Below are 56,319 nucleotides of genomic sequence, written 5' to 3'. Positions count from 1 at the left end.
ATGGCGGGCAGGGCGACGTTCACGACGTTGCCGTCGAAGCCGTACATGAAGAAGGCCGCCAGGATGACGGGCAGGAGGGGTACGCGGAGCGGGCGGGACGGGCGGGGCAGGACGGACATCGGGTGCGGCCTCCGGTGAGGGCAGTTATTGGTGAAAGTGCCAAAAATTTGGGCGCGAAAGGGCGCCGAGGGTGCTGCCGAGCGGGAAGTTCAGGGGCGCGGGTTCAGGGGCGCGGGTTCAGGGGCGCAGGTCGTCGACGACGGCGTCGATGGTCGCGTGCAGCGACTCGGGCTCGAAGCCGGCCTTGGCCTGCAGCAGCAGGCCGTGGAAGGTGGCCATCACCTGGCGGGCGAGCAGGCTTGGGGCGCGGTCCGGGCGGATCTCGCCGCGGAGTCGGCCGGCCTCGATCGCCTCGGTCAGCCGGGCCTCCAGGGGAACGAAGGCCTGACGGGCGAGGTCGGCCAACTCCGGCTCGCGGACGGCGAGTTCGGTGACGGTGTTGACCGCGAGGCAGCCGCGGTGGTCGGTCGCGGCCTGGTCCACCCCGGTGCGCAGCAGTTGCCGGATGCGTTCCAGTGGCGGCCGGTCGTCCGGCATGGAGCGGTCGCCGGCCGCGCCGCCCTCCCGGTAGCGGCGCAGCGCCAGCTCGAACAGCTGCCGCTTGCCGCCGAAGGCGTTGTAGAGGCTGCCGCGCAGCATGCCGGTGCTCTCGGCCAGGTCGTCGGTCGAGGTCGCGGTGTACCCCTTGGTCCAGAAGGTGTTCATGGCCGCGTCGATCGCGGCCTCGGTGTCGAACTTCCTCGGGCGTGCCATGGTGAGGATCGTGTCAGTTATTGTCAGCCTTGTCAAAAACACCGTCAGATCCCGGGACCCGCCCCCACCTCCGCCCCGGCCTTGGCCCCGCCCCCGGCCCCGCTGCGTATGCGTATGCGGGCGGCCGGGACGTGCGTAAACGGGGCTCATTGCCCTGCTCGCCTGGGCCTACCCCCTCACCGCCCGGCACGACCACAACAACGATCAACCCCCGCGCCCCACTTCAAGCCCCACTGCCATCCCATAAAACGCCGAGGAGCGGGAAGTCGGCCTCACCGACTTCCCGCTCCTCCCGCCGTGCGCGCGCATACAGGTCATCCGCGCTCGGCTCGTCGGCCCCGCTTCGGCAGGGCGCTTGCTGGGTGCTGGGGCGGGTGTGTGCCCGCCCCGGCGCCGGGGTGGTTACTGGTGCAGGAACGTTTCGGTGAAGCTGGTGCCGCTGGAGCCGAGCGCGCCGGTGCGGGCCTCGTAGGTGCCGTTCGAGCTGGGGTCGAGGGCGACCGGACTGGAGGAGCCGAGGGACTTGCCGTTGACGGTGGCCGAGGTGAAGCTCAGGGTGCCGAAGTCGGGGTAGGACCCGGTCGGCGACTCGATGATGACCTCGGCGCTGGTCCGGCGCGCGGAGAGGGACTTGGTCGTGCTGTAGGTCCAGCCTCGCGAGGAGTCCGTCAGCTTGAGGGTGTACCTGCTGCTTCCGGCGTAGGTCACCGAGGCGGTGATGTGGTCGCCGGCCGACACGGGGTACGAACTGAGGCTCAGGTAGACCGGGTTCGCCGGATACATCTCGTACCAGGCCTGGTTCACGGGGCTGCCGCTGGAGCAGTCGGTCGCCACCCCGGTCTGCTCCACGGTGGAGGAGCCGTACCCGTCGATGCCGACCCAGGGGGCGTAGAGGTCGTTGGTGGAGTTGCAGGTCGCGCTCGGCTCGGTCCAGGACGCCGAGACCGAGCTGAAGCCGCTGCCCGTGGCGGCGTAGCCGCCCCAGTTGTAGCCGTTGGTGTTGTACTGCAGGGGGCGGAACGACAGTCCCTGTGCCGCCGCCGCAGTGGTCGGCGCGGCGGGGACGGCGAGAGTGGCGGCCGCTGCCGCGAGCGTGGCGACGCGTATCAGGAATCTGCGCATGCTGGCTCCTTCGTGAGGGGACGAACAGGAGGCTCACACGCCAACCCGAGCCGTGGGGGCGGCCGTTGACGGGTGGCGGTTCAGAATGGCCGACTGTCATGAGCGGGGCAAGAGGTGTGGGGGAAAGGTTGGCGAAGGTATTGCCGTGTCAGGTGCGCGGCTTGACGATGCGCCGGAAGGCGTCCGGGATGCGACCCGTGACGCACTGCGCCCCGTCGAGCGCCGAGGCGCTCGACGGGGCGCAGTGAAGTGAACTCAGGTCACCCGCACCGGCCGGACCTCGACCAGGTCGCCCGGCGCCGAGGGCATTCGGCGGGCCCAGGCGACCGCCTCCGCCTCGTCCGCCACGTCGATCACCCAGAGCCCGCCCAGATGCTCGTGTCCCGCCCGGTGCGGGCCGTCCGAAACGGGAGTCTCCGGCCCCGCGCCACCAGCCGGGCGCTGCAGCTGTGCCGCAGGCCGCCGCCGTACCGTACGGTGACCCCGGCCTCGTGAGGACGGTCGGCTCCGCCGGGTCGAGCGGGGTGAACTCGCGCGGCCGCAGGGTGTCGCGCATCGCGTCGGCCAGTGCGGTGAGGTCGCGGCCCAGTCCGGCCAGGAACTGGTCGGCGGCGAGCTGCTGTTCGCCCTCGGGCAGGGCCCGGACGGCGGCGCCGGCCGCGGTGCCGCGCTCCCGGCCGCGGGCGGACAGGCCCTCGACCGCCCGGCGGCCTGCGGCCGGTCGACCCGAGGGTCGGCCTGCCGGCCCTGTTGCGGTACTACGAATCGGTCCAGCAGCGCGCCTAGCCGGAGTTCGAGCGGCGCCAGACCTGCGCACCGCCCGCCGCCTCCCCGGCCTTCGGCCGGGAGGTCCCCCCAGGGCACGAGCGCACCTCGCCACGCTGTCGTCAGTCGCCGAAGGGCGATCCGGCGCGGGCCGTGAACATCGTCACCCCGGCGGAGATCCGGAAGGTGGTCAAGCGGGTGTTCGGCTACGCGGACGCCGCCGTCCGAATCAGGCGTTTTCGGGTGGTCTGTCGGGCGGTCGCCCTGTGGTTTCCGGGGTTGTAGGTGTACCTGAGGGCGGTGATCGCCTTCGTTCTCAATATGATCGGAAGCCACGATGGTCGGTCTCAACCGACTTTCGTACGTGCAACCTGGGAGGCGCCTCGTCCGTCTCTTCTGTGTGCGGTGCGCCAGATCGTCCGGGGCGTCGCTTCCGTCGGTGAAAGGTACGCGCATGTCAGGTCGGAGGGGCGAGAGCCCGGCTCGGGGCGAGGACGTGCCCACGACGGAAGGCGCGACGGGCTCCGTGCCCGGGCCGCGCAGCAGCGGTCGGGCGGAGGCCCGCCGCGCCGCGCAGGGCAAGGGCGGCGGCGCGGACGCCACGGCCGGCGGCCGGGCGGCGGCACGCAAGAACGCCAAGCCCAAGAAGAACGTGAAGAAGATCGTCGCCTGGTCGGCGGCGGGCGTCCTGGTGCTGATCGCGGGCGCCGGCGGCGCGATCTACTTCAAGCTGAACGCCAACATCAAGTCCTTCGACGCGGACGCGATAGCCACCGACCGCCCGCCGGAGGCCAAGGCGGACGCGGACGGCAACAAGCCGGTCAACGTGCTGCTGATCGGCTCGGACAGCCGGGGCGGCAACAACTCCGACCTCGGCGGCGGCGAGGACGGCGGCGCCCGCTCGGACACCACGATCCTGCTGCACGTCTACGCCGACCACAAGCACGCCGTGGGCATCTCGATCCCACGCAACGCGATCGTCCCGATACCGTCCTGCAAGCTGCCCAACGGCAAGTGGACCAAGGGCGGCAACGACCTGTTCAACGCCGCCTTCTCGGTCGGCGGCAGCGACAGCGGCAACCCGGCCTGCACCCAGAACACGATCGAGAAGGTCACCGGCATCCGGGTCGACCACACCATGGTGGTCGACTTCAACGGCTTCGCCGCGATGACCAAGGCCGTCAACGGCGTGGACATCTGCCTGCCGAAGCCGATCTACGAGGGCGACATCAACCCCAACCTGCACAAGAAGGGCAACCTCGTCCTGCCGCAGGGCAAGCAGACCGTCGAAGGGCAGCAGGCGCTCGACTACGTGCGCCTGCGGCACGGCATCGGCGACGGCTCCGACATCGGCCGGATGAAGCGCCAGCAGGCCTTCATGAGCTCGCTCGCCACCAAGATGAAGAAGGACGGGCTGAGCCCCACCAACCTGCTGCCGTTGGCCGACGCGGCGACGAAGTCGCTGACCGTCGACCCGGGGCTGGACTCCGCGGACAAGCTGCTCTCCTTCGGCCTGTCGCTGAAGAACATCGACATGCACGACCTCAAGTTCGTCACCGCGCCCTGGCGCTACCGGACCCAGGACGCCAACATCGACCTGGTCCAGCCGGACGCCAACAAGCTCTGGGAGACCCTCAAGGCCGACCAGACCATCGACGGCCAGAACGCCACCGGCCAGCAGCCGGACGCCCCCGGCAGCACGAGCGCCGCGCCGTCGCAGGCCGCGCCCAGCACCCCGCCCGCCCCGGCCGGGGACGCCACCAACTCCTCGATCAAGGTGGCGGTCTACAACGGGACGACCGCCAACGGCCTGGCCGGAAAGGCGACCGAGCAGCTGAAGGCCGCCAAGTTCACCGCCACCACGGCCGGCCAGGCGGCGAGCACCAAGCAGAAGACCACCACCGTCGAGTACGGCTCCAGCCAGAAGGCGAACGCCGAGAAGGTCGCCGCGCTGTTCCCGGGCGCCACCCTGGAGCCCAGCAGCGCGCGCGGCATCTCGGTGATCGTCGGCCAGGACTTCGCGGCGGCCAACGGCATGGGGAGCGGTACACCCACTGCGGGCGCCGCCCCGGGGACCCCGACGGCCCCGCAGCCGCTGCCCACCACCGTCACCAACGACGCCCGCTCGGCGGACGACGACATCTGCGCGAACACCACCTACGGCAGCGGCGGCTGACCGCCACCACCGGACAGCGCGGGGACGACCCCCGGGCCGGCGCCCCCGGGGCGCGTGGGCCCGGGGGTCGTGCCATGGTGGCCGTAGGGCGTGTCCGCACGCCCTGGAGGGGGCCCTCCGGTCACCGAAAGGCGGACCCCATGCCCGAGATCGCCATGCAGCTCGACATCGCCGCCCCCCGGGACGTCGTCCTCGCCGCGCTCAACACCCACGACGGGCTGACCAGCTGGTGGACCACCGCTGTGGACCGCGAGGGCGACGTGCTGCTCTTCGACTTCCCCGGCGTCCCCGAGCCCTTCCGGCTGCGCCGCGAGCGGGCCGACCCGGACCGGGTGGTGTGGGCCAACGCCGGGGCCTTCCCGCCGCACTGGGCCGGCACCTGGATCAGCTGGGACCTCGCCGACCAGCCCGACGCGCCCGAGCGCACCCGGCTGCTGTTCCGGCACGGTGGCTGGCAGCCGGGCAGCGAGGAGGGCGTCCCGATGGTGGCCGGCACCTGGGCCGAACTGCTGGTCCGGCTCAAGGACTACGCGCAGAGCGGCAAGGTGCAGCCGTACTTCGTCACCACCAGGCGGCACGACACCGAGTGAGCGCCCGGTGCCGGGTCGCGGCGGGTCGCCCGCCAGGGCGCCGTCCGGTGGCGAGAACGCGGCGGCGGGCCGAAGGTGGGCGGTGTACCACCGTCGTGGCCGTCCGCGCGGACGGCCGTACCGGTCGGGCCGGGCCGCCGCCCGCCCGACGACCACAGCCGGCCACCACCGCCTCCGGGAGGCCCAGCAATGCCCGTAGTGACCGATCCGTACAAGCCCGGCACCCCGTGCTGGGTCGACCTGATGGCGAGCGACCAGCAGGCCGCGCTCGACTTCTACCGCGACCTGTTCGGCTGGCAGGGCGAGATCGGCCCGGCCGAGTTCGGCGGCTACGCCGTGTGCACGCTCAACGGCCGCCCGGTCGCCGGGATCATGGCGCAGTCCGCGCCCGAGGGGCAGCCGGTGCCGCCCGTCGCCTGGACCACGTACCTCGCCTCGGACGACGCCGACGAGGCCAACCGGGCCATCGCCGCGGCCGGCGGCACGATCCTCTACGAGCCGATGGACGTCGGCACGATCGGCCGGATGCTGGTCGCCGCCGACCCGACCGGTGCCGTGTTCGGCGTCTGGCAGGCGATGGACTTCATCGGCGCGGGTGTGGTCAACGAGCCCGGCGCGCTGGTCTGGAACGAGCTCAACACCGCCGACACCGACGCGGCCGGCCGCTTCTACCAGCCGACGCTCGGGCTGCGCCCGGCCACCATCCAGGGCATGGACGGCTACTTCTCGCTGAACGTCGGTGACCGCACGGTGGGCGGCATGCAGAAGATCCCCGGGTACCTGGCGCAGGGCACGCCCTCGCACTGGATGACCTACTTCTCGGTGGACGACGCCGACTCGGTGGTGGACGCCCTGGTGAAGGCCGGCGGTGCGGTGATCCAGCCGCCGTTCGACATGCAGTCCGGCCGGATGGCCGTGGTCCAGGACCCGCAGGGCGCGGTCTTCGCGGTGATCCAGTCGCCCGAGGCGCAGATGCCCGACTCCCCCTGATCCCGCCGCCCGATCCCGCTGCGGCAACCGGAAGCCGCCCTTCCCGCGACGCGCCGCCGGGAATGGGCGGTTTCCCCCGCGTTCCCGGGTAAGACTGCACCCATGCTGGGGCTACCGGACGACATCCGCGCTTTCCTCTTCGACCTCGACGGGGTGCTCACCCAGACCGCCACGGTCCACGCCGCGGCCTGGAAGGACACCTTCGACGCCTTCCTGCGCGCCGAAGCCGCCCGCACCGGCGGGCAGTTCGTCCCCTTCGACGCCGTCACCGACTACGACACCTACGTGGACGGCCGCCCGCGCCTGGACGGCACCCGGGCCTTCCTGCACAGCCGGGGCATCGATCTGCCCGAGGGCGTGGCGGACGATCCGCCGAACGCCCGTACCGTGCAAGGGATCAGCCGGGCCAAGAACGACACCGTGCTGCGGCTGATCCGCGAACAGGGGGTCAAGCCCTACGACGGCTCGGTCGCCTATGTGCACCGGTTGCGCGCGCTCGGGCTGCCCAGCGCGGTGGTCTCCTCCAGCGCCAACTGCCGGGACGTGCTGCGCTCGGCGGGCATCCTGGAGCTGTTCGACGTGATCGTGGACGGCGTGGTCGCCAAGCGGCAGGGCCTGCCCGGCAAGCCCGCCCCCGACACCTACCTGTACGCCGCCCGCGAGCTCGGCGTCGAGCCCGCGCACGCCGCCGTCTTCGAGGACGCGCTCGCCGGGGTCGCCTCCGGTCGGGCCGGCGGCTTCGGCGCGGTGGTCGGGGTCAACCGCACCGGGCAGGCCGCCGAACTGCGCCGTGACGGCGCCACCGTGGTCGTCGACGACCTTTCCGAACTGCTGGGGGAGCAGTCATGAGCGAGCGAGTCATCAAGAGGTGCGTGTGGGCGAATGCCCCTGCCGGGCGTAGCGAGGTGGGCGCATGAGCGAGCGGAGCGAGCGAGTCATCAAGAGGTGCGTGTGGGCGAATGCCCCTGCCGGGCGTAGCGAGGTGGGCGCATGAGCGAGCGAAGCGAGCGAGTCATCAAGAGGTGCGTGTGGGCGAATGCCCCTGCCGAGCGTAGCGAGGTGGGCGCATGAGTCCTTCGGACAACTTCACGATCGACCCCTGGCAGATCACCGAACGCGGCCTGGACCTGGCCGCGCTGGCCCGGGCGGAATCGGTCTTCGCGCTCTCCAACGGCCACATCGGCCTGCGCGCCAACCTGGACGAGGGCGAGCCGCACGGCCTGCCCGGCACCTACCTCAACGGCGTCTTCGAACTGCGCCCGCTCCCGTACGGCGAGGGCGGCTACGGCTACCCCGAGTCCAGCCAGAGCGTCATCAACGTCACCAACGGCAAGATCATCCGGCTGCTGGTGGACGACGAGCCGTTCGACCTGCGCTACGGCGAACTCCTCAGCCACAAGCGTTGGTTGGACTTCCGTGAAGGCATGCTGCACCGCGAGGCCGAGTGGACCTCCCCGGCCGGGCGGACCATCCGGGTGCGCTCCTCCCGGCTCGTCTCGCTCACCCAGCGCGCCATCGCCGCCGTGGAGTACAGCGTCGAGGCGGTGGACGGGCCGGTGCGGATCGTGCTCCAGTCCGAGCTGGTCGCCAACGAGCAGCTGCCCGGCGGCCCCGAGGGCGACCCACGCGCCGCCGCCGTCCTGGAGGCCCCGCTGCAGGCCGAGGCGCACCACGCCAGCGGCACCAAGGCCGTCCTGGTGCACCGCACCCGCTTCAGCGGCATCCGGGTCGCGGCCGGGATGGACCACATCATCGAGGGCCCGGAGAAGCTCGACACCGTCGCCGAGGCCGAGGCCGACCACTGCCGGATCAGCGTCACCACCGTGCTCGGGGCCGGACAGCGGCTGCGGCTGGTCAAGTTCATGTCCTACGGCTGGTCCGGGACCCGCTCGCTGCCCGCCGTCCGGGACCAGGTCGAGGCCGCGCTGACCGCCGCCCGGTACACCGGCTGGGACGGTCTGATCGCCGAACAGACCGACTTCCTCAGGGAGTTCTGGGAGACCAGCGACGTCGAGATCGAGGGTGACGTCGAACTCCAGCAGGCCGTCCGGTTCGCCGTCTTCCACGTCCTGCAGGCCGGTGCCCGCAGCGAGGAACGGGCCATCCCCGCCAAGGGGCTGACCGGCCCCGGCTACGACGGACACAGCTTCTGGGACACCGAGACCTTCGTCCTGCCGGTACTCACCTACTGCCTGCCCAACGCCGTCAACCAGGCCCTGCGCTGGCGGCACACCACCCTCCCGCTCGCCCGCGAGCGGGCCACCCAACTCGGCCTGGCCGGCGCGGTGTTCCCCTGGCGGACGATCCGTGGCGAGGAGTGCTCCGGCTACTGGCCGGCCGGCACGGCGGCCTTCCACATCGGCGCCGACATCGCCGTCGCCGTCGCCCGCTACGTCCGGGCCACCGGGGACGCGGAGTTCGAGCGCGATTACGGCCTCGAACTCCTGGTGGAGACCGCCCGGATGTGGCGCTCGCTCGGCCACCACGACGTCGCCGGGAAGTTCCGGATCGAGGGGGTCACCGGCCCCGACGAGTACAGCGCCGTCGCCGACAACAACGTCTTCACCAACCTGATGGCGCAGACGAACCTGCGCGCCGCCGCCGAGGCCGCCGTCCGCCACCCGCGCGAGGCCTCGGCCCTCGGCGTCGACACCGAGGAGACCGCCGCCTGGCGCGACGCCGCCGCCGCGATGTACATCCCGTACAACACGGACCTCGGCGTCCACCCGCAGGCCGACGGCTTCACCCACCACCAGGTCTGGGACTTCGAGAACACCCCGCCGGAGAAGTACCCGCTGCTGCTGCACTACCCGTACTTCGACCTGTACCGCAAGCAGGTGGTCAAGCAGGCCGACCTGGTGCTCGCCATGCAGGTCCGCGGCGACGCCTTCACCGACGAGCAGAAGGCCCGCAACTTCGCCTACTACGAGCGGCTGACCGTCCGCGACTCCTCGCTCTCCGCCTGCACCCAGGCCGTCATCGCCGCCGAGGTCGGCCAACTCGACCTCGCGTACGACTACACCGCCGAAGCCGCCCTGATGGACCTGCACGACCTCGGCGGCAACACCCGCGACGGCCTCCACATGGCCTCGCTCGCCGGGGCCTGCGTCGCCCTGGTGGCCGGCTTCGGCGGCCTGCGCGACCACAGCGAGACGCTCTCCTTCCGGCCCCGGCTGCCCTCCGGGCTGATGAAGCTCAGCTTCTCGCTGCTGGTGCGCGGCCACCTGCTCGGGGTGCAGATCACCCACGAGGGGACGACCTACACGCTGCGCCGCGGCGAGGTGATCCACCTGCGGCACGACGGCGAGGCGGTGCAGGTCAAGTCCGGCTTCCCGGTCACCCTGCCGACCACCGCCCCGCCCGCCCAGGAGCGCTTCGCCCAGCCCCCCGGCCGCGAACCCGCCCGCCGCCAGCCCCAGGCGGGCCTGGCCGCCGGAAAGCTGGGGCAGCAGGACCACCTGGCGGCGGAGTAGCTCACCTGTCCGGGCCCGCCCCGGATGCGGAGCGGGCCCGGGCGCCGGAGGGTGCTGGTGTCCTGTGGCAACCGGCGCCCGGTCGCACTCCCGGCGCCCGGCGAAGGGGTACACCGTGGCGAGCGTGGCCGAACAGATGGTGGAGGTGCTCCGGCAGGCCGGGGTGGAGCGGGTCTACGGCGTCGTCGGCGACAGCCTCAACCCCGTCGTCGACGCGATCCGCCGGGCCGAGGGCATCAGCTGGGTGCACGTCCGCAACGAGGAGGCCGGTGCCTTCGCGGCCGCCGCCGAGGCCGAGCTCTCCGGCCGCCTCGCGGTCTGCGCCGGCTCCTGCGGCCCCGGCAACACCCATCTGATCCAGGGCCTCTACGACGCCCAGCGCAGCGGTCTGCCGGTGCTCGCGCTCGCCTCGCACATCCCGTCCGGGCAGATCGGCACCGGCTTCTTCCAGGAGACCCACCCCGAGCGGGTGTTCACCGACTGCAGCAACTGGTGCGAGATGCTCTCCGCCCCCGCCCAGCTGCCCCGGCTGCTCCGGGTCGCGATCCAGCACGCGCTCGGTTCGCACGGCGTCTCGGTGCTCGCCTTCCCCGGGGACGTCGCCGCCCTCCCCGCCGCCGGGCCCACCGGCACCAGCCACTTCCTCACCGAGCAGGCCGTGGCCGCGCCGCCCTGGTCCCAGGTGCAGGAACTGGCCCGGCTGCTCAACGCGGCCCGCCGGGTCGTCCTGTTCTGCGGCGCCGGGGTGCGGGGGGCGCACCCCGAGGTGATGGAGGCCGCCCAGGCGCTGAACGCGCCGGTCGGGCACTCACTGCGCGGCAAGGAGTGGATCCAGTACGACAGCCCGTACGACGTCGGCATGAGCGGCCTGCTCGGCTACGGCGCCTGCCACGAGGCGCTGCACTCCGCCGACCTGGTGCTGCTGCTCGGCACCGACTTCCCGTACGACTCCTTCCTCCCGCAGGCGAACACCGTCCAGGTCGACCACGACGCCACCCGGCTCGGCCGCCGCACCGCGCTGGAACTGGCCGTGCACGGGGACGTCGCGGCCACCCTGCGGGCCGTCCTGCCGCTGCTGGACGTGAAGCGGGACCGGTCCTTCCTGGACGGCATGCTGCGCAAGCACTGCCGGGTGCTGGAGGACGTGATCGGCGCCTACACCCGGGACATCGAGAGGCACCTGCCGATCCACCCCGAGTACGTCGCCTCGGTGCTGGACGAGGTGGCCGCCCCGGACGCGGTGTTCACCGTGGACACCGGCATGAACAACGTCTGGGCCGCCCGCTACCTGCAGCCGAACGGCCGGCGCCGGGTGATCGGCTCCTTCCTGCACGGCTCGATGGCCAACGCCCTCCCGCATGCGATCGGCGCCCAACTCGCCTGCCCCGGGCGGCAGGTGATCGCGATGGCGGGCGACGGCGGGATCGGCATGCTGCTCGGCGAACTGCTCACGGTGGCCAAGCACCGGCTGCCGGTGAAGACGGTGGTGTTCAACAACGGTGCGCTCGGCATGATCAAGCTGGAGATGCTGGTCTCCGGCTACCCGGAGTCCGAGATCGACAACGGGGACGTGGACTACGCGGGCATCGCGCGGGCCATGGGCGTCCCGGCCAAGCGGGTCGCCGAGCCGGGGCGGGTCCGGGAGGTGCTCGTGGAGGCGTTGGAACGGCCCGGTCCGGCACTGGTGGACGTGGTCACCGACCCCAACGCGCTGTCCATCCCGCCGCACATCACCGCCGCCCAGCTGAAGGGCTTCGCGCTGGCGGCCGGGCGGACGGTGCTCTCCGGCGGCGTCGGTCGGATGATCGACCTGGCCCGCAGCAATCTGCGCAACATTCCCCGGCCGTGAGCGGGTCGAAGGGGTGTTCCCGGGGTGATTCCGGGCCGCCCCGCGGCTCTTTGCCTCTGGGGCAAATTTCTTGCCCGTGCGGCACGTGAGGTGTCCACTGGTCACATGACCACCAGCCCCACCGGCACCCCCGCCGCCGGCGAACAGCTCGACGACCAGGAGGTCGCCGGACTCGCCGCCCGCCTCCGCGAGCACCGGCTCAGCAGCCGCCTCACCCTGGAGGTCGCCGCGGCACGGGTCGGGCTCTCCCCAGCCTATCTGTCCCGGCTGGAGACCGGCCGCCGCCAGCCCTCCCTGCCCGTCCTGCTCGGTCTCGCCCGCGCCTACGGCACCTCGGTCTCCGGCCTCCTCGGCGAGACCATGGCCGAGCCGGACCCGGTGGTCCGCGGCGGCGCCATAGAGCCCGGTCGGGCCGGCGGCTGGGGATACCGCCGGGCCGGCGCCCCCGGCCGCGCCATGCAGGCGCTGCGGGTGCACGTCCCGCCGGGCGTCCAGGACACGGTGGTCCGGGTGCACCCCGGCGAGGAGTGGCTGTACGTCCTGCGCGGCTCGCTCCGCCTCACCCTCGGCGACCGCGTCCACCACCTCGACGTCGGCGACTCCGCCCACTTCGACTCGCTCACCCCGCACTGCATCGCCGCCGACTCCGAGGCCGGCGTCGAACTGCTCTTCGTCCACACCTTGCTGCAGAGTCCCGGCGGCGAACTCTGCCTCGGCGGCGGCCCCGCCGCGACCCACTGACCTGCCGTCAGACCCCTGGAGGAGATCCCCGTGGCCGATCCCACCACCACTGCCACCCCGGCCGCTGCCGCTGACACCGCCGCCGGCCCGAAGACCATGGACGCCGGCAAGTGGGCCAACAAGCGGGTCTACCTCCGCCTGGTGATCTACACCGCCGGCATCCACGCCTTCGCCGGCTTCATCATGCTCCTGTTCGAACTGGGCAACCGCAACAAGTAGTCGACCCACCCCGAACCGCGCCCGCCCCCGCCCCCGTCGGAGGCGGGCGCTCGCCCGCTTCGAGGGGTGTCCGGCGCGCGGCAACTCGTCGAGCACGCCGGGCCCGCGCAGCGGGCGGCCCCCCTCACGCCTCGCGCAGCAGCTCGCAGAGCGCGTCCAGGGCCGCCGGGAAGGCGTGTTCCGGCGGGGTGGCGTAGCCGATCACCAGGGCCGGCGGGGCATCGTCGTCCGCCGGGGCGGCGCGGTGCCAGGCGAGGCCGCTGAGGGCGAGGCCGGCGACTTCGGCGCGGGCCAGGAGTTCGGCCTCGGGGGCGGAACCGGGCGGGAGTTGGAGGACGGCGTGGAGGCCGGCGGCGATGCCGGTGACCTCGACGTGCGGGGCGTGTTCGGCGAGGGCGGCGACGAGGCGGTCGCGGCGGCGCCGGTAGTGCAGGCGGCAGCGCCGTACGTGCCGGTCGTACGTCCCGGAGGCGATCAGTTCGGCCAGGGTCAGCTGGTCGAGCACCGGGGACATGGTGTCGGCCAGCACCTTCAGCCGGGCGACCGGTTCGACCAGCGCGTCCGGCAGGGCCAGCCAGGCCAGCCGCAGGCCCGGGGCGAGGCTCTTGGCGGCGGTGCCCGCGTACACCACCCGCTCCGGGTCGAGCGCCTGCATCGCGCCGAGCGGCTGCCGGTCGTAGCGGAACTCGCCGTCGTAGTCGTCCTCGATCACGTACCGGTCCTGCTCGCGCGCCCACCGCACCGCGGCCGCCCGCCGGTCGGCGGACAGCGGTGCGCCGGTGGGGTACTGGTGGGCCGGGGTGAGCAGCACGGCGCCGCTGCGCGCGTCGAGGCGGTCGACGCGGGCACCCTCGCAGTCCAGCGGCAGCGGGACGGTGGTCAGCCCCGCGGCCCGCACCACGGCGTGCTGCGGCGGCAGCCCGTACGCCTCGACCGCCAGGGAGCGGGCCCCGCGCTCCCTCAGGGCCGTGCAGAGCAGGCCCAGGCCCTGCTGGACGCCGTTGCAGATGAGCAGGTGGTCCGGGTCGGTGCGCACGCCGCGGACCCGGGCCAGGTAGTGGGTGAGTGCCTCCCGCAGTTCGATCCGGCCGAGCGGGCTGCCGTAGCCGAGGGCCTCGTGCGGCGCGGTGGCGAGGGCGCGGCGTGCGGCGGCGAGCCAGGCGGTGCGGGGGAAGAGCGACAGGTCGGGCCGTCCGGACATCAGGTCGTGCCGGACGGCCCGCCGCCGCGCCTGCGGCCGGGACGGCCGGACGGGCGGCGAGGGCAAGGACCGCCGGGCGACGGTGGTGCCGGAGCCCTGCCGGGAGCTGAGCCAGCCCTCCGCGGCGAGCTGGCCGTACGCCTCGACGACGGTGTTGCGGGCGATGCCGAGGTCCTCACCGAGGGCCCGGGAGGACGGCAGCCGGGTGCCGGGGGCGAGCCGGCCGTCCTGGACGGCCTCCCGCAGGGCGTCCTCCAGGGCGGCCCGCAGCCCGGTGCCGGCGGCGCGCCGCTCGGTGAGGTCCAGGTGCAGATCGCCGCCGAAGGAGGTCCAGGAGCCGTTCACGGCCCCATTCTCGCCCGCCGACGGGCCCTCAGCTCCAGGTGGCGCCGGCCGGCTCCTCGATGGTGGTGTTGAGGCGGTTGAAGAAGTTGGTCAGGCTGATCATCAGGATGATCGAGGAGAGCTGCTCCTCGCTGAAGTGGTCGGCGGCCGCGTCCCAGACCTCGTCCGGGACGGCCTTGCCGGTGCGGTCGGCGATCCGGGTGGCCGCCTCGGTGAGTTCGAGGGCGGCGCGTTCCTCGTCGGTGAAGAACGGCGCCTCGCGCCAGGCGGCGACGGCGTGCAGCCGCTCGTCGGTCTCGCCGTGGTTCCTGGCGCCCTGGACACCCGCGAACACGCAGGCGCTGCAGCCGTTGATCTGGCTGGCGCGCAGGTGGACGAGCTCCAGGAGCCGCGGGGAGACGCCGCCCTGGTACACGGCCTTGTAGATGTTCTGGATGCCCTTCATCGCGTCCGGCAGGACCATGGCGGGGTTCTTCATGCGGGCGGTGGTGGTGCGGGTGGTGCCGTCGGTGCTGGTGGAAGCGGTGGTCACCGCGATCTCCTCTTGTTCGGTTAGCGTCCGTCACTGATCCGACGGATCCCGACGCGAGGATGTGACACGTGAGCGAGGAAATTTCCCAGGCCGATTCCCTGGCCGAGCGCTTCGAGGCCGAGCGGCCCCAACTGCGGTCCGTGGCCTACCGGATGCTCGGGTCGGTCGCCGAGGCCGAGGACGCCGTCCAGGAGGCGTGGCTGAAGCTGAGCCGCAGTGACGTGGGTGAGGTGCGCAACCTGGGGGCCTGGCTGACCACCGTGGTCGGCCGGGTCTGCCTGGACCAGCTGCGCTCCCGCGCCTCCCGCCGGGAGGACCCGCTGCCCGAGCAGGAGGGGCAGGTGCGGCTGCCGGACCCGGTGGTCAGCGGGCTGGTGGCGCTGGACCCGGTGCACGAGATCCTGGTGGCGGACTCGGTCGGGATCGCCCTGATGGTGATCCTGGAGACGCTCTCCCCGGCGGAGCGGGTGGCCTTCGTCCTGCACGACATGTTCGACGTGCCCTTCGACGCGATCGCCGAGGTGCTCGGCCGTACCTCCGCCTCCACCCGCCAGCTGGCCAGCCGCGCCCGCCGCCGGGTGCAGGGCGCCACCCCGGCCGCCGACTCCGACGACGCCCGCAAGCGCGAGGTGGTCGAGGCCTTCCTGACCGCCTCCCGGGGCGGTGACTTCGACGCCCTGCTGACCCTGCTCGACCCCGAGGTGGTGGCCCGCTCCGACGGCGGCACCCTGGTGCCGAGCGTGCTGCGCCGGGGCGCCGCCGACGTCGCCTCGCAGGCGGTCACCTTCGCCCGCTTCGCCGCCGAGGGCCGCCTGGTGCTGGTCAACGGCTCGCCCGGGGTGGTCTCCTTCGCCGAGGGCCGCCCGCTGTCGGTCATGTCCTTCACCATCCACAACGGCCGGATCACCGCCATGGACATCCTCACCGACCCGACCCGCCTGGCCGTCCTGGGCCTCACCGCCTGACCCGCCTCACCCCCGACCGCCCACAGGCCGTCCGCCCACAGGCCGACCGCCCACAGGCCGTCCGGCACCGCGCCGGACGGCCCGGCGGACGCGATCCGGTGGGTGGGTGTCCGGTCGCGCCCGGCCGGACGGACTCGCGCGGGTCCTGGCCGGTGCGGCTCGGACGGATCAGACGGACAGGTAGACCGCGCTGCCGACGCCGGCCAGGAAGCAGTACACCGCGAACGGCGTCAGGCTGCGGGTCTCGAAGTACTTGGTGAGGAAGCGCACCGAGATGTAGCCGGCCACGAAGGCGGCGACGCTGCCCGCGGCGACCGGGCCGAGCACGGCGGAGTTCTCCGGCTTGAACAGCTCGGGCACCTTCAGCGCCGAGGCGGCCAGGATGACCGGGGTGGCGAGCAGGAAGGAGAACCGGGCGGCGTCCTCGTGGTGCAGTCCGCGCAGGATACCGGCGCTCATGGTGACGCCGGAGCGGCTGATGCCGGGGAAGAGCGCGAGGATCTGGGCGGCGCCGATCCAGGCGCCCTGGCCGAAGCCGAGCTTGGTCAGCCGCGCGTCGGAGGCGATCGCCGGGTCCAGGCCCGGCTCGTCGACCGGGGCGGTGTGCCCTGCCCGCCGGCGTCCGCTGCCGCCGCGCTTGAGCCGCTCGGCGCCGAGCAGTACGAGGCCGTTGAGGGCGAGGAAGACGGCGGCCGGGACGGGCTTGCCGAGCGCGTGCCGCAGCGCCTTCTCCAGGACCAGGCCGGCCACGCCGACCGGGATGGTGGAGATGATGAGCAGCCAGGCGAGCCTCTCGTCCCGGGTCTGCACCCGGCGGTGCCGGGCGGAGCTGATCAGGCCGCTGATCACCCGGACCCAGTCCCGCCAGAAGAAGACCACCAGCGCGAGCGCGGTGGCCAGGTGCAGGGCGACCAGGGCGGCGAGGTAGGAGGAGCCGTCGGCGGTCATGTCGAGGTCCTGCTGGATCTTCCCGCCGATCACGGCCGGGAGCAGGATGCTGTGGCCGAGGCTGGAGACCGGGAAGAGTTCCGTCACACCCTGCAGCAGGCCGACGCCTATCGCTTCCGGGTAGGTCAGGGTGGACATCGCGCACCTTCGCTCGGGGGGTCTGCGGGCCGGTCGATTCCGGGGGCCTCCGCGAAGCTACTACGGGCATGTAGACGCCCGGCAGGCTTGCTGCCGGAAGTTCATCGAGCGTACGTCTGGGCGACACCGGCCCCGAGTACGTGAACCAGCGCCCCGGCCACGGCGCCCGGGACGGCGGTGGCCGGAACCGCCCGGTGGACGGCGCCGCCGAGCAGCATTCCGGCGGTCACCGCGAGCGGGGTGCCCACCAGCGGCAGGGCGACGGTCAGGACGGCGGGCAGCAGGGCGGACGGGCGGCGGGGACGGTCCGTCGTGGGCGGGGTGGGCATCGTGGGCATCGCGGGCCTCCTGCGGGGGCGAGGGGTCGACGGACGCCCACGATGCCGCCTCCCGCAGCGTCAGGTTCAAGTCCTTTTCCGCACCGTCCGTTCAGAGCGCGACTTGCTCCAAGGCGCGACTTGCCTCAGGGTGCGACCGGCCTCAGGGCGCGACCCGCCGCCACCCCGACCCGTCCGCCGGCACCGGAGCGGTCGCGAAGTCGTAGCGCAGCCGCTCCGGCCCGAGCGCCAGCAGGGAGATCGAGGAGGAGCCCCAGATCCGCCCGTCGCCGAAGTCCCGCCGCTGGATCAACGCGGCGTCCTCGTCGAGCGCCAGCCCGTCGCCGGTGATGATCGGCAGCCAGTCGCCCCAGGCCTGTTCGGCCGTCCCCTCGCCGGTCGGCTCCGGCCGGGGCGCGGCGGCGAAGCGGGCCCGGAAGTGGTCGGCGCGCGCGGCCATCAGGCTCCGGATCCGTTCCGAGGCGGTGCGGTTGGCGGCCATCCCCTCCAGCCCGTCGTTGAGCACCACGCTGAGCCCGGTGGGCAGTTCGTCCTCCTCCAGCCTCCCGCCGCCCCAGCTGGTGACCCGGGCGCCGTCCGGGCGGACCTGGACGAGGTGGAAGGGGTCGTACGGGGTGAGGTCGAGGTGCCCGATCCCGCCCTGCCGGACGGCGGTGAGCGGCAGTTCGCCGCGGCTGAGCCGGGTGTCGGCGGGGGCGAGCGGGCCGAAGCCGTTGAGCAGGCAGGCGGCGGTGCGCCGGGCCGGGTCGACGGCCAGCCAGGTGCCGCCGGCCGCGAGGTCCAGCCCGCCGAGCAGCCCGGGGCGGTCCGGCCAGTGGTGGTCGGGCGGCAGCCAGCCGCGTCCGAGGTACTCGTCCCGGACGGACAGCAGCAGCACCGGTACCGTCGCTTCCGGCTCGATGCTGACGAACGCCGTGCACACGGTCCCGTCTCCCCCTACTCTCGGCCTGGAAGTCCTGTTCGAGGTCCTGTTCGAGGTCCTGGGGGAATCCGGCGGACCCCCTCAGCGATCATCGCACTCCTGTTCGCGCGCCGGAAGTGGCCCAGGAAACCGGGCGCCGAATGCACCAGGACCACAGGCCACTGCGCTTCTAGGCTGGTAGTCATGACGACCACGAACGAGACCGTGACGACGGACGGGGCCCCGGTGCCGGCGCCGCAGCAGCGCCTCGCGATGCCGAGGCTCGCCCCCGACTACTACCAGGCCATGATCGCGGTGGACCGGGCGTCGCGGCAGGGCGTCGACCCGGTGATCGCCGAGCTGGTCAAGGTGCACGCCTCGATGATCAACGGCTGCGCCTTCTGCATCGACATGCACGCCACCGACGCCCGCAAGAACGGCGAGCAGGACCACCGGCTGCTCTCCCTCCCGGCCTGGCGCGAGACCCCCTGGTTCACCTCCCGTGAGCGCGCCGCGCTGGCCCTCACCGAGTCGGTCACCCTGCTGACCCAGGGCCATGTGCCGGACGCGGTGTACGACGAGGCCGCCGCGCAGTTCGACGAGGCCGAACTCGCCCAGCTGATCGCACTGATCGCCACCATCAACGCCTGGAACCGGATCGGCGTGTCCACCCGCATGAGCCCGGCAGCGAAGTGAGCGGAGCCGAGATGACCACCCAGCAGGAGAAGGCCCGGCTGCTCAAGGAACTGCACCGTCCGGGTGAGCCGGTGGTGCTGGCCAATGTGTGGGACGCGGCGAGCGCCCGGCTGGTGGCCGCGGCGGGGGCGAAGGCGGTGGCGACGGCCAGCGCCAGCGTGTCCTGGTCGCTCGGCAGCCCGGACGGCGGCGGAGCCGACCGCGAGCAGGTGCTGGCCCGGACCGCCGAGGTGGTCCGCTCGGTCGCTCTGCCGGTCACCGCGGACCTGGAGAGCGGCTACGCGCACACCGCGGCCGGGGTCGGCGAGACCGTCGCCGCGCTGATCGCCACCGGCGCGGTGGGGGTGAACCTGGAGGACGCCGAGTACGCCCCGGAACAGGCCGCCGAGCGGATCGCGGCCGCCCGGGCGGCCGCCGACGCGGCCGGCATCCCGCTCTTCGTCAACGGCCGTACCGACGTCTTCCTGCACGGCCTGGGCGAGTCCGAGGGCCGGTTCGACGAGGCGGTCCGCCGGCTGCGGATGTACGTCGAGGCGGGCGCGGACGGCGTGTTCGCGCCCGGCGTCGCCGACCCGGAGGTCATCGCCGCCCTGGTCGCGGCCGTCCCGGCCCCGCTGAACGTGCTGGCGGCCCCCGGGTTCCCGTCGGTCGCCGAGCTGGCGAAGCTCGGGGTGGCCCGGATCAGCCTGGGCCCCGGCCTGGCCAAGGCGGCGTACGCGGCGGTCCGTCGCGCGGCCGAGGAGGTCTACGCGAGCGGCACCTACACCTCCCTGGACGGTGGACTGACCTACCAGGAGCTCAACGCCCTCTCCGCGGGCTGAGCACCAGGGTGACCGGCTGACCGGACGGGGGTCGGTCGGCCGGTCACCCGAGTCGTTCCGGTGAGTCGTCCCGGGAATCAGCCGATCTGCCCGCTGAGCCCCGGGTGGGACATCTGGTTGGTGCCGACGGCCTCCACCTCGTCGGCGGTGTGCCCGACCACCGGGAGCTTGCCCGCGGCCCGGAGGGCGAGGTCGGCGGGGGAGAGGTTGAGACCGTCGGTGAGGCCGCCGGTGGCGTCCGGCGAGTTGGCGGTCTGGGCGGTGGCGGACGCCGCCGGGGCGGCGAGGGCGAGGCCCGCCATGGTGAGGGCGGCCAGGGTGGCGAGTTTCTTCATGCCCTGCCGAACGACCCGGGCCGCCTTCAGGTAACCGGCCGGCCCGGACCGTCACCCCTCGGACTGCCTCAGACCGTCACCCGCAGGGTCCGCACGCTGTTGCTCACGAACGAACCGATCGGCTCCGGCCGTTCGCCCTCCGCCAGGGCCAGGTCCGGGAACCGCCCGAACAGGTGCCGCAGCGCCGTCTCCGCCTCCAGCCGGGCCAGCCCCGAGCCCAGGCAGAAGTGCGGGCCGTGGCCGAGCGACAGGTGCCGGGTCGGCTGCCGGGTCAGGTCGAAGCGGTCGGCGTCCGGGTAGTGCCCGGCGTCGCGCCCGGCCGCCGCGTACGAGGCGAGCAGCGCCTCCCCGCGACGGATCACCACGTCGCCGACCTCGATGTCCTCGATCGCGTAGCGCAGCGGGAACTGGCCGACCGGCGAGTCGTAGCGCAGCGTCTCCTCCACCACCGCAGACCACGGCTGCGCGCCGTCCAGGACCAGCCGCAGCTGGTCGGGGTGGGCGAGCAGGGCCCGCACCGCGTTGGTGATCAGGTTGAGCGTGGTCTCGTGCCCGGCGACCAGCATCAGCAGCAGGGTGCCGACGAGTTCGGCCTCGCTGAGCCCCTCCCCGGCCTCCCGGGCGGCGATCAGGTCGGTGGTCAGGTCGTCGGCGGGCTCGGCCCGCTTGGCCGCCACCACCGAGGCCAGCAACGCGTTCAGGTCCCGCTGCGCGGCGACGGCCGCCGCCGGGGTGGCCGAGCTGGAGACCAGGGTGTCGGAGAGCGCGTGCAGTTCGTCCTGCTGCTCCACCGCCAGACCGAGCAGCTCGCCGATCACCTGCATCGGCAGCGGGTAGGCGAAGTGCTCGCGCAGGTCGAACTCGCCCTCCGGCTTCGCCACTTCGGTGACCGAGTCGAGCAGGGCGACCGCCCGGGCCTCGATCGCGGGCGCCAGCGCGGCTATTCGGCGCGGGGTGAAGGCCTGGCTGACCAGCCCGCGCAGCCGCCGGTGGTCCTCGCCGTCGGCGGTGACCATGCCGGGCACGGTGACGAAGTTGAGCAGCGGCCATCCCTGCGGCAGTCGCCCCTCCCGGAAGGTCGCCCACAGCCCGGCGTTCTTGCCGACCCGCGGATCGGCCAGCAGCGACTGCAGGGTGTCGTGGTGGGTTACCGCCCAGACCACCACCCCACCAGGGAGTTCCACCAGGACCGCTGGACCGGCTGCCCGGAGCCGGGCGTTCTCGCCGTGCTGGTCGCGTCCGTAGGGGTCGAGCCGGACGGGCTCGGGGCGGGCTCCGGGGGAGTCTGCGGTGGTGTCCATGCGGGCCTCTCGGGGGCGGGCGGGCGGGGCGGGGTGAAGGCGCTGTACAGCACCGGCAGGGCGACCAGCGCCCGCGACCACGGGGACGGCCGCCAGGCCAGCTCGCCCGGCGGGACGGCGAGTTGGAGGTCAGGAAGGCGGTGCAGCAGGGTCTCGACGGCGGTCTCGACGATGATCCGGGCCGGGTGCTGGGCCGGGCAGACGTGCCGGCCCGCGCCCCAGGCGAGGTGCGCCCGGTTGCCGCCGAGCGAGCCCTGCGCGGCGGAGGCGGTGCCCTGGGCGGCCGGGTCGGCGTTGGCCGCGGCCAGGCCGAGCACCAGCATGTCGCCGGCGCTGATGTACTGGCCGCCGAGCACGGTGTCGCCGGTGGCCCAGCGGCCGGGGAAGTTCTGCGTCGGCGGGTCGCGCCAGAGCACCTCCTCCAGCGCGTCGGAGACGGTCAGCCGTCCGCCGGTGAGGGTGGCCCGGAAGCGCCGGTCGGTCAGCAGCAGCCGCAGGGTGTTGCCGATCCAGTTGATACAGGTCTCGTTGCCCGCGACCATCAGCACCACCAGGTGGTGCACCGCCTCCTCGTCGGTCAGCCCGGCCGGATGGGCGAGCAGCCAGGAGGTGAGGTCGGCACCGGGCGCGGAACGGCGGCGGCGCACCAGGTCGGTCAGGATGGCCTGGAACTCCCCGGCGGCGCGCACCGATTCGGGCCCGCTGTCGACGAAGTGGCTGATCAGCTCGACCATCCGCGGCCCGGCCCCGGTGGGCAGGCCGACCAGCTGGGTGGAGACCAGCAGCGGCAGCGCCCGGGCGTACTGGCCGATCAGGTCGGCGGTGCCGTCCGGGCCCCAGCTGTCGATCAGACCGTCGGCGGCGGCCTCGGTGGTCTCGCGCAGCTGCCGGTGGTCGATCTGGGCCAGGGTGTCCGAGACGGCGGAGCGCAGCCGCTGGTGCTCGGCGCCGTCCAGGTTGAGCAGGGTGGGCCGCCAGGCGGTCATCGGCTGCAGCCGCGAGTCGGGGGCGAGTCGACCCTCGGCGGGCACCCGCCAGTGCCGTGAGTCCTTGGAGAACAGGGCCTCGTTGCGGGTGAGTTCGAGCAGCTCCCCGTAGCCGAGGACGAGCCAGGCCTCCACGCCGGGCTCCAGCTCGATCGGCGCGACCGGCCCGTACCGCTCGCGCAGCCGGGCGTACAGGCCGTGCGGGTCGTCGGCGACGGCCTGCCCGTACAGCGGGGTCAGCGGCACGCCGACCGGCAGCCCGCCGCCGTACGGGGCCGCGCCGTAGGAGGCCCCGCCGTGCGCGACCGGGCAGCCGGCGGCCTGCGGGGGCTCGGGAACGGTCATCGCTGCAGCTCCAGGAGCGAGCTGCGGTGCAGGTGGTCCACGAAGTCGATCAGCAGGTCGTACGACTGCCGCCGATCGCGCGCGTCGCAGTACAGGATCGGCACCTCGGGCAGCAGGTCCAGCGCCGAGCGCAGCTCCTCCTCCGGGTAACTCGGGGTATCCGGGAAGGTGTTGACCGCCACCGCGAAGGGGATGCGCTGCTCCTCCAGCCGGCCGAGCACGTCGAAGCTCTCGTCCGGCCGCCGTAGGTCGACCATCGCGATGGCGCCGAGCGCGCCGCGCGACAGGTCGTCCCAGAGCGGCCAGAACCGCTGCTGCCCGGGCGTGCCGAACAGGTACAGCGCGAGCCGGGAGTTGAGCGTGATCCGGCCGAAGTCCAGCGCGACCGTGGTGGTGGTCTTGCCGCTGCGCCCGGTCAGGTCGTCCACTCCGCTGCTGGCGGCGGTCATGGTCTCCTCGGTGCGCAGCGGGGTGATCTCGCTGAGCGAGCCGACCAGGGTGGTCTTGCCGACCCCGAACGGGCCGGTGACCAGGATCTTCACCGCACCCTGCACCGAGGACGGCAGGTACGTCGGCTCGGGGACGTGGGTGTCAGCGGAGTTGGCGGAGGCCAACGAGCACCTCTTCCAGGAGGGTTGTGGGCAGGCGTTCGGCCTGCGGGACGGGCGGGAGCACCTGCACGGCGCCGAGGTCCCAGAGGTCGCCGACCAGCACCTTGACGACGCCGAGCGGCAGCCCCAGGTGGGCCGCCACCTCGGCGACGGAGAGCAGGCTGTGGCAGAGCCCGAGGATGCGCCGGTGCTCCCGGTTGAGCAGGACGTGCTCGGGCAGTTCCGGGGGCTCGGATAACGCGCTGACCAGGCTCTCGATGGCCAGGTCGGCCCGGGTGGGGCGGCTGCGCCCGCTGGTGATGACGTAGGGCCGGACGGGCCCGCTCACCGGTGGCCCCCCGCCGCGTGGTCGACCCGCGGCGGGCTGGTGAGGTGGGTGCCGATCCGCTCGACCAGGACCTGCATCTGGTACGCGACCAGCCCGGCGTCCACCGCCTCGCCGGTCACCACGGCCAGGTGGGCGCCGGCCCCGGCGGCGACGATGAAGAGGTAGCCGCCGCCGTACTCGATGATGATCTGGCGGGTGGCGCTGCCCGGTCCGCCGAAGCCCGCCGCGACGCCGCGGGCCAGCGACTGCAGTCCGGAGCAGGCGGCGGCGAGCCGTTCGGCGTCCTCGCGGGGGATGTCGGTGCTGCGGCCGATCTCCAGGCCGTCGTTGGAGACGACGACGGCGTGCTGGACCTGCGGGACGGCGATGATGTCGGCCAGCAGCCAGCCGAGATCAGGGGTGGTGGTCATGGAACTCTCCGGAGGGCTGGGGAGGGCGGGGGGAAGCGGGGGAGGAAAGGTCGGTGGGGCCGGGTGGGGTCTGGGCGCGGGCGGCCGATCGGCCGCTGGCGGTCCCGGCCTGGAACATCGCCATGAACGCCTGCGCGTCCCGGGCCGAGCGGTACGGCGGGGCGGGCGGCGGTGGGGGAGCGGCGTGCTGGGCGGTCCGGTTCGCGCGGTCGCGCCGGTGGCTCCGGCGGGGCAGCGGGGGCGGGGTGTCGCCGGTCGAGGGTCGACCGGTGGGTGGGGTCTCCACCATCGGGTGTCCGGCCATCGGGTGACCGGTCGTCGGGTGACCGGCGGGGAAGGCCGGCCGGGGGTCGGGGTTGAACGCCCGGTCGTCCGGTCCGAGGCCGGGGACGGTGGGCGGCAGCGGTTCGGTGAGCAGGGCGTTCGGCAGCAGGACGACGACGCGCACGCCGCCGTACGGTGAGGGCGCCGAGCTGAGGGTGACCCGGAAGCCGTACTGCTCGGCGAGCCGGCCGACCGCGGCCAGGCCCAGCTGCGGGACCTCGCCGAGCCGGGAGACCTCCAGGGTGCTGCCCCCGGAGAGCGCGGCGGCGGCCTTGGCGACGGCCTGTTCGGGCATGCCGACGCCGCCGTCGTCGATCTCGATCACCGCGCCGTTGTGCACCGGCATCAGCGTGACGAACACCTGGGTGCTGGGCGGGGAGTAGCGGGTGGCGTTGTCCAGCAGTTCGGCGACGGCGTGGATCAGTGCCTCGGCGGCGGCGCCGACCACCGCGGTCTCGATCCGGCTGCGGACCGCCACCCGCTGGAACGGCAGGATGCGCGACTGGGCGCCGCGCACCACGTCCTCCAGGGGGACCGGTTCCGGCCAGTGCCGGCCGGCCCGCGCGCCGCACAGGACGGCCAGGGTCTGGGCCAGCCGGGCCTGTTGGGCGGCGGCGTGGTCGGCCTTGAGCAGGCCTTCCAGCAGCGCCGGGTCGTCGTGGGTGCGCTCCATCTCGTCGAGCAGGGCCTGCTGGTCGTGGGCCATGACGAGGATCCGGCGGGCGACGCTGAGGAAGGCCCGCTGGGTGGAGGCGGTGAGCTCCTGCTCCTGCTGGACGGCGGCAAGGTCGGCGCCGCGGCGGGAGAGTTCGGCGGTCAGCTGGTCCTGGAGCCGGGTGAGTTCGTCCTGCAGTCGGTCGGCCCGGCCGCGCTGGGTGACGGACACGGCGCGGTACCGCGCGGCGGCCACGAGGGCGAGGACGGCGAGTACGCCGGTTGCCGTTACGGACCACTGAGTCATCGTCACGCGGCGAATTCTAGGGCGATGATCCTACAAAGGTGTGAACGGATCTCGCCATGTGACCGGATCTCGTCAATATCGAGTCAATACGCCGCCAGCCCTGTGTCGTTCGACCCCGATCCCGCGAGTTCGACGAGGTCTCCGGTCGTTCGTCCAGGGCCTTTCGGCCCATGTCGATGTGACGGGTGATGGCTGAATCGCGTTCCGGGTTGTGTGGGACGTGTGTGCACGGTGTTACGGAACGGGCGGGGTGCGGTGCGGGAGCGGCAGCTCCACGTCGTCCGGCCGGGACCGCCGCCCGGTCACGTTCAGGTCGCGGCCGGCTCGGCCGTACCCAGCCGCCGCACCAGCACCAGGGTCCGGTCGTCCGCGACGTCCTGCGCCACCGCGTGCACCAGCCGGCTCGCCGCGCCCCCTTGCTGCCGCTGCTGTGTCCGGTGGGTGCGCACCTCCGGCTCGGCGGCGGCCAGCAGCCGACCCACCCCCTCGTCCAGGTCCCGGCCCGGCACCTCCACCAGGCCGTCGCTGAACAGCAGCAGCGAGTCGCCGTACCCCAGCCGCCCGGACACCGACGGGTACGGCGCGCCCGGCACCAGGCCCAGCGCCGGACCGCCGTGCTCGGACGGCTGCCAGCCGTTCCTCCGGCAGTACCGCACCGGCGGCGGATGGCCCGCGTTGAACAGCCGGTAGCGGCCGGTCGCCGGGTGCAGCGCGAGATGGACGGCGGTGGCGAAGTCGTCCTCCCAGCCCATCCGGACCAGGTGGTCGTTGGCGGCCGACAGGAACGCCTCCGGCGGCACCCGGCCCAGCAGCATCGCGAAGGCGCCCGACAGGTGGGTCGACCGGGCGGCCGCCCGGCTGCCCTTGCCCGACACGTCCACCAGCACCAGCTCCAGCAGGTCCTCCTCCGGACGGTGGGCGCAGAGCAGGAAGTCCCCGGAGAACGAGGCGCCCCCGGCCGGGGCCAGCGCGCTGTCGAAGTGCCAGTCCAGCAGCCGCTCCGGGAGCCGGGCCAGCGTCCGGTTGTGCTCGGCCAGCTCCAGCAGCATCGAGTCGCCCTGGGTGCCGCGCAGTCCCAGCCGGTGCCGGAACCGGTTGGCCGACAGCACCGTCGCCCCCGTCGCGGCCAGTACCACCGTCACCCCCAGCCTCACCCCGCGCGGGTCCTGCAGCACCGCCCCCAGCAGGCTGCCCGCCAGCCCCGCACACACCAGCACCAGCAACTGCCAGCGCCGCAACACCAGCCCGCCACCCACCACCGGCAGCACCAGCGCCGACGGCGGCCACCCGTACGGCATCAGGATCGGCAGCACGCTCAGCACCACGGTCACCCCGAGCAGCATCCCCAGCGCCACCCGCCCGGCCCGTATGTCCCCGTCCAGCAGCCGTCCGTACCACCGCCGCACCCTCGCTGTCAGTGCGGGCACCCGGGACCTCCGCCAAGCGTGGGCGGTCCCCTGTCATGACCACCAGTCAGACCGGCCACACTAACCCGTCCATCCCCACCATCCCCGGACCCCCACACCCGTCCACGCCCCGCCGACACCGGAAGCCGGGCCGGCCCGACTTCTCGTGCACGCGATGCCGGCCCGTCCGGTTCTCGCCGTGCCTACTCCGGCCGCTGGGCGGCGCCGGAAGCCGGCCGGTCCGACTTCCCGTGCGGGTGGGGCTGGCGGCGCGGTGGATTCAGAGCCCTTCCACGTAGGAGGTCGATGGGCCCGACCTCCTACTCCTCCCCCTTCGGCCAGGTGTGGAGGCCGGTGGTGAGGGTGGTGATGAGGCGGTCGTGGGTGGTGGTGAGGTCTTCGGCGAGTTGGAAGGCGCCGGCGATGGAGAGCGAGGCGAAGCCGTGGGCGAGGGAGCGGACGGTGCGGGCGGCGTGGATGGCTTCGGGGCCGTCGAGGCCGTAGGAGCGGAGAACGGCGATGATGACGCCGACGAGGCGGGTGGCCGCGCGGGTGAGGTCGTCGTCGGGCCGGGGCGCCTGGGGGAGGGCGGTGTAGCGGTGCGGGTGTTCGGTGGCGTAGGCCTGGTAGGCGCGCAGGACGGCGCTGACGGCGTCGTCGCCGCTGCGGCCGACCGCGGCCCCGGCGAGCCGGTCGGCCAGTTCCTCGGTGACCCGGACGGCGATCAGCCGGCGCAGTTCGGTGAGGCCGCCGCTGACGTGCTTGTACAGGGAGGGGGTGGCCACCCCCGCGCGGGCGGCGACGGAGGCCAGGGTGAGGGCCTCGGCGCCCTGCTCGTCGATGAGGGCGAGGGCGTGGTCGACGACCTGGTCGGGGGTCAGTCCTACACGGGGCATGGGGTGGGGTTCTCCGTACGGGTGCGGGTGCGGGTGCGGGTGCGGGGGCGGATGCGAGTGCGGCGGGTTCAGGCGAGTTCGGCGAGGAAGGGCAGCAGGGCGTCCGCGACGGCCTGCGGGTTGTCGGCCATCGGGTAGTGGCCGGACCCTTCGATCATCACCTTCCGGGCGCCGAGCGCCTCGGCCTGCCGGTCGGCGACGGCCTCCGGGTCCGGGAAGTCGGGGTCCTTGCTGCCCATCAGGACGAGCGAGGGGCAGTGGACGGCCGCGCACCAGCCGATCGGCGCGGAGTCCCCGGTGACGTGTCCGCGGGTGGCGGTCTTGCGCCCGGGGGTGCGCAGGTCGGCGACCAGTCCGGCCACGTAGTCGTCGAGGTCGGCGGGGCGGGGGCCGGGGAAGGCCATCTTGCGCAGGTAGAAGCCCCAGACGGCCGGCCAGTGGACCATCGCGCCGCCCATCACGGACGCGACGCCCTGCATCAGGGCGCCGGCCCGGTACTCGACGAAGGCGTCGATCAGCGCGATCCCGGCGACCCGCTGGGGCGCGTCCCCGGCGAGCTTGACGACCGTCGCGCCGGTGTAGGACTGCCCGACCAGGACGGCCCGCTCGATGCCGAGGTGGTCGAGCAGGGCGAGGACGTCGGTGGCGACGGCGGCCGGGCTGTAGTCGTCCCAGGCGATCGAGGACTCGCCGAAGCCGCGCACGTCCATGGTGACGACCCGGCGCCCGGCCGCGGTGAGCAGCGGGTGCAGGTGCCGGTAGGCCCGGCGGCTGTCGAGCATTCCGGGGAGCAGGACGACGGGGGTGCCGTCGCCCTGCCGGGTGTCGTCGAAGGCGATCCGGCCGCCGGGGACGTCGAGGTACTGGGTGCTCGGGGTGATGGTGCCGTTCACGGTGGGCCTCCACGGGGTCGCTGCTGCCGATAGCCATAAAGCTATGGCTAATAGCCTTAGCTGTCAACCCTTCCGATCCCTCGATTCCCGGGGACTCAGGCCCCCTCGACCCTGAACGGATCGTGCTCGCTGAGCAGCTTCTCCAGTCGGGCCTGGTCGACCCGGGCGACGGTGTCCGACGATTCCTGCCGGTCCCGGACCACCTTGGCCAGCGTGAACGCGGAGGTGACGGTGTAGAGGAAGCCGATCCCGAGGAAGGCCCGGGTCCACCCGCCGACGGGCAGGTAGGCGATCCCGACGGCGAGGGCCGAACCGGAGATGGCGAAGGAGAGGACGGCCTGCATGTGGTACGCGGCCGTGGTGCGTGTCTGCATCGGTGCGCTCATGGCGCCAGGATGCGGCTGCGCGCCGTGGCCGCACATGAGTAGGAGTACTCAGATGGGCTGGGCGAATGGCGGGTGGTTCGCCGGCGTCCGACCACCTGCCCCCAGCCGTCCCGGGCGGATGGCTTGGAATCGGGGCGGCCTGGGATTAACGTTTGATAACGCAGCGCGGTCGTCAACGCCGTACCCAGACGGCACCGTGCGCCGTCGCCTAATCCCGCCGGCCGGCCTCCGGGCAGGTCAGGGAGCCGGGGAACCACGTTCCTTGGGGTGAATCGGCGGGGCTCCGGCCCGGCCGTAGGAGACCTTCCTGCTCCGAACCCGTCAGCTAACCCGGTAGGCGCGAAGGAAGGAAAGGAGCGCGCCTCCGTGGCGTCGACGCACACCCCGGCACACCCGGCCGGCCCCGCAGCCGGTACCCAGCTGCTCGACCACCCCGGCCCGGACGGCGCCGAGTCCGCCGATTCCTTCGCCCCGGAGGCCGAGGCCAACCGCCACCGGATGCCGCGTCAGACCCGTGGGGCCTCCCCGTTGCTCGGCGTCACCGCCGTTGCCGCCACCCTGGGCGCCACCGGCTTCGCCTCCGCGACCCCGGCCGCCGCGCCCGCCATCGAGGCCCCGGACGAGGCTCCGGTCGCCCTGACCGCCGACCCCGGCCTCGCGCTCGCCGCCCGCATCCAGCAGCAGGCCGACGGCCAGCGCACCGCCGCCGAGGAGGGCGCCCGCCTGCAGGCCGCGCAGGAGGCCGAGGCGAAGGCCGCCGTCAAGGAGGCCGAGGCCAAGCGCGCCGCCGACGAGGCCGAGCGCGCCAAGGCCGCCGCTCTCACCCTGCCGGTGAAGGACTACAACCTCTCCGCCCACTACGGCCAGAGCGCCCGCTACTGGGCCCACCTGCACACCGGCCTGGACTTCGCGGCCGACACCGGCACCCCGGTCTACGCGGTCGGCCAGGGCACCGTCACCTCGGCGGGCTGGTCCGGGGCGTACGGCTACCGGATCGTCGAGACCCTGCCCGACGGCACCGAGATCTGGTACTGCCACCTCTCCTCGATCATCAAGGGCGCCGGCCAGGTCGGCGCCGGCCAGCAGATCGGCAAGGTCGGCGCGACCGGCAACGTCACCGGTCCGCACCTGCACCTGGAGGTGCGCCCCGGCGGCGGCGCCCCGGTCGACCCGGAGACCTGGCTCCAGCAGCGCGGCCTCAACCCCTGACGGGAACCCCCGAGAAGAACCCCTGACGCAACGCCCGAGGGCCCCGGACATCCGGGGCCCTCGGGCGTTCACCGCGCCGGCTTCACTCCGCGGGCAACTGCGCCAGGTACGCGTCGATCTCCTCCTGCCCCGGCTCCGGCGCCAGCTCCGGGAACTCCTCCACCAGCAGCCGCGCCAGCCCGGGCACCGTCCACTCGCCGAACAGGTCGAGCGTGACCTCGGCCGCCGCCGCCTCGAACTCCCCGAAGTCCCCGGCCAGTTCGTCCGGCATCGGCCGCCCCAGCGCGTTCAGCTCGGCCAGGTTGCGGTAGCTGCGCCGCATCAGGCCCTGCTCCAGCAGCAGCCGAGCGCCGTCGGTGGCCATGCCGACCGACAGCAACCGGCCCGGCCCCCAGCCCTGTTCGTCCGGTTCGTCCAGCCAGCCGGCCGGTACCAGCGCCTCGTACGCGGCCAGCCGCTCCTCCTCGCCGAGTTCGGCGAAGCCGGCCAGCCAGTCCCGGACCGCCGCCCGGTCCGCAGTGTCCACCCCGTGCGCGTGCAGCAGTACGGCGTACAGCCGGGGCCAGGTGAGCAGGTCGGCGCGACGCAGCAGTCCGGCCGCGACCTCGCCCTGCCATTCGGCCTCGGCGTGCAGCCGCTCCTGGCGCTTGGCGTTGAGCCGCTTCGTCGCCCGCTGGTGGTCGATCAGCAGCCGTACGGCGTCGCCGTACGCGAGCGGGTCCTCGTCCGGCGCGGGTTGGACGTAGAGGTGGAGCCGCTCGTACAGCAGGTGCTCCACCGCGTTGGAGGTCAGTTCGGGCCAACCGTCGTGCATCCTGCTGTCGCCCAGTTCCAGCAGCGCCAGCACCGTGTGCAGCGGCGCCTCGGCCACCGGCGCGCGGTCCTGCTCGGCCGCCCAGGCGAGCAGGTCGGCGGCCCGGGTGCGCGGGGCGAGCCGCAGGTCTTCGTCGTTCATATTCCGAACGGTAGCCCGCCGGGCGCGGGTAGGGTCGGCAGCCATGGTCCCCGTACGACTCACCGGCCCCCGGCTCGCCATCCGCGAGTACCACCACACCCCGGAGGACGTGGACGCGCTGTACGCGCTGTTCGGCGACCCGGAGGTGACCCGCCACCTGCCCTTCGAGCCGCGGGACCGCGAGACCTGCGCCGACCAGATCGAGCTCTACCTGGAGGAGGCGATGGCCGAGGAGCGGGACACCTACCGGCTCGCCGTCTGCCGGCGGGAGGACGCCGAGGATCCGGCGGACGCGGTGCCGATCGCCCACGCCGGCCTCACCCTCGGCACCTACCGCTCCGCCCACCTCGGCTACGTGCTGGGCCGCGAGGTGTGGGGCCGCGGCTACGCGGGCGAGATCGCCGGGCTGCTGTGCGAGCTCGCCTTCGGCCCGCTCGGGCTGCACCGGCTGGCCGCCCGGGTCGACGTGGACAACCCGGCCTCGGCCAAGGTGCTCACCAAGCTCGGCTTCCAGTTGGAGGGGCGGGTGCGGCACGACCTGTACAAGGGCGGCGTCTGGTCGGACTCGTACCTGTACTCGCTGCTGGTCGACGAGTGGCCCGGCCCTTCGGCGCCGTCCTGACCCCGGAAGCGGACCGGAGCGGGGGTTAACCCCACCCCCGATCCGCCGGTCCCCCGGATGCCGCCCGAGCTGCGGTTCGACCAGACTGAAGGACGTCAGCGAGCACGAACGACCGCGAGATAGAGGGGCCGGGGGCCGGGAGATGAGCAGCAGCCGAAGCATGCTGGACCAGGAGTGGGACGTTCTGGGCGGTTACGGCGACGACGGCCCGAGCCCCGCCCGGGCCCGCCGGACGGAGCAGCCGCCGTCCTTCTGGCGGGCGCCGTTCTCCGCGTACTACTACCGGGAGATCGGCTACGCGCTCACCGGGCTGCCGGTGGCGATCGCCGGCTTCACCGTCGGGATCACCATGTTCTGCCTCGGTCTCGGCACCTTCATCACGGTCCTCGGCCTGCCGGTGCTGGCGGGTCTGACCAGCGTCGCCCGCGGCTTCGGCCGGCTGGAGCGGGCGCGGGTGCGCGGCCTGCTCGGCGTGGACGTGCCCGGCCCGGCGTCGGTGCGCCGGGTCCGGTCGGGCAGCTGGGGCGCGATCACCGCGCGGCTGGCGGACGTGGCGGGCTGGAAGGCCGTGCTCTACCAGCTGGTGATGTTCCCCTGGGCGGTGTTCAGCTTCGCCATGACGCTGGTGTTCCTGCTGCTCGGCTGGACGATGGCGCTCTACCCGCTCTACCACTGGGTCTTCCCGACCTTCACCGACTGGCGCGGCTACCGGCTGTTCGACTTCACCGACAGCGACCACGTCCGGCACGTCTACTACGTCGAGAACGCCTGGCAGATCGCCGCGTTCTCCGCGGTCGGAATGCTGCTGGTCTTCCTCACCGCGCAGCTGGTCCGCGGCGTGACCAACGTCAACCGGGCCGCCGCCCTGGGCCTGCTCGGCCGCTGAAACCGCTCACCGTCCAGGCCCCGTCCAGGCACTGCCCCGGCCCCGCCCGCGCTCCGGATGCGGACGGGGCCGGCCCGTGTTCGGATGGCCGGGTGGCCGCCGCACGCACCCCCGCGCCCTACCCCGACGTCCTGGTCACCTCCCGTCCGCTGGACGAGTACTGCGCGCTCTTCGGCCTCACCCGGGCTCAGCTCGCCGCCCTGCCCGGGCCGCTGCTGGACTGCCCCGGCGGTGCGGCGGGCCTGGCCGCCGAGGCGCGCGAGCTGGGCTGCCGGGTGATCGCCGCCGACCCGGCGTACGCGCTGCCGCTGCCCGAGGTCGCGGCCCACGCCCTGGCCGCCCGGGACTCGATGGTCGTCGCGATGGCCGCCCGCCCGCGGCTGTACCCCGCGCTCGGCCGTTGCCGGTCGGAGAGCTACCTGCGCAGCTGGGACCGCGCCCGCCGGCTGTTCACCGCCGATTCGGCCGCCCACCCGCAACGGTACGTGGCCGCCGCGCTGCCCCGACTGCCCTTCGCGGACGGCACCTTCGTCCTCACCCTGAGCGGCTACCTGCTCTTCGCCTACCCCGAACTCTTCGACCTTGAGCACCAGTTGGCCGCACTGGCCGAGCTGGTCCGGGTCACCGCGGCGGACGGCGAGGTGCGGGTCCAGCCGCTGCACGACGGGTTCGGGCGTCGTTGCGGCCACCTCGACCGGCTGCGGTACGCGCTCGGCGAGCGCCGGATATCCAGCGAGGTCCGCCGCGTGCCCCAGGAGGGCCGCCGCACCTGCCGGGTCCTGGTGCTGCGGGCCGCCGGCCACCGCCGCCGAGGAATCGGTAAGTAATGGTCACTAGTCGGGCATGGTCCTATACTCGCCCGCATGAGCGAGACCACGATCCGGCCCGCCCACCCGGCCGACGCCGACCGGCTCACCGCACTGATCCAGGCCTCCAGTGCCTACCGCGGCGCGTACTCCGCGATGACCGACGGCTATGCCGTGGCGCCCGACTACGTCGAGCGCCACGAGGTCCGGATGGCCGTGGACGCCGGCGACCGGTTGCTGGGCTTCTACGCGCTGATCCGCGAACCGGCCGAGCTGGACCTGATGTTCGTCGCCGACGAGGCCCAAGGGCTGGGCATCGGACGGCAGTTGATCGCCGACATGCTGGGTCGCGCCCGCGAGGCCGGGATCGGGGCGGTCAAGGTCGTCTCCCACCCGCCCGCCGAGGGCTTCTACCTGCAGATGGGCGCCGAACGCACTGGCACCCGCCCACCGCAGGTCAAGACCCCCTGGGAGCAGCCCGAACTGCGTTTCACCGTCTAGGGGTTGCCGCCGGCCGGCGGAGCGGACGGTGCTGACGGAGCGGGCTGAGCCGACTGCTCCACCAGCTGGGCCGGCTGGACCGGCTGCGCCGGGACGAAGGCCGCCACCTGCAGCCGGGACAGTATCTTCTCCGCCAGCCAACTGCGGTCTGACCCGTACGGAATCCCCCGCGGGTCCACCAGCTGCGCCGCCACCGCGTCCCGTAGCCGCTGCGCCTCGGCGCCGGGCAGCCGGGAGAGCAGGCCCCGGGCGGCCAGCAGGGCGTGGTACTGCTCGAAGCCCGAGCGCGGATGCTCGATCGCGTCCAGCACGCTCGGCAGGTCCGCCAGCGACGGGTCGCCCTGCATCAGCGCGAGCGCCTGGATCCGGCGGCCCTCGGAGCCGTCCGTGAACAGCTCCCGTACCTGGTCGGCGGTCAGCGCCGAGCGCTTCGCGGTGGAGCGCACCTCGGCGACCACACTCTCCGGTCCGGCGGGGGAGTTCGAGGAGGGCGGCAGCTGCGCGGCCAGCGCGGCGGGCCGCTCCGCGCTGCCGCCGAGCAGCCCGAGGTGCTGCATCGCGCGCACCCGCAGGTCATCCGCGCCCACCTTGTCGCCGTGCCGGTCGCGGTCCTGCCCCGCCAGGAAGAGGTCCAGCGCCTGGTCCGCGTCGGTCAGCACCTGCGGCAGCGCGAGTCGGGTCACCAGCCAGCCGGCCAGGAAACCGAGGACCAGGAAGTAGAGCACCAGCGCGGCCGCGAACGGCACCGCCGAGTCCGCTCCGCCGAGCGCGGGCGCCAGCGCCGTACCGAGCTGGTGCAGCCGCTCGCCGAGCGAGCCGAGCTGGGTCAGCCCGACGCCCAGCAGCACCTTGGTCAGCCAGTCCGAGACCTGCTCCAGATTGGTGTTCGGCGCGTACGAGCCCTGCGGCTCGCCGGAGCCGCTCTTCACCCGGGGCACCCCGAACAGGAAACCCAGCGCACCGCCGAGCACCGTCGAGGCCCCGGCCACCACCAGCCCGCCGCCGAGCGCCTGCCAGGCCTGCTCCCGGCCGAGCGCGAACAGCAGCAGCCCGAGCAGTCCCGTCCCCGCCAGCACCCCGGCGGCCGCCCACTGCGCCGTCCGCAGCGTCGACGTGCCGACCCGCCGCACCCTCGCCATCGCCCACCCCCAGTGTCCGCGCCGCTCCGCTCCGGAGTCCGCGCCGACTCTAGCGCCGCGGCCCCACCACGGGAACGGCCCGGGGGCGCTGCGGCTACGACGACCGGGCCGAAAAAGCGACCGGGCCGAAAAGCGCTCGGGCCCGAAAACGCAGACGGCCCGCGGGCTGCTCCTCGGCGCCGGCCCGTGCACTGGCCTGGCGCCCGAGGCACCGGGGATGTTCCGGTGAGCCCGCGGGCCGGGTGACTGCTGTGGATTTCGCCTGCCGGAGGCCTGGGGCCTCACCCTGCGCAGGCAGGGGCGGCTCTAGCGAGCAGCCACCTCACGCATCCTGACGGTACTCAATTCAGGATCACCTCCTTTCAGTGTGGGCCCACCATAGGCAGGCCGCTGTCGGGAGGGCAACGGATTTGTTCGGCGGCCGGCGCTCAGGCGGCCTTGACCTGGTCCTTGAACTTCGAGAAGTCGATCGTGTTGTCGGCCGGCGGGGTCTGGACGGTCAGCGGCTTGTCGAAGTCGGTGAGGTTGATCGTGGTCTTGCCGTCCTTGGCCGAGTCCGTCTCGATCCGGACCGGGTAGGGCTTGCCCTCGGTGGCGATGTGGAGCGTCGACTGCTCGCCCGAGTCGTCGGTGACCTTGAGGCTGAAGGTCTTCAGGCCGTTGATGTTGCCCGGAGCGCCCTTCTCGGCCTTTTTGGTCTTGCCGTCGGTGATCTGCTTGCTGAAGTCGGTGAGGCTGCAGAAGCTGGTCATCATCTTCATCTGCGGGTCGCTGTCGAACCCGGTCAGGTAACGACCCTTGAGGAACTCGGCGACCTTGCCGCCGTCCTTGCCACCGTTCTTGCTGCTGATGGCCGTCCAGAAGGCGCTGTCCCCCTTGAGGTAGGAGGCCTTGCCGTCGTTGATGATCTCGACCTTGCCCATGCCCGGCAGGGACATGGTGCCCTTGCACTGGCCCTTGTTGTCCATGGCCAGGTCCATGTCCATGTTGCCGCCTTCGTCGGCAATGGTGCCGGACATCTTGAAGGCGGTGGCGGCGGCCAGCGCGTCCTTGGTCTTCTTCTCGATCTCCTGCGCGCTCAGCTTGTCGGTGTCCAGCGCGGCCGCGGTCGGCGTCGGCGTGGCGGTCGGGGTCGCGGCGGCGGTGGTCGCGGCAGGTGCCGGCGCGGCGGCCTTGTCCGCGTCCTTGTTGTCGCCGCAGGCGGCCGTGCCGGCTCCGAGGAGGAGGCAGACGGCGGCAGTGCTGACCAGGCGCTTCGACAGCATGAGGTGGTTCCTTATCCAGGGCACGGCCCCGCCGTCCCCCAACTGGATGAATTTTTCCTCAGCAGTATGAGGGAGTCCTCGGACAGCAGATCTTGGAATCCGCCCCCGTTACAGGTTCGTGGCAGGAACGTGCTCTGCACGTGCCCGGGGAACGCGAAGGGCCCGGAGGAAGAATCCTCCGGGCCCTTCGGCTACTGAGTAGCGGGGACAGGATTTGAACCTGCGACCTCTGGGTTATGAGCCCAGCGAGCTACCGAGCTGCTCCACCCCGCGTCGGTGAACACAACAATACGTGGAAGTCGCCGAGATGGGAAATCGGTTCTTCGGGCGCCCTCGCCGGGGCTCTCAGGAGACCCCGGCGGAACGCCGCGCCGGCCGCCGTCCGTGCCGGGCGGCCTGCCGGGCCGCCCGGCACCTCGCCCAGGCCGCGAAGCAGACCAGCGCCACGAAGCAGGGCACCATCAGCGCCCCGTAGACCACCAGGAACCCGTCCGTCCCCAGGTCGGCCGCGGCGTTCCAGGTGCCGTGCAGCACCATCGCCAGCACCAGCCCGGCCGGTGCGGCCAGCCGGGCCAGCCAGCGCCGCCCGGTGGTGAGGGCGACGGCCAGGCCGATCCCGGTGAGCGCGGTGAACAGCGGGTGGGCGAAGGGGGAGAGCAGGGCGCGCAGCACGAAGGTCTGCACGGTGCTGTCGAAGTCGCGCAGGCTGGGCCGATCGCCCAGGCCGATGCTGTCCAGCCGGTTCCGCTGGTCGGCGGTGAAGGCCCGGCCCAGGTAGAGGGCGTTCTCGACGAAGGCGAAGCCGCAGGCCGTCATTCCGCCGAGCACCACCCCCGCGGCCAGGGTGCGCGGCCGGGAGCGGCGGTGCGGGGTGCCGCCGGAGGGCGGGGCGGGGCACAGGTACGGCAGCGGCCGCAGGTACGGCCGCAGCCGCAGCCGGCCCCGGGCGTGCGGTCCGGCCGGGCGGCGCTGGTACGGGCGGGGGCGCCGGGGCGCGGGCGACCGGTGCAGCAGCGGCGCGCAGGGGCGCCCGGTGCGGCGGCCGCGGCAGCGCAGCCGCTGGCCGAGCGGCAGGAGCAGCACCATCAGGGCGGTGGCCTTGGCGCTCTCCTCGATCAGCGGGGTGGCGATCCCGGCGCCGAGCAGCTCACCGAGCGCGCCCGGGTGCGCGGTCAGGTAGTCGGCGGTCCAGTTGTTGGCGAGGATCGCGACCGTGGTGGCCGCGCAGGCGCCCCAGCCGAGGCAGAACACGGTGTGCCGCAGCGGCACCCGGGCGGTGAGGTTGAGCCAGGCCAGGGCGCCGAGCACGAAGGGCAGCGGCACCATCGCCAGGCCCAGACCGACCAGCAGCCCGACCGTGCCGGTCTGCCGCTGGACCAGGTGCAGGATCAGCACCCCGCAGCCGATCAGGATCAGGACGGCGGTCGCGGTGACCGAGGAGAGCGCCATCGAGCGGCCGCGGCCCGGGGGTGGTTCGGACGTGCCCGTCACCGCGGGAGCGGTGGGTGGTGGGGCGCCGCCCGGTCGGGGCAGCAGCCGGTGGGCCCGGCGCGTCCGGGGCCCCGGGATGGTCCGGGTGTCGCCGGGGCGCGGGACCGTCCCCGGTTCGTCGGCGGTGGCACGGACGGGCGTCCGGAACCCGCCGCCGGACGGGCTGCCCATGCGGCACAGGGTAGGCCACGGCAGCCGCCCGTCGGGAGGACTCGGGACGAGTCGTTCGTCGGGTGTACGACCGTCCGCTCAGTGGGCCGCCGCCTGTTCGAACGGCGGCCGACGGCTCAGCGGCGGCGGAACAGCAGGTCGTGGACCACGTGGCCCTTGGCGATCCCGGCCCGCTCGAACTTGGTGACGGGCCGCCAGTCCGGTCGCGGTGCGTAGCCGGGGATGCTGCCGTCCGGGTGGTCCGCGGGCTCCAGCCAGCCGGTGCCGTCACCCTCGGGGTGCAGGTTCTCCAGCTCCGGCGAGGCGGACAGTACGGCCAGCATCTGCTCCGCGTACGGCTCCCAGTCGGTCGCGCAGTGCACCAGCGCGCCGGAGGCGAGCCGGGGCAGCACGAGGTCGAGGAAGGACGGCTGGACCAGCCGGCGCTTGTGGTGCTTGGGCTTGGGCCACGGGTCGGCGAAGTAGACCCGCAGTCCGGCCAGCGAGGCGTCCGGCAGCATGTCGCGCAGCAGGATGACGGCGTCACCGGCGGCCAGCCGGACGTTCTGCGAACCGTCGCGCTCCAGCAGGCCGAGCAGGTTGCCGTGGCCCGGGGTGTGCACGTCGGCGGCGAGGATGCCCGTCGACGGGTCGGCGGCGGCCATCGCGGCGGTGGTCTCGCCCATGCCGAAGCCGATCTCCAGGGTGACCGGCAGGCCGTCGAACAGCTCCCGCAGGTCCAGCGGGCTGCCGTCGATCGGGATGCCGTACGTCTCCCAGCTGCGGTCCAGGGCGCCCGCCTGGGCGTTGGTCATCCGGCCCCGGCGCGGCTGGAAGCTGCGGATGCGACGCTCGCGGTGCTGGGCCTCGGTGGCCTTGTGCGGGTACATCGGCGCGGGGTAGGCGGCCGGCGCGGCGGACATCCGGGCGGACGGCGTTTGCTGGGGGATCGGGGCGGTGGCAGTCACAATCCCCCGAGTCTACGGGGCAGCCCGCGGCGCCCGTCGGGGTGTGTGACGCGGCTCATCCCGGTCCCGGTCGCGCGGCTCGGCCGCCCGCCGCCGGCGCCGCTCAGCCGCCCGCCTCCAGCGCGGCCAGCGCCCGGCGGGCCACCTCGCGGCCGATCGGCAGCGAGGCCGTGGCGGCGGGGGAGGGGGCGTTCAGCACGTGCACGGTACGGCGCGGGGAGCGCGGGTCCCCGGGGTCGAAGCCGGCGAAGGCGAAGTCGTCCAGCAGGGAGCCGTCCCGGGCCACCGCCTGGGCCCGTACCCCGGCGGTGGTGGGCACCAGGTCGGCGGCGGTCACGGCGGGCAGCAGGCGCTGGACGGCGGTGGTGAACGCCCGCTTGGACAGCGAGCGGTGCAGCTCGCCGACCTCGTAGCGCCAGTGCCGCCGCAGGATCCGCCAGGTGCCGGGGAAGGCGAGGGTGTCGACCAGGTCGCGGGGGTGCACGGTGCGCCAGTCGTAGCCCTCGCGGGCCAGCGCGGGCACCGCGTTCGGGCCGACGTGGATGTCGCCGTGGATGCCCCGGGTGAGGTGCACGCCGAGGAAGGGGAAGGCCGGGTCGGGCACCGGGTAGACCAGGCCGCGTACCAAGTCCCGCCGTTTCTCGGCCAGTTCGTAGTACTCGCCGCGGAACGGAACGATCCGCACCCCGGGGTCGTCCCCGGCCAGCCGGGCGATCCGGTCGCTGTGCAGCCCGGCGCAGTTCACCAGCACCCGGGCCCGCAGCTCCCCGTCGGCGGTGCCGACCGTCACGCCGTCCCTCCGCCTGGCCACCGTCCGCACCTCGGTGCCGGGCCGCAGCTCGGCACCGGCCTCCCGGGCCAGCCGGGCGTACGTCGTCGCGACGGCCGGGAAGTCGCAGATGCCGGTGGTGCCGATGTGCAGCCCGGCCCGCCCGGTGACCTCCGGCTCGTACTGGGCGATCCCGGCCCGGTCCAGCTCGGTGACCGGGATGCCGTTCGCCCGCCCCCGCTCGGCCAGCGCCGTCAGCCGGGGCAGCTCGGCGGCGTCGGTGGCCACGATCAGCTTGCCGGTCACCTCGTACGGGATGCCGTGTTCGCGGCAGAACGCCACCAGCTCGGCGGCCCCCGCGACGGCGAACCGGGCCTTGTACGAACCGGGGCGGTAGTAGACGCCGCTGTGGATCACCCCGCTGTTGCGGCCGGTCTGGTGGGCCGCGAAGCCGGGTTCCTTCTCCAGTACGGCGATGCGTAGGCCGGGTTCCGCCCGGGTCAGCGCATGGGCCGTGGCCAGGCCGACGATCCCGCCGCCCACGACCACGACATCGAACTCGCCCGCCACGTCGCGCTCCTCGTCTGCCGCCCGGCCCCCGTCTGCCGCCGATGCTGCCACGGGGGCGGGTGGGCGTCGAGGGTGCGTGGAGTGATCGGCGGTGCCGCCTCCCGGCGCGCCGGTCGGCCCGTGAAGGCTCCGCCGCGCGGGTGCGTGGTCCCCGCCGGTTCGCGTCGTGGCACGCCGAGGTGGGCGGCGGTGTGTCGCCGCCCACCCCGGGTGTCGGCGGAGCCTCCCCCGGGTGGCTCCGCCTCGGGTAGCCGCGGCCGGTCTCCCCGCCCGGCCGCAGTGCGGCGCGCCGGCTCCCCCGACCCCGCGTGCCGCCGCTGCCCCTGCCGTGGCGTGACGCGTTCGGCCCCCCGGCCTCACGCGCCACCCCCCCGCTACACCTCCCAGGGCCACCCGGCGTTCGTCCCCGCCTCCAGTAGCGGGATCAGCCGGAAGGCCGCGTCGCTCAGGCCACCGAAGGTGTGCCGGTTGGCGCTCCCGCTGGGGCCGTGGCCGTGCTCGTAGCCGGCCAGGTTCCAGGTGTAGACCGGGATGTCGGCCGGGATGACGGAGAGCGGGTCGCTGCCCCGGTAGCCGAAGCCGGTCTGCTCGTCGGTGACGATCACCACCCGGTCGTGGCCCCGGTAGTGGCTGCGGACGGCCTCGGCGGTGTTGGTGCCGCCGAGGCTGCTGAAACGATCCAGCACCCGCAGTACCGCTTCGCCCCGGCCGACCTCGATCACCCGGCTGGTGGTGCCGAACTCGACCAGGTCGGCCTCGGCCGCCCGGACCTTCAGCGCGGTGCCGAAGATCGCCGCCGAGTCCGCCCGGTTGAGCTGGGTCTGCGCGCTGGGCCGGTCGAACATCGAGCCGGAGCGGTCGACCAGGACCAGCGTCCGGCCGGGCAGCTCGGGCACGTTGGCGAGCGAGTGGCCGAGCGCGGTCTCCAGCGCGTGCCCCCACCGCAGCGAGGGCGCGTGCCGGTACGCGGCCAGGTAGCGGAACGGGAACTGGCGCGAGCGCCGCACCTCGCCCGGGTCGGAGATCCGCCGGGCCACCTCGGCCGCGACCGGGTCCGACACCCCCGCCTTGTCGAAGTTGCGCAGGTTCCGCACCAGCGCCATCGGGCCCATGGAGGGGATGATCGCCTCCCAGGCCGCGGCGTCCAGCGGCCCCTGCAGCCAGCCGGCCAGCGCCTCCCAGGTCAGCCCGGCGGCGGTCAGCCGCTCGGCGCCGTCCCCGGCGGTCACCGTCGCCCGGCGCTGCTCGACCGGCAGCGCGAGGAGCTCGCGGTTGGCGGTCAGCAGCGGGACGGCCGCGGGCGGGACGGCCTCCTCCGGCCGGTGCCGGCGGTCCAGGGCATGGGCGAACAGCGCGCCCTGCCAAGGCTTGTCCGGGTCCGGCGTCGGGTGGGTCAGATCCAGGACGTCGCCGAAGCGGTAGCCCTTGGACGCGGTGTCGTACTTGAGCAGCGAGCGCGCGTCGTACAGCCGCCGCACCGCGTCCGCGATGCCGCGCTTGAGCGGCTTGGGCAGCGCCCGGCCGTAGCGCGAGGTCCAGTACGCGAGCAGCTCGCCGGGTTCGTCGGCGCGCCGCAGCACCGCGTCGACGGCCTGCCGGGAGTGGCCGTGGGCGCCCGCGTCCAGCCGGGCCCGGGTGAACTCGGCGGCGCCGACCAGCGCGGCGGTGCGCATCTGCGCCCCGTACCGCAGCCAGCGCAGCAGCCCGAGGGTCCACTCCGGCTCGGCGACGGCGAGTTCGCGCACCAGCGCGGTGTAGCGGTCGTCGCGGTCGCCGCCGCGCTCGTAGAAGGTGTCCTTGCCGACCATGTTGGCCACTGACAAGAGAAAAAGCTCGGACTTGCGGTCCCGGACGTAGCCGACGCCGCCCTCGTGGGTGAGGCCGCGCTGCCCGGTCGTGGCCACCGGCGAGTTCGGGCTCGCCTTGGCCTTGCGGACGTTGAACCTGGACATGCAACAGCCCCCCTCGGTCTGCTGGTGGTTTCGACAGGAGGGAGGCATGACGCGGTGAGGGGTGCCCGAGATCATGACGACCGTTGGACGGCCGACGTCGGCGGAGGTGTATATGCCTTGTGCTCTACCGGATTGAGCTAGCGGCCGCACTCGCGCACGGCACGCCCGGGACTTGAACCCGGAACCGCAAGATCCGAAGTAACCCCCGCCTGCGCACCGGGCACTCCGAAGCGCACTGCCTCCCGAGATCAGGTTGGCGGCGGTGTTTCGCGGGCTCGAACCGCTACGCCGGAATACCGGCGTCTACCAGAAGTAACCGCTGCCGTCGCACCGGGAGGTGCGGAATTCTATTCACGTTTAGGTGTCCAGAGTTCGATGTCGGCTGAGGTGACGTAGCTGCTCTACCGACTGAGCTACACCGGCCCGAAGCCGGTGACGGGACTCGAACCCGCGACCCGCCCATGAGGAGTGGAAGTAACCTCTGCCTGCGCACCTGGACGAGAGAGACCTTAGCGAGGTCCCTCCCGCAGGTGCATCCCATTTATCGTCAGGTCCCGCGCATCACGCGGGAAGCTCCGAGCATCACGCGGGAAGTCCCGCGATTCACGCCGGGGCGACGATCACCGCCCGCGCCCGCTCGGTCAGTTCCCGGACCCGGCGCTCGCCCTGGAACGGCTCCAGCCGCCGCAGCATCTCCACCACGTACTCCCGGCTGCGCTGCGAGGAGATCCGGCCGGCCACCTCGACGGCGCGCTCGCCGGCGGCGACCGCGGCGTCCAGGTCGCCCGCCTCCGCCTCGGCCATCGCCGAGACCACCAGCCGCAGGCCGTGCGAGCGGACGAAGCCCTCGGTGGGCTTGGCCAGCGCCTCGCGGGTGAACTGCCGGACCTTGGAGGGCACCCCGAGGTCGCGGAAGCACTCGGCGGCGTCGGCGGCGAGCCGGTCGTAGGCGTAGAAGTCGATCCACGCCGGATCGGGATCCCCGGCGCGCGCTCGTTCGAGTGCGCTCTCCGCCGCGCCGAGCGCCGTCGCGCACGCTGCCGCATTGCGGGCCTTGGCCTGGGCGCGTGCTTCCACCAGGTGGAAGAAGCTCATGGTCCGGGCGGTGGCCAGACCCCGGTTGCGCTCCAGGGCGGCCTGGGCGAGGTCGACGGCCTCCTCGGCGAAGCCCCGGTAGCCGGCCTGCAGACTCATCGAGGCGAGCACGTACCCGCCGAGCGGCACGTCGGCGGCGGCCCGGGCGAGCCGCAGGGCCTGGATGTAGTAGCGCTGCGCGGCCTCGTGCTGCCCGGTGTCGAAGGCCATCCACCCGGCCAGCCTGGTGAGTTCGGCGGTCGCGCCGAACAGCGCCCGGCCGACCGCGTCGCTGTACGAGGCGAGCAGCAGCGGCGCCGCCTCCACCCGCAGGCACTCCGGCACCATCGAGGAACGCCAGTCGCCGCCGCCGTACTTGGAGTCCCAGCGGCGGGCCTCCTGGGCGGCCTCGCGGAGCTTGGCGGCGTCCGACTGGCCGACCCGGTAGGAGGAGCTCTCGCTCGGGGACCGCGGCACCTCGCGCGCCACCGAGCCGTCCGCCGGGTTGATCAGCCAGCGGGAGACGGGCGTCGCGTACGCGGCGACCGAGAAGGTGCCGGCCAGGCTGTCGCTCCAGCGGCCCCCGCCGGGGCCCCGGCGCAGGTCCAGGTCGACCCGGAACAGGTCGGTGGCGGAGCGGACGGCGTCGGCGACGTCGCGCGGGAAGGCCAGGCCGAGTTCGGGCGCCGGGTCGGTGTCGCCCAGGCCGATCTCCTCCAGCGGGACGGGCCGACCGAGCTTTCCGCCGATGGCGGTGGCGATCAGGTGCGGGACGGGCCCCTGCGGGACCATGCCCTTGCCGACCCAGCGGGCCACCGAGGTCTTGTCGTACCGCAGCGTCAACCCGCGTTGGGCGCCTAGGTCGTTGACCCTGCGGGCGAGTCCGGCGTTGCTGATCTGGGCGAGGGTCAGGAGCGTGCCGAGCCGTTCGTTCGGTCCACGTGGGCTGACGGTCATGGTGGCGGCGGCACCTCCTGCGGCCTTGTGCGCGGGGCCCGGGCGGCACCGGGCCGTAGCTGCTGTACCTAGAGTAGTCGGACGCGTTCCGACGGTTAAGAGGCCGCATTCCGGATGGCGGGATCGCGCACCCGGCGGTGCCGTGCCGGGCCCTCGTGGGGGTTGGTCCGGACCACCCGGAGCGGATCGACCGCGCCGCGCGCCGGAGCGTCGTGCTCCGGTCCCGTGTTCACGTGCGCCCGGCCGTGCCCCCTGGTCCGACCGGCTGCTCGGCGATTCGCTGGTGGTCGTGGGTCGGCCCGCCGTCGAGGACCCGGCGGGCCGGGGGATACCGCCGCCTCAATCCCCGCGGGCGGCGGCTGAGTCCGGGAGGGCATGCGGATGCCCTCCCGGGCCGGGCGACGCCTTTCGGCCATCTCGCGATGCCCATGCCAAAAGGTGCCCCCGGGCGGTCCGGGCCGGGGAGGGGGAGGCCCGGCCCGCTCGAAACCACTCCGCCGGAACGTTCCTTCGGGCCTTCTCCGCAGCCTTGCCGGACGCCCGCGCTGAAGCCGCCGCTGAAGCCGCCGCTGAAGCCGCCGCTGAAGCCGCCGCTGAAGCCGCCGCCGAAGCCGTCGCCGAAACAGAAGCGGAACCGACAACACCGGCCCCGGCAGTGCCCGGTGGTGGCACGATGTCTCCAGACGGCGCGCCGGAGCCGAGGGCACGCCCGGACACGCGTGCCGGCCGTTACGGCACCCCACCCGGCCGCCCGCCCGGCGCCGGACGCGCCGCGCGAGTGCAGGTCCTCGTACGGTGGAGGCGCGATGCGGTGGCTGACGGGCTGGAGCACGGGCGCGCCCCGAGCGGGCACGCCGACGCACGAGGTCCTCGCCACGGTCGCGCCGATCGCCGCGCGTGCCCTGTGGACCGGACCCGACCCGCTCTGGGCCGTGGGCGACTGGCGGCCCGAGGAGATCCGCCTGGTCGCCCTCCGCCCCGGCTCCCGCGCCGTGGTCAGCACCGGCCCCACCGCCCCCGATCCCGGCGAGGACACCCCCGCGACCAGCCGGCTCGCCGTCCTCGGCCACTGCGGTGCCACCGACGCCGAACTCGCCGCCGGCCTGGCCGCCGCCCGCGGCGGCGCCGTCCGCCACCTGACCGCCTGGCCCGGCAGCTACACCGTCGTGCTGCGCGCCGGCACCCGCTCCACCCTGCTGCTCACCGACCTGGCCGGCGCGCAGCCCGTCTTCCACACTCCCTGGGCCGGCGGCACCGCGTACGCCACCGCGGCCCTCCCGCTCGCCGACCTGGTCGGCGCCCCGCTGGACACCGGCCACCTCGCCGCCCGGCTCGCCTGCCCGGAATCGCCCGAGGCGCTCGGCGCCGGCACGCCGTACCTGGGCGTCCAGCGGGTGCCGCCCGGCCATGTGCTCGCCATCCGCGGCGGCCGCCCGTACCTCGACGCCTACGACGAGCCGCCCGGCGCCGAACAGCCGCGCGACGAGGCGCCCGCGATCCGCGAGCTCACCCGCGCGCTGCTGGAATCCGTCCGCTCGCGGGTCCGTACCACCGCGCCGGTCACGGGACCCGCCGGACGCGCCCGGCTCGGCGTCGACCTCTCGTACGGCACCGCCTCCGCCACCGTCGCCCTGCTCGCCGCCGCGGTACCGCTGCCGCCGGCGCCGTCCACGGCCGCCGTCCCGGCCGTCGCCCCCGGGGCCAGGACCGGTGCGGTCAAGGGTTCCTGGGCCCGCGCCGCCGCCCAGGAACCCTCCGCCCCCGAGCAGTTGGCCGCCGTCACCCTCGGCGAGACCGAGCCGCCGGCCACCCTCGCGCTCGCCCCCGACACCCCGCGGTTGCGGCACACCGTGCTCGACCCCGGTCCCGACACCCTCCCGTACGCCGGGCTGCGCGCCGACCTGCAGTCCGGCCGGCTCACCGACGAACCCGGCCCCGAGCTCGTCGCCGCCGCCCGCGCCGAGGCCCGCTTCGACGCCGGCGGCACCGACCACCTCACCGGCTACGGCGCCCGCCAGGTGCTCGACGGCCACCCGGCCCGGCTCGCCGACCTCATCCGGGCCGGCCGGCCCCGCGAACTCCTGCCCCCGGTCGCCGCGCTGGCCGGGGCCGACCGGGCCGCCGCGGGTGTCCTGGCCGGCGCGCTGCGCACCCCGCTCACCGTGGTCCGGGCCGCCCACCGGCTCTCCCGGGTCCGCTACGCCGAGGCGCTGGACGACGCGGCCGCCAAGCTGACCGCCCGCCACGTCCCGGACGGCGGCGGCACGGCGGGCGACCGTTCGGCCGTCGACCTCGCCTGGTGCGTCCCCGGCGCGGCCGCCCGCTGGCTCTCCGACGAGGCACTCACCTCGGTGGCCCTGCGGCTCCGCCTGGCGGCGCGCAAACCGGCGCCCGAGGAACACCCCGGCGCGCACCGCGCCCGGCACGCCCTCTACCGGCAGGCGCGCTCCTACCGCACGCTCGTGCACGCCGCCGAACAGCCCGGCCAACGGCTGCACGCGCCCTTCCTCGACAACCAGGTGGTCCGCGCCGCCCGGCTGCTCCCCGACGACGTCCGCCTCCAACCGGGCGCCCGGCACGCCCTCCTGCACGCCGTCCTCACCGGCGCCGGCCGCACCGACCTGCCCCCTGACTGGGGCCGCGGCCCCCGACCCGACCGCACCGCCCCCGCCCGGGCCGGCCTGCGCCTCGCCGCCGACGGTCTCGCCGAACTCTTCGACACCCCCCTCCTCGCCGAAGCCGGCCTCATCGACCTCCCCGCCGTCCGTGCCGGCCTTGCCCGCTCCGCCGACCCCGCCACCGCGCTGTCCCCAGCCGCCCTCGCCGGCCTCGCCGACCTCGTCTCCACCGAACTCTGGCTCCGCCGTATCCGCGCCCGCCGCCACGGCGCCTGCTGGACCGGCCTTCCCCACCCCCACCTCCGGGCACTCACCTCCTGACCCCTCCCCGGCCGAGGCGCCCCCTGTCCGGCCCCGCCCTCGGGTGCCGCCGCACCCGAGGGTGAGGCCTCCGGAAGCCTGTTCGCCGGGGCCGGGGCCGGGGCCGGGTCGGCTTCCCACGCCTCCTGTTCTGCTCGGTCGCTCGGGAGCCCCACCGCCCGGGCTGTCGGCGCCCGCCGGGTCGGTTCCGACACCCGCCCCCGCCGTCGCGTCCGGCCGCCGCCCGGCGCGGCCCGCCTCCCGCCCGCCGCCGGGGCCCGTCCGTGCGTGCCGCGCCCCACGATCTGCCGCATGCCGCATGCCGCATGCCGCACCGGCGCCCGCCGGGCCCGCCGGGCCCGCCGCCCTCACCCCCGCCCCCATTCGGCGCGGCTGTCCCCGCAGGCCCCGCGGACCGGGTGATGATGGCGGGGCTGTGAGTCCACGGTGAGGGGAGTGTGCGGTGGTCGGTGCGAGCCCGGGGCAGGACGTTCCTGTGGTGCTGTCGGTGCTCGGGCGGCCGCCGACGGGGCGGCCGCCCGGGGTGTTGGCGGCGTGTGACGGGTCGGACGGGTCGCTGTGGGCCTTGGACCGGGCGATGACGGAGGCGGAGCTGTTCGGGCTGCCGCTGTACGTGCTGGCCGTGGTGAACCCGGCGCCGGCCGGGTATCCGCCGGGGATGGCGGAGCTGGTGCAGGAGAGCGTGGAGACGCTGGTCGAGAGCATGGCGGACGGGCTGCGCCGGGCGGTGGCCGCCGTGTCGCGGCAGCGGGCGCGGCCGTTCGCGGGGGAGATGTCGCTGCACGTGGTGCTGGGCAACGTCATCGAGGTGCTGCTGGAGGCGTCGACCCGGCAGCACACGCTGGTGCTCGGCACCCGGGGCAACGGGGGTTTCGCCCGGCTGCTGCTGGGCTCGGTGAGTGCGGCGGCGGTGCACCACGCGTCCTGCCCGGTGCTGGTGGTTCCGGCCCCCGCGGAGGCCTGACCAGCGAAGAGCTCCGGGGCCGCCGGGAATGTACCGAGATGGTTCATCGTTCACCTACCTCGTACATCCGCCTCAAGACGCCTCCTGGAGCCCCCCGAAATGAAGGTCGAGATCTGGTCCGACATCGCCTGCCCCTGGTGCTACATCGGTAAGCGCCGCTTCGAGCAGGCCCTGGCGGACTTCCCGGGCAAGGAGGGCGTCGAGGTCGTCTACCGCCCGTACCGGCTGGTCCCGGATGCGCCCGCGACGGCGAGCCCGCACCGCGCCTGGCTGGCCGAGCGCTACGGCCCGCAGTCGGTGGCGATGGACGCGCGGGTGGCCGAGCTGGGCCTCGCCGAGGGCATCACGTACGACTTCGACGCCGCCCTGCACGCCAACACCTTCCTGGGCCACCGCCTGCTGCACCTCGCCGAGACGGAGTACGGCGCCGAGGCGCAGGGCCGTGTCAAGGAGGCCCTGCTGAAGGCGCACTTCACCGACGGCGTGGACGTCGGCGACCGCGCGGCGCTGACCGACGTCGCCGTGGCGGCGGGCCTGGACCGCGAGCGGGTGGCCGCCTACCTGGCGGGCGACGAGGGCTCCGCGGAGGTGCGGGCCCAGCTGGCCGAGGCCCGTGAGCTGGGCATCACCGCCGTGCCGACCTTCGTGTTCGAGGGCAAGTGGGCGGTCCAGGGCGGCCAGGAGGCCGGGACCTTCCGCAAGGTGCTGGAGCAGGTCGCCGCCGAGATCGGCGAGCGCCGGCCGGCCCCGGTGCAGGTCGCCCCGGCCGGGGAGGCCTGCGCGGACGGCTCCTGCGCGATCTGAGCGGCAGCCGCCCCCCCGAGGCCCGTCCCAGGAGCTGTCAGGAGCACCTGAAGCGGGCCTCGGCCCAGTCCGCGATGTTCAGCGCCGACCAGATGCCGTGCACCGGCGTGACCACCAGCTTGATCGACTTCTGCCCGGCCAGTGACACGTGCACCGGCACCGCGTCGTCCCCGGCGGCGAGCGCGCGGGAGGTCCACAGGGTGCGGCCGTCGCCGCCCTGGACGGAGAACACCACTCCACCCGGGGTGAGCGCGGCGTCGTCCACCCCCGTGACCGCGTCGAACGACGTACAGCCGCGGTTGAGGTCGATCAGCGTGGTCGCCGGCGCGTGCACGGTGACGGCGTGCGGCAGGTACTCGCCGCCGATCCACGCGCCGTCACGCTGCCAGAACTTGTCGCTGCCCTTCTGCCGGACGCTCGGCCCCTCCGGCGGCACCCGGTTGTGGCCGGGCTTGACCACGGGTAGCGAGTCGGCCCAGAAGTCGCTGGGCGCGGGCGGCGAGGGCGGGGTGACGGTCGGGGTCGGCACCGGCGGCAGGGTCGGCGTCGGGACGACCGGTACCTTCGGCGTCGGCACCGGCGGCAGGGTCGGCGTAGGGATCACCGGTGCCGGGGTGGTCGGCTCGGGGGCGGGCGCGGGCGGCCCGTTCTTCGGCTCGCTCTTCGGCGCCGGGGTGACCACCGGGACCTGACGCTGCTCGGGCGTCGGCGTCGGCGTCGGCGTCGGCGTCGGCTCGGGGCTGGCGCTGGGGCTCGGCGCCGGCTGCTCCGGGGCCGGGTCGGCGCTGCTGGGCGCCGGAACCGGAGCCGGGGCCGAGGCGGGCGCCGCGGGCGCGGATTGCTCCGGGGCGGGGGTGGCCGGCGCGGCGGTGGCCGGGGGAGCGGCCGCCGGGGGAGCGGCCGCCGGGGGCTTCGGTTCGGGCGAGGCGGTCAGCGCGTACGCGGCGACGGCGGCCGCGGCCACCGCCACGGCGGCGGCGATCCCGGCCTTGGCGGCGGCGCCCAGACCCTCGCCGGCCGCGACACCCGCCGCGCTCCCGCTGCCGCCGGAAGCAGCACCCGCCGCACCCGAGGCGGCACCGGCGGCACCACCCGACGACCCCGCGGAAGCCGCCGTCGTCCCGGCCGCCGCCGCACCGCCGACCGCGGCGGCGCCGCCCACGGCGGCCGCGACGGCGCCGAACCCGCCGACACCGACCCAGACCAGCACGCCGCCGGGCAGCAGCGCGCGCAGGCCGGTGTTGATCTCGGCCAGTTCCAGGCAGGCCGCCGTGCAGCGGTCGCACTCCCTGAGGTGCCGTCCGACCTCCGCGGAGGCCCGCTTGCGCAGCGAGCCGCGCGCGTACGCCCCGAGCCGGTTGGCGTACGCCTCGCACGCGCTGTCCTGGCTGCCGGAGACGTGTGCCTGCAGGAAGCCGGCGGCCAGCCGGTCGCGGGCCCGGTGGGCCTGGACGGCGGTGGCGTTGGCGGTCTTGCCGAGCATCACGGCGACGGTCTTCGGCGACTCCCGTTCGACCTCGGTGTGCCAGAGCACCACCCGGTCGTCCTCGGGCAGTTCGGCGTAGGCCTGCATGACCATGCGCTGGTCGGCCATCGCCATCGCCCAGGCGTCGGCGCCCGGGTCGGCCAGGTCGAGGCCGACGACGGTGGCCGAGCTCTGGGCGAACACGCTGAAGTCGTCGATGAGTTGCTCGCGCCGCTCGCTGCGGGTCCAGGCGGCGGCGACGTTGCGTACGGCGGTGAGCAGGTAGGCGCGGACGGCGAACTCCGGGCCCTTGCCCGCCTTGAGCGCCTGCAGGGTGCGGGCGAACACCTCGCCCGCGAGGTCCTCGGCGGTGAAGCTGTCCCGGCAGCAGGTGCGCGCGTAGCGGCGCACCGAGTCGACGTGCCGGCGGTAGATCTCCTCGTACGCGGTGTCGTCGCCGGCCCGCACCCGGGCGGTCAACTCGGCGTCGGAGGGCGGGCGCTCGCCGTCCACCGGGTCGGCGGGGGCGGGCACGGTCGGCCGGGCCGGGCGGCCGTCGCCGACGAACGCCTCGGGGGCGACGCGGCCGCGGCCCGCCGCGGCCTGGCCCGGCACCCGGCCGGGCGGCAGTGCGGCGGCCGAGGCGGACAGCGACTCGCGGCTGGGCATCCCGGCCTGGTCGGGGACGTGTCCGGCGCCCGAACCCGGTGCGGTGCCCGGCACTTGGGCGGCACCGGTCCCGCCGGGGCCCGCGGCGGACCCTTCGGCGGCACTACCGAAAAAGCCTCCGAAGTCGAGGCCGTACCCGTAGTCGTTCTGTTCCTCGGCGCTCACAATGGACCCCAGACTCCACGACAGCCCCCGTAGTGTGGCAGGGCGCGCGAGAGTGCGTAGGCGCACGGTTTCCCGGCGTACGGCGCCGACGGCGCGTGAAGGGCGCGCATCGGGACATTGGCTCCAACCACGGGCAAAGGATGGCATAGCGCAGGGAAGGGCGGTAGCCGGACCGGCCGGGACCCACTCTTCCGAGGGGCCGTCACGGATGTGTTCGCCCGGCGTGCGGCGTCGGGTCGCGCGACGCCCTCACCCGGCGCGCGTGCCCTGCTCGCGCGCCGGTGTCCTGTCCAACTCCCGTACCCGTCCGGCGCGTCGACCGTGCCTGCCCGACGCGTCGACCGCGGCCGCCGCTCACCGAGGACGGACCGCGCAGGGGGTCAGCGCGCTCGCAGCCCGTCGAGCAGGATCTGCAACAGCCGGTCCGACGGCCCGGAGGCCGGTTGACCGTCCGTCTGTGGAACAACCGCCGTGAAGCCGGCCGCCGTCGGCGCCGCGACCGAGGGACGTGCCGCGTGCACCGGCACCGAGGCCGTCAGCACCAGCACCACGTCCGACACCGTGACGCCCGGCCGCAGTTCGCCCGCGGCACCGGCCCGCGCCACCAGGGCGGCCAGCAGCTGCAGCAGCAGCCGGGGATCGGCGTCCGCCGCCGAGGGCTCGACCGCCGACCCGGACCGTGCCTCCTGGCCGGGCAGGTCGAAGCGGACGGCCGCCGGCGGCTCCGGCACCCGCTGTTCGGGCACCCGGCCCAGTTCCTCCGCGTACCGGAACGCCTCCGGCGGCAGCAGCCGCCCGGCCCCGGTGCCCACCGCCCGGGCCAGGTACCCGGCCAGTGACTCCCAAGCGCCGTCGCCGCCGTACAGCGACTCCCGCGCCTGTGTGGTCAGCCAGGCCACCTCCTCGGCGGCGATCCGCTGGACCAGCACCTCCTTGCTCGGGAACCGCCGGTAGACCGTGCCGACCCCGACCCCGGCCCGGCGCGCGACCTCCTCCATCGGAGCGCCGTAGCCGAACTCGCCGAACACCTCCCGGGCCGCCCGCAGCACGCTCTCCAGGTTCCGCCGGGCGTCCACCCGCAACCGGGCCCCCGGCACCGGCGCGGCGGCCGGTGGCGGATCCGCCCGGTACGGGACGGCCGAGTACGACACCCCGCCATGAGGCGGCAGGTCCACCGGGACGCGCTGCTCCGGCACCATGCCCTGGCCGGCGTGCATCGCGCCCGCCCGGCCCAACACCTGCTCGTGTTCCATCATCCCAACTCTCCCCCGCAGGCGTCCGAATCCGGACCCTGTCGTCGCCCGCCCCTGCACCCCCCGGTGCAGCTCAGCCCGTCAGAAATGACCCGATGATCCATCGTTCGTGCCGCCCGTCCCGTTTCGGTGACCACGGTCGTGCCGCCGGGCCGCCTTCACGTCCGGCTCGGCGCGTCGGCACCGCCCGGGGCCCTGTCCGGGAACTACCCTTCCCCGGATGACTGTCCCCCAGTCGGGTTCTCGCGCCAACGCTGGAACTGGCCGTAGTGGCCGCTCCACGGTGCGTCGCCGCCGATTGTCATGGCGGTGGCCGCTCCAGCACACAATCCGACCATAGTTCACGGCTCTTCGCGGCCGAAAGTGCGTCAGAAAGTCGCCCAGCGAGCACAACTGGCCACGACCGTCACTTCCGTGGCAACCAGCCCCGTACGGACTGTGGACAAGACCACCCCGGCCAGTCCTTCATAGGGGGCGTGATGGGGGACACCCCCGGCCGCGCGGCCGGGACGAAACGTCACATCGGCAGGAGGTGCACCATCAGGATCCTGATCGCCGGCGGCGGCTGCGCCGGAACGGCCACCGCCCTCCACCTCCAGCGCGGCCTGCGGGAACGGCTGCGACGCGGCGAGGTCGAGATCACCGTCGTCGAGCCCCAGGCCTACTTCACCTACCACCCGCTGCTGGCCGAGGTCGCGGCCGGCTCGATCGACCCGCGGCACGTCGTCGTCCCGCTGCGCCGGGCCCTGCCGGACTGCCGGGTGCTGACCGCCCGGATCACCCGGATCGAACACGCCGCCCGCCGCGCCCTGGCCGACGCCGCAGGCCCCGGCGAGACCCCCGCGCCGATCGAACTCCCCTACGACATCCTGGTGGTGTCCCCCGGCTCGGTCTCCCGGACCGCCCCCGTGCCGGGCCTCGCCGAGCACGGACTCGGCTTCTCCACCGTCGCCGAGGCGGTCGGCCTGCGCAACCACGTGCTGGAGCAGCTCGACCTCGCCTCCGCCACCCGCGACCCGGCACTGCGCCAGTCCGCGCTCACCTTCGTGTTCGTCGGCGCCGGTTACGCGGGCGTCGGCGCGCTCGCCGAACTGGAGGACATGGCCCGCACCGCCGTACGGGACTACCACAACGTCCGCGCCGAGGACCTGCGCTGGGTGCTGGTCGAGGCGACCGACCGGGTCCTCGCCGAGGAGTCGCCCGAACTCGCCGAGCACACCCTCGGCCAACTGCGCGAACGCGGCGTCGACATCCGGCTGCGCACCACCCTGGAGTCCGCCGTCGGCCAGGTTGCCGTGCTCTCCGACGGCAGCCGCTTCGGCGCCCGCACCCTGGTCTGGACGGCAGGCGTGCGTCCCTCCCCGCTGCTGCGCGACACCGACCTGCCGCTGGACACCCTCGGCCGGGTCCGCTGCCTGGCCACCCTGCAGGCCGTCGGCCCGGACGGACGGGCCCTGCCCGGGGTCTGGGCGGCCGGCGACTGCGCCGCCGTGCCCGACCCCAACGCGGACGGCACCCCCTGCGCGCCCAACGCCCAGCATGCCTTCGCCCAGGCCGAGCTGCTGGCCCGCAACATCGCGGTCGCCCTGGACGGCGGACCGCACGCGCCGGGCCTCGTCGAGTACCGCCCGGGCCCCGCCGCCTGCTCGACCTCGCTGGGCCCGGGCCGGGCCGTCGCCCACACCCGGCGCGGCGGCCGGCTCACCGGTCGGCGGGCCTGGTGGCTGCACCGGGCCCGGCACCTACGGCGGCTGCCGAGCACCGAGCGCCGGGTGCGGGTGCTGATGGACTGGGTGCTGGGCGGGGTGTTCTCCCGCGAGGTGGTCTCCCTGGGTGCGATGGAGCACCCGCGCTCGGCCTTCGAGGAAGGGTTTGACGCCGGGCCCGGCCGGCCGCCCGGCGGCGGACCGGAAGCGTCCCGATGAACGCTCCCTCCGGCCCGATGGGCGAGCGGAGCAAGCCCGTCATCGAAAGGTGCGCGTGGGCGAATGCCCCTGCCGAGCGCAGTGGGGTGGGCGCGTGAGCGAGCGCAGCGACCGAATCATTCACAGGTGCGCGTGGGCGAATGCCCCTGCCGAGCGCAGCGAGGCGGGCGCATGAGTCGGGCCGCGGCCCCGGTGCGACGACCGATCCGACGGCCACGCCGGGCGCGCGACTTCCGGAACCGGCCCTCCGCCTGACAGGATCAGCCCGAACTGGTCATTACCCCTTGTGTTGTTGTGCACACAAAAAGTGATGATATGCCTGGAAAACGAGGAAGCGGCCGTCGTTTGAACCTCATGCGCTGGAGCGCCCGGCTCACCGGAGTCCCCTGGCGTGTCGCCCCACCCAACGGGGCCGGCACCGACGAGGGCACGCCCTCCACCGACGGCGTCGTCGTCCCCAGCCCCCGCGACCCGACCAGCCCCACCGGCACCGCCGAACTCCTCGACCCGCACAAACCCCAGAACCTGCGCGAGGTCCTCAACCGGATCCCCGCCCCGGTCGCCGTCACCTACGGCCCGCTCCACCAGCTCGGCTACGCCAACCGTGCCTACCGCGAACTCTTCGGCGACCGCCCCACCGGCCTGCCCGCCGGCGAGGCCCTCCCCGAACTCGGCACCATGGGCGTCCTGCCCCTGATGGACCAGGTCATCCGCGGCGGCCGCCCCCGCAGCGTCAAGGCCCGCTGCATCCTCGGCCTCACCGGCAACCGCTACTACAACGTCTCCTGCGTCCCGCTCGGCCCCGGCGACACCCACACCGAGGGCCTGCCCGCCGGAGTCCTGATCTTCGCCGCCGAGGTCACCGACCAGGTTCTCGCGGCCGCCCGCCTGCGCGAAGCCGAACGCCGCCAGCGCGAGGCTGCCGTCACCCTCCAGCGCAGCCTGCTCCCGCAGAAGCTCGACCAGCCCGCCGACCTGCGGGTCGCCGCCACCTACCAACCGGGCGGCGCCGAGGCCGCCGTCGGCGGCGACTGGTACGACGTCATCGCCATCGACGGAGGCCGCACCGCCCTCGTCATCGGCGACGTCATGGGCCGCGGCCTGCGGGCGGCCGCAGTGATGGGCCAGCTGCGTACCGCCGTCCGCGCCTACGCCCGCCTCGACCTGCCCCCGCACGAGGTGATGCGCCTGCTCGACGGCCTCGCCATGGAGATCGACGCCAACCAGATCGCCACCTGCACCTACGCCGTCTGGGACCCGCAGCGCCGCACCCTCTCCTACGCCTCGGCCGGCCACCTCCCGATGCTGCTGCGCTGCCCGGACGGAACCATCCTGCGCAGCGAGGAACAGAACGGCCCCCCGCTGGGCACCGGCGGCGGCCTGCACGTCTCCCACACCCTGCGCCTGCTCCCCGGCACGACGGGTGTCCTCTATACGGACGGCCTGGTCGAGCGCCGCGACGAGGACATCGACCAGGGCCTCGACCTGTTGGCCCGCACCCTCACCGGCGCGATCGGCACCCCCGAGGTGATCTGTGCCCGCCTCCTCCGGGCGATGGGCGTGACCTCGGAGCACGACGACGACGTCGCCGTCCTGGCCTTCCACCTGCCGGTGGAGCCGGTGGAGGAGGACGCCGATAATCCGGTTGCGGAGCTTGACTCGGCCGTTCCAGAGGTCTAATGTTCTTCGAGTTGCCTGGCAGGGAGCACCGGACACGCATTTGCGCGGACGGCCCCGGGGTAGCCAATCCTCTGAAACACCACTTCCGGTTCGTGCCGGTCGTTTCGCGTTGTCGCGTTGCGGCCTGGTGCTTATTCGGTGTGCGCGTTTTATCGGATTGCGGCTGGATTCGCTTTTCGGAGCGGGGATCGGCTAGAGTTTGAAACGTCGGACGGGGCGTCAAGCCCTAGAAGGCGCCGGTGAGTTGGATGAACGAAGCCCCGGAAACGGAGCGGAAAACATCTGATAAGCTGGAAACACGAAAGAACGAAGCGCCCGGAGGGCCCGCTGGAAGGC

At 73.9% G+C, this 56,319-nt stretch carries 50 protein-coding genes, 1 tRNA gene, 1 pseudogene and 1 riboswitch (1 of these 53 only partly in view); of the genes and pseudogenes, 21 read left to right on the top strand and 31 right to left on the bottom strand.

Annotated features, from left to right (window positions below):
* The 4 genes from ABZW30_RS26125 to ABZW30_RS26110 all read right to left on the bottom strand — a co-directional run.
* Positions 1 to 119, bottom strand: partial view of an MFS transporter gene (locus ABZW30_RS26125; protein WP_355673627.1) — the start only. 1,348 nt of this gene lie to the left of the window's left edge; only the first 119 of its 1,467 coding nucleotides appear in the window; it begins with the start codon at positions 117 to 119; its stop codon lies off the left edge, out of view.
* Between the two features lie 118 nt (positions 120 to 237).
* A complete protein-coding gene (locus ABZW30_RS26120; RefSeq protein WP_355673626.1) occupies positions 238 to 813 on the bottom strand; it encodes a TetR/AcrR family transcriptional regulator in 576 nt (191 codons plus the stop codon).
* A gap of 402 nt (positions 814 to 1,215) precedes the next feature.
* The gene (locus ABZW30_RS26115; RefSeq protein WP_355673625.1) at positions 1,216 to 1,935 is read right to left on the bottom strand and encodes a G1 family glutamic endopeptidase; all 720 of its coding nucleotides are present in this window, start codon (positions 1,933 to 1,935) and stop codon (positions 1,216 to 1,218) included.
* 255 nt (positions 1,936 to 2,190) lie between these two features.
* The gene (locus tag ABZW30_RS26110) at positions 2,191 to 3,156 is read right to left on the bottom strand and encodes a YciI family protein (RefSeq protein ID WP_355673624.1); all 966 of its coding nucleotides are present in this window, start codon (positions 3,154 to 3,156) and stop codon (positions 2,191 to 2,193) included.
* A 40-nt stretch (positions 3,157 to 3,196) separates the two neighbouring features.
* Here ABZW30_RS26110 and ABZW30_RS26105 point away from each other — a divergent pair, with 40 nt between their 5' ends.
* From ABZW30_RS26105 to ABZW30_RS26070, 8 genes are all read left to right on the top strand, one after another.
* A complete protein-coding gene (locus ABZW30_RS26105; RefSeq protein WP_355673623.1) occupies positions 3,197 to 4,876 on the top strand; it encodes an LCP family protein in 1,680 nt (559 codons plus the stop codon).
* 140 nt (positions 4,877 to 5,016) lie between these two features.
* The gene (locus ABZW30_RS26100; protein WP_355673622.1) at positions 5,017 to 5,466 is read left to right on the top strand and encodes an SRPBCC domain-containing protein; all 450 of its coding nucleotides are present in this window, start codon (positions 5,017 to 5,019) and stop codon (positions 5,464 to 5,466) included.
* A 189-nt stretch (positions 5,467 to 5,655) separates the two neighbouring features.
* Positions 5,656 to 6,456, top strand: coding sequence for a VOC family protein (locus tag ABZW30_RS26095; protein WP_355673621.1), 801 nt, complete (start codon positions 5,656 to 5,658; stop codon positions 6,454 to 6,456).
* Positions 6,457 to 6,558: 102 nt separating this feature from the next.
* Positions 6,559 to 7,305, top strand: a complete 747-nt coding sequence (locus ABZW30_RS26090) for a beta-phosphoglucomutase family hydrolase (protein ID WP_355673620.1) — start codon at positions 6,559 to 6,561, stop codon at positions 7,303 to 7,305.
* A 218-nt stretch (positions 7,306 to 7,523) separates the two neighbouring features.
* Positions 7,524 to 9,929: a glycosyl hydrolase family 65 protein gene (locus ABZW30_RS26085; protein WP_355673619.1), complete on the top strand. Its 2,406-nt coding sequence runs from the start codon at positions 7,524 to 7,526 to the stop codon at positions 9,927 to 9,929.
* A gap of 115 nt (positions 9,930 to 10,044) precedes the next feature.
* Positions 10,045 to 11,778 (top strand): pyruvate dehydrogenase, encoded by a 1,734-nt coding sequence (locus ABZW30_RS26080; RefSeq protein WP_355673618.1) that lies wholly within the window; start codon positions 10,045 to 10,047, stop codon positions 11,776 to 11,778.
* Between the two features lie 105 nt (positions 11,779 to 11,883).
* Positions 11,884 to 12,519, top strand: coding sequence for an XRE family transcriptional regulator (locus tag ABZW30_RS26075; RefSeq protein WP_355673617.1), 636 nt, complete (start codon positions 11,884 to 11,886; stop codon positions 12,517 to 12,519).
* 30 nt (positions 12,520 to 12,549) lie between these two features.
* A complete protein-coding gene (locus ABZW30_RS26070; protein ID WP_355673616.1) occupies positions 12,550 to 12,738 on the top strand; it encodes a DUF6126 family protein in 189 nt (62 codons plus the stop codon).
* Between the two features lie 124 nt (positions 12,739 to 12,862).
* On the opposite strand, the gene ABZW30_RS26065 is transcribed toward ABZW30_RS26070, so the two are convergent.
* Positions 12,863 to 14,284, bottom strand: coding sequence for a PLP-dependent aminotransferase family protein (locus ABZW30_RS26065; protein WP_355673615.1), 1,422 nt, complete (start codon positions 14,282 to 14,284; stop codon positions 12,863 to 12,865).
* 28 nt (positions 14,285 to 14,312) lie between these two features.
* A complete protein-coding gene (locus ABZW30_RS26060) occupies positions 14,313 to 14,762 on the bottom strand; it encodes a carboxymuconolactone decarboxylase family protein (protein ID WP_355673670.1) in 450 nt (149 codons plus the stop codon).
* Positions 14,763 to 14,896: 134 nt separating this feature from the next.
* Between ABZW30_RS26060 and sigJ the strand changes: the two genes are divergently transcribed.
* Positions 14,897 to 15,781: an RNA polymerase sigma factor SigJ gene (gene sigJ, locus ABZW30_RS26055; protein WP_355673669.1), complete on the top strand. Its 885-nt coding sequence runs from the start codon at positions 14,897 to 14,899 to the stop codon at positions 15,779 to 15,781.
* A 168-nt stretch (positions 15,782 to 15,949) separates the two neighbouring features.
* Here the strand turns inward: sigJ and ABZW30_RS26050 are convergent, their stop codons facing one another.
* From ABZW30_RS26050 to ABZW30_RS26040, 3 genes are all read right to left on the bottom strand, one after another.
* Positions 15,950 to 16,867, bottom strand: a complete 918-nt coding sequence (locus ABZW30_RS26050; protein ID WP_355673614.1) for an undecaprenyl-diphosphate phosphatase — start codon at positions 16,865 to 16,867, stop codon at positions 15,950 to 15,952.
* Positions 16,868 to 16,968: 101 nt separating this feature from the next.
* Positions 16,969 to 17,205 carry a hypothetical protein gene (locus tag ABZW30_RS26045; RefSeq protein ID WP_355673613.1) on the bottom strand — a complete coding sequence of 79 codons (237 nt, stop codon included), beginning with the start codon at positions 17,203 to 17,205 and terminating at the stop codon, positions 16,969 to 16,971.
* A 142-nt stretch (positions 17,206 to 17,347) separates the two neighbouring features.
* Positions 17,348 to 18,127, bottom strand: a complete 780-nt coding sequence (locus tag ABZW30_RS26040) for an NRDE family protein (protein ID WP_355673612.1) — start codon at positions 18,125 to 18,127, stop codon at positions 17,348 to 17,350.
* A gap of 183 nt (positions 18,128 to 18,310) precedes the next feature.
* Between ABZW30_RS26040 and ABZW30_RS26035 the strand changes: the two genes are divergently transcribed.
* Positions 18,311 to 18,802: a carboxymuconolactone decarboxylase family protein gene (locus ABZW30_RS26035; protein WP_355673611.1), complete on the top strand. Its 492-nt coding sequence runs from the start codon at positions 18,311 to 18,313 to the stop codon at positions 18,800 to 18,802.
* A gap of 11 nt (positions 18,803 to 18,813) precedes the next feature.
* A complete protein-coding gene (locus ABZW30_RS26030; protein WP_355673610.1) occupies positions 18,814 to 19,623 on the top strand; it encodes an isocitrate lyase/phosphoenolpyruvate mutase family protein in 810 nt (269 codons plus the stop codon).
* 77 nt (positions 19,624 to 19,700) lie between these two features.
* On the opposite strand, the gene ABZW30_RS26025 is transcribed toward ABZW30_RS26030, so the two are convergent.
* The 11 genes from ABZW30_RS26025 to ABZW30_RS25975 all read right to left on the bottom strand — a co-directional run bounded on the left by ABZW30_RS26025 (position 19,701) and on the right by ABZW30_RS25975 (position 28,805).
* Complete coding sequence (locus tag ABZW30_RS26025) at positions 19,701 to 19,958, bottom strand: hypothetical protein (protein WP_355673609.1); 258 nt, start codon at positions 19,956 to 19,958, stop codon at positions 19,701 to 19,703.
* A 68-nt stretch (positions 19,959 to 20,026) separates the two neighbouring features.
* Entirely contained in the window at positions 20,027 to 21,121 is a 1,095-nt protein-coding gene (locus ABZW30_RS26020) for a cytochrome P450 (protein ID WP_355673608.1), read from the bottom strand.
* Entirely contained in the window at positions 21,106 to 22,590 is a 1,485-nt protein-coding gene (locus tag ABZW30_RS26015) for a cytochrome P450 (protein WP_355673607.1), read from the bottom strand. The genes ABZW30_RS26020 and ABZW30_RS26015 overlap by 16 nt, the downstream gene beginning before the upstream one ends.
* On the bottom strand, positions 22,587 to 23,204 hold the full coding sequence (locus tag ABZW30_RS26010) for an ATP/GTP-binding protein (RefSeq protein ID WP_355673606.1): 618 nt from the start codon (positions 23,202 to 23,204) through the stop codon (positions 22,587 to 22,589). Before ABZW30_RS26010 ends, ABZW30_RS26015 begins: the two co-directional genes overlap by 4 nt.
* Positions 23,182 to 23,529 carry a DUF742 domain-containing protein gene (locus ABZW30_RS26005; RefSeq protein ID WP_355673605.1) on the bottom strand — a complete coding sequence of 116 codons (348 nt, stop codon included), beginning with the start codon at positions 23,527 to 23,529 and terminating at the stop codon, positions 23,182 to 23,184. Before ABZW30_RS26005 ends, ABZW30_RS26010 begins: the two co-directional genes overlap by 23 nt.
* Positions 23,526 to 23,939: a roadblock/LC7 domain-containing protein gene (locus ABZW30_RS26000; protein WP_355673604.1), complete on the bottom strand. Its 414-nt coding sequence runs from the start codon at positions 23,937 to 23,939 to the stop codon at positions 23,526 to 23,528. The genes ABZW30_RS26005 and ABZW30_RS26000 overlap by 4 nt, the downstream gene beginning before the upstream one ends.
* Positions 23,923 to 25,224 carry an ATP-binding protein gene (locus tag ABZW30_RS25995; protein ID WP_355673668.1) on the bottom strand — a complete coding sequence of 434 codons (1,302 nt, stop codon included), beginning with the start codon at positions 25,222 to 25,224 and terminating at the stop codon, positions 23,923 to 23,925. The genes ABZW30_RS26000 and ABZW30_RS25995 overlap by 17 nt, the downstream gene beginning before the upstream one ends.
* 308 nt (positions 25,225 to 25,532) lie before the next feature.
* Entirely contained in the window at positions 25,533 to 26,651 is a 1,119-nt protein-coding gene (locus tag ABZW30_RS25990; protein ID WP_355673603.1) for a PP2C family protein-serine/threonine phosphatase, read from the bottom strand.
* Between the two features lie 299 nt (positions 26,652 to 26,950).
* Entirely contained in the window at positions 26,951 to 27,526 is a 576-nt protein-coding gene (locus ABZW30_RS25985; protein ID WP_355673602.1) for a WHG domain-containing protein, read from the bottom strand.
* A 68-nt stretch (positions 27,527 to 27,594) separates the two neighbouring features.
* Positions 27,595 to 28,419: an alpha/beta hydrolase gene (locus ABZW30_RS25980; protein ID WP_355673601.1), complete on the bottom strand. Its 825-nt coding sequence runs from the start codon at positions 28,417 to 28,419 to the stop codon at positions 27,595 to 27,597.
* Positions 28,420 to 28,514: 95 nt separating this feature from the next.
* Positions 28,515 to 28,805 (bottom strand): YiaA/YiaB family inner membrane protein, encoded by a 291-nt coding sequence (locus ABZW30_RS25975; RefSeq protein WP_355673600.1) that lies wholly within the window; start codon positions 28,803 to 28,805, stop codon positions 28,515 to 28,517.
* A gap of 195 nt (positions 28,806 to 29,000) precedes the next feature.
* Positions 29,001 to 29,159: riboswitch (cyclic di-AMP (ydaO/yuaA leader) on the top strand.
* A 12-nt stretch (positions 29,160 to 29,171) separates the two neighbouring features.
* Between ABZW30_RS25975 and ABZW30_RS25970 the strand changes: the two genes are divergently transcribed.
* Complete coding sequence (locus ABZW30_RS25970; protein WP_355673599.1) at positions 29,172 to 30,014, top strand: M23 family metallopeptidase; 843 nt, start codon at positions 29,172 to 29,174, stop codon at positions 30,012 to 30,014.
* Positions 30,015 to 30,096: 82 nt separating this feature from the next.
* Here ABZW30_RS25970 and ABZW30_RS25965 read toward each other — a convergent pair whose 3' ends face one another.
* Positions 30,097 to 30,969: a hypothetical protein gene (locus tag ABZW30_RS25965; protein ID WP_355673598.1), complete on the bottom strand. Its 873-nt coding sequence runs from the start codon at positions 30,967 to 30,969 to the stop codon at positions 30,097 to 30,099.
* Positions 30,970 to 31,012: 43 nt separating this feature from the next.
* Here ABZW30_RS25965 and ABZW30_RS25960 point away from each other — a divergent pair, with 43 nt between their 5' ends.
* From ABZW30_RS25960 to ABZW30_RS25945, 4 genes are all read left to right on the top strand, one after another.
* Positions 31,013 to 31,591 (top strand): GNAT family protein, encoded by a 579-nt coding sequence (locus ABZW30_RS25960; RefSeq protein ID WP_355673597.1) that lies wholly within the window; start codon positions 31,013 to 31,015, stop codon positions 31,589 to 31,591.
* A 142-nt stretch (positions 31,592 to 31,733) separates the two neighbouring features.
* The gene (locus ABZW30_RS25955; protein WP_355673596.1) at positions 31,734 to 32,477 is read left to right on the top strand and encodes a sensor domain-containing protein; all 744 of its coding nucleotides are present in this window, start codon (positions 31,734 to 31,736) and stop codon (positions 32,475 to 32,477) included.
* A 92-nt stretch (positions 32,478 to 32,569) separates the two neighbouring features.
* Positions 32,570 to 33,304 (top strand): hypothetical protein, encoded by a 735-nt coding sequence (locus tag ABZW30_RS25950; protein WP_355673595.1) that lies wholly within the window; start codon positions 32,570 to 32,572, stop codon positions 33,302 to 33,304.
* Positions 33,305 to 33,340: 36 nt separating this feature from the next.
* Positions 33,341 to 33,784, top strand: a complete 444-nt coding sequence (locus tag ABZW30_RS25945; protein WP_355673594.1) for a GNAT family N-acetyltransferase — start codon at positions 33,341 to 33,343, stop codon at positions 33,782 to 33,784.
* Here the strand turns inward: ABZW30_RS25945 and ABZW30_RS25940 are convergent.
* From ABZW30_RS25940 to ABZW30_RS25905, 8 genes are all read right to left on the bottom strand, one after another.
* The gene (locus ABZW30_RS25940; protein WP_355673593.1) at positions 33,781 to 34,923 is read right to left on the bottom strand and encodes a hypothetical protein; all 1,143 of its coding nucleotides are present in this window, start codon (positions 34,921 to 34,923) and stop codon (positions 33,781 to 33,783) included. The genes ABZW30_RS25945 and ABZW30_RS25940 overlap by 4 nt on opposite strands.
* 428 nt (positions 34,924 to 35,351) lie before the next feature.
* Positions 35,352 to 36,188, bottom strand: a complete 837-nt coding sequence (locus ABZW30_RS25935; protein WP_355673592.1) for a hypothetical protein — start codon at positions 36,186 to 36,188, stop codon at positions 35,352 to 35,354.
* Between the two features lie 199 nt (positions 36,189 to 36,387).
* Positions 36,388 to 36,461 (bottom strand) — tRNA-Met (locus ABZW30_RS25930).
* A gap of 72 nt (positions 36,462 to 36,533) precedes the next feature.
* Complete coding sequence (locus tag ABZW30_RS25925; RefSeq protein ID WP_355673591.1) at positions 36,534 to 37,850, bottom strand: PrsW family intramembrane metalloprotease; 1,317 nt, start codon at positions 37,848 to 37,850, stop codon at positions 36,534 to 36,536.
* Between the two features lie 116 nt (positions 37,851 to 37,966).
* Complete coding sequence (gene trmB, locus ABZW30_RS25920) at positions 37,967 to 38,797, bottom strand: tRNA (guanosine(46)-N7)-methyltransferase TrmB (protein ID WP_355673590.1); 831 nt, start codon at positions 38,795 to 38,797, stop codon at positions 37,967 to 37,969.
* Positions 38,798 to 38,900: 103 nt separating this feature from the next.
* A complete protein-coding gene (gene lhgO / locus ABZW30_RS25915; RefSeq protein ID WP_355673589.1) occupies positions 38,901 to 40,136 on the bottom strand; it encodes an L-2-hydroxyglutarate oxidase in 1,236 nt (411 codons plus the stop codon).
* 374 nt (positions 40,137 to 40,510) lie between these two features.
* Entirely contained in the window at positions 40,511 to 42,088 is a 1,578-nt protein-coding gene (locus ABZW30_RS25910) for a TROVE domain-containing protein (protein ID WP_355673588.1), read from the bottom strand.
* 603 nt (positions 42,089 to 42,691) lie between these two features.
* Positions 42,692 to 44,119, bottom strand: coding sequence for an MFS transporter (locus tag ABZW30_RS25905; protein WP_355673587.1), 1,428 nt, complete (start codon positions 44,117 to 44,119; stop codon positions 42,692 to 42,694).
* An 806-nt stretch (positions 44,120 to 44,925) separates the two neighbouring features.
* On the opposite strand from ABZW30_RS25905, the gene ABZW30_RS25900 reads away from it, so the two are divergent.
* The 3 genes from ABZW30_RS25900 (at position 44,926) to ABZW30_RS25890 (ending at position 48,826) form a co-directional block, all read left to right on the top strand.
* Positions 44,926 to 47,058: an asparagine synthase-related protein gene (locus tag ABZW30_RS25900; RefSeq protein ID WP_355673586.1), complete on the top strand. Its 2,133-nt coding sequence runs from the start codon at positions 44,926 to 44,928 to the stop codon at positions 47,056 to 47,058.
* A 442-nt stretch (positions 47,059 to 47,500) separates the two neighbouring features.
* Positions 47,501 to 48,022 carry a universal stress protein gene (locus tag ABZW30_RS25895; protein WP_355673585.1) on the top strand — a complete coding sequence of 174 codons (522 nt, stop codon included), beginning with the start codon at positions 47,501 to 47,503 and terminating at the stop codon, positions 48,020 to 48,022.
* Positions 48,023 to 48,121: 99 nt separating this feature from the next.
* Positions 48,122 to 48,826, top strand: a complete 705-nt coding sequence (locus tag ABZW30_RS25890; RefSeq protein ID WP_355673584.1) for a DsbA family oxidoreductase — start codon at positions 48,122 to 48,124, stop codon at positions 48,824 to 48,826.
* A gap of 37 nt (positions 48,827 to 48,863) precedes the next feature.
* Here the strand turns inward: ABZW30_RS25890 and ABZW30_RS25885 are convergent, their stop codons facing one another.
* A complete protein-coding gene (locus ABZW30_RS25885) occupies positions 48,864 to 51,125 on the bottom strand; it encodes a sigma-70 family RNA polymerase sigma factor (RefSeq protein WP_355673583.1) in 2,262 nt (753 codons plus the stop codon).
* Between the two features lie 380 nt (positions 51,126 to 51,505).
* Positions 51,506 to 52,381, bottom strand: a complete 876-nt coding sequence (locus ABZW30_RS25880; protein WP_355673582.1) for a helix-turn-helix domain-containing protein — start codon at positions 52,379 to 52,381, stop codon at positions 51,506 to 51,508.
* A 476-nt stretch (positions 52,382 to 52,857) separates the two neighbouring features.
* On the opposite strand from ABZW30_RS25880, the gene ABZW30_RS25875 reads away from it, so the two are divergent.
* Together ABZW30_RS25875 and ABZW30_RS25870 are read left to right on the top strand one after the other, a co-directional pair.
* On the top strand, positions 52,858 to 54,303 hold the full coding sequence (locus ABZW30_RS25875) for an FAD-dependent oxidoreductase (protein WP_355673581.1): 1,446 nt from the start codon (positions 52,858 to 52,860) through the stop codon (positions 54,301 to 54,303).
* Positions 54,304 to 54,618: 315 nt separating this feature from the next.
* Positions 54,619 to 55,899 (top strand): annotated as a pseudogene (locus ABZW30_RS25870) (SpoIIE family protein phosphatase); the annotation flags it as partial.
* Positions 55,900 to 56,319: the final 420 nt, after the last annotated feature.

It is taken from the genome of Kitasatospora sp. NPDC004669 (assembly GCF_040609455.1).
GTDB lineage: Bacteria > Actinomycetota > Actinomycetes > Streptomycetales > Streptomycetaceae > Kitasatospora.
This window is presented reverse-complemented; position numbering and strand designations above follow the sequence as displayed.

Coding starts and splice junctions, on each gene's coding strand:
- ABZW30_RS26110 (WP_355673624.1), bottom strand. CDS start 3,156: ATGCGCGTACCTTTCACCGACGGAAGCGACGCCCCGGACGATCTGGCG.
- ABZW30_RS26115 (WP_355673625.1), bottom strand. CDS start 1,935: ATGCGCAGATTCCTGATACGCGTCGCCACGCTCGCGGCAGCGGCCGCC.
- ABZW30_RS25955 (WP_355673596.1), top strand. CDS start 31,734: ATGAGCAGCAGCCGAAGCATGCTGGACCAGGAGTGGGACGTTCTGGGC.
- ABZW30_RS25960 (WP_355673597.1), top strand. CDS start 31,013: ATGGTCCCCGTACGACTCACCGGCCCCCGGCTCGCCATCCGCGAGTAC.
- ABZW30_RS26085 (WP_355673619.1), top strand. CDS start 7,524: ATGAGTCCTTCGGACAACTTCACGATCGACCCCTGGCAGATCACCGAA.
- ABZW30_RS26030 (WP_355673610.1), top strand. CDS start 18,814: ATGACCACCCAGCAGGAGAAGGCCCGGCTGCTCAAGGAACTGCACCGT.
- ABZW30_RS26120 (WP_355673626.1), bottom strand. CDS start 813: ATGGCACGCCCGAGGAAGTTCGACACCGAGGCCGCGATCGACGCGGCC.
- ABZW30_RS25900 (WP_355673586.1), top strand. CDS start 44,926: ATGCGGTGGCTGACGGGCTGGAGCACGGGCGCGCCCCGAGCGGGCACG.
- ABZW30_RS26025 (WP_355673609.1), bottom strand. CDS start 19,958: ATGAAGAAACTCGCCACCCTGGCCGCCCTCACCATGGCGGGCCTCGCC.
- ABZW30_RS25935 (WP_355673592.1), bottom strand. CDS start 36,188: ATGCTGTCGAAGCGCCTGGTCAGCACTGCCGCCGTCTGCCTCCTCCTC.
- ABZW30_RS26100 (WP_355673622.1), top strand. CDS start 5,017: ATGCCCGAGATCGCCATGCAGCTCGACATCGCCGCCCCCCGGGACGTC.
- ABZW30_RS25940 (WP_355673593.1), bottom strand. CDS start 34,923: ATGGCGAGGGTGCGGCGGGTCGGCACGTCGACGCTGCGGACGGCGCAG.
- ABZW30_RS26015 (WP_355673607.1), bottom strand. CDS start 22,590: ATGACCGTTCCCGAGCCCCCGCAGGCCGCCGGCTGCCCGGTCGCGCAC.
- ABZW30_RS25875 (WP_355673581.1), top strand. CDS start 52,858: ATGGGGGACACCCCCGGCCGCGCGGCCGGGACGAAACGTCACATCGGC.
- ABZW30_RS25890 (WP_355673584.1), top strand. CDS start 48,122: ATGAAGGTCGAGATCTGGTCCGACATCGCCTGCCCCTGGTGCTACATC.
- ABZW30_RS25910 (WP_355673588.1), bottom strand. CDS start 42,088: ATGTCCAGGTTCAACGTCCGCAAGGCCAAGGCGAGCCCGAACTCGCCG.
- ABZW30_RS25965 (WP_355673598.1), bottom strand. CDS start 30,969: ATGAACGACGAAGACCTGCGGCTCGCCCCGCGCACCCGGGCCGCCGAC.
- ABZW30_RS26035 (WP_355673611.1), top strand. CDS start 18,311: ATGACGACCACGAACGAGACCGTGACGACGGACGGGGCCCCGGTGCCG.
- ABZW30_RS26000 (WP_355673604.1), bottom strand. CDS start 23,939: ATGACCACCACCCCTGATCTCGGCTGGCTGCTGGCCGACATCATCGCC.
- ABZW30_RS25995 (WP_355673668.1), bottom strand. CDS start 25,224: ATGACTCAGTGGTCCGTAACGGCAACCGGCGTACTCGCCGTCCTCGCC.
- ABZW30_RS25925 (WP_355673591.1), bottom strand. CDS start 37,850: ATGGGCAGCCCGTCCGGCGGCGGGTTCCGGACGCCCGTCCGTGCCACC.
- ABZW30_RS26075 (WP_355673617.1), top strand. CDS start 11,884: ATGACCACCAGCCCCACCGGCACCCCCGCCGCCGGCGAACAGCTCGAC.
- ABZW30_RS26050 (WP_355673614.1), bottom strand. CDS start 16,867: ATGTCCACCCTGACCTACCCGGAAGCGATAGGCGTCGGCCTGCTGCAG.
- ABZW30_RS26090 (WP_355673620.1), top strand. CDS start 6,559: ATGCTGGGGCTACCGGACGACATCCGCGCTTTCCTCTTCGACCTCGAC.
- ABZW30_RS25985 (WP_355673602.1), bottom strand. CDS start 27,526: ATGCCCCGTGTAGGACTGACCCCCGACCAGGTCGTCGACCACGCCCTC.
- ABZW30_RS25905 (WP_355673587.1), bottom strand. CDS start 44,119: ATGACCGTCAGCCCACGTGGACCGAACGAACGGCTCGGCACGCTCCTG.
- ABZW30_RS25975 (WP_355673600.1), bottom strand. CDS start 28,805: ATGAGCGCACCGATGCAGACACGCACCACGGCCGCGTACCACATGCAG.
- ABZW30_RS25880 (WP_355673582.1), bottom strand. CDS start 52,381: ATGATGGAACACGAGCAGGTGTTGGGCCGGGCGGGCGCGATGCACGCC.
- ABZW30_RS26060 (WP_355673670.1), bottom strand. CDS start 14,762: ATGAAGAACCCCGCCATGGTCCTGCCGGACGCGATGAAGGGCATCCAG.
- ABZW30_RS26045 (WP_355673613.1), bottom strand. CDS start 17,205: ATGCCCACGATGCCCACCCCGCCCACGACGGACCGTCCCCGCCGCCCG.
- ABZW30_RS25945 (WP_355673594.1), top strand. CDS start 33,341: ATGAGCGAGACCACGATCCGGCCCGCCCACCCGGCCGACGCCGACCGG.
- ABZW30_RS26095 (WP_355673621.1), top strand. CDS start 5,656: ATGCCCGTAGTGACCGATCCGTACAAGCCCGGCACCCCGTGCTGGGTC.